Source organism: Rhodococcus sp. YL-1, from assembly GCF_001942025.1.
In the GTDB taxonomy this organism is placed as follows: Bacteria; Actinomycetota; Actinomycetes; order Mycobacteriales; family Mycobacteriaceae; genus Rhodococcus_F; species Rhodococcus_F qingshengii.
On record NZ_CP017304.1, the window covers coordinates 286463 to 339489 of the forward strand.

General features: G+C 62.5%; 51 protein-coding genes and 2 pseudogenes (1 of these 53 cut by a window edge). 20 read left to right on the forward strand and 33 right to left on the reverse strand.

Annotated features, from left to right (window positions below):
- From BH682_RS35370 to BH682_RS35395, 6 genes are all read right to left on the reverse strand, one after another.
- On the reverse strand, positions 1-726 hold the 5' portion of the coding sequence (locus BH682_RS35370) for a DUF305 domain-containing protein (RefSeq protein WP_083954834.1). It extends 3 nt beyond the left edge of the window; 726 of the gene's 729 nt are visible here — the first part of the coding sequence; the start codon lies at positions 724-726; its stop codon lies off the left edge, out of view.
- Positions 723-3188: a heavy metal translocating P-type ATPase gene (locus BH682_RS35375; RefSeq protein ID WP_019747368.1), complete on the reverse strand. Its 2466-nt coding sequence runs from the start codon at positions 3186-3188 to the stop codon at positions 723-725. Before BH682_RS35375 ends, BH682_RS35370 begins: the two co-directional genes overlap by 4 nt.
- A 363-nt stretch (positions 3189-3551) precedes the next feature.
- Positions 3552-5855, reverse strand: coding sequence for a heavy metal translocating P-type ATPase (locus tag BH682_RS35380; RefSeq protein WP_047270630.1), 2304 nt, complete (start codon positions 5853-5855; stop codon positions 3552-3554).
- Between the two features lie 48 nt (positions 5856-5903).
- On the reverse strand, positions 5904-6131 hold the full coding sequence (locus BH682_RS35385; RefSeq protein WP_030537788.1) for a heavy-metal-associated domain-containing protein: 228 nt from the start codon (positions 6129-6131) through the stop codon (positions 5904-5906).
- Positions 6132-6645: 514 nt separating this feature from the next.
- The gene (locus tag BH682_RS35390; RefSeq protein ID WP_075836368.1) at positions 6646-8229 is read right to left on the reverse strand and encodes a multicopper oxidase family protein; all 1584 of its coding nucleotides are present in this window, start codon (positions 8227-8229) and stop codon (positions 6646-6648) included.
- Between the two features lie 78 nt (positions 8230-8307).
- Positions 8308-8577 carry an SHOCT domain-containing protein gene (locus BH682_RS35395; RefSeq protein WP_075836370.1) on the reverse strand — a complete coding sequence of 90 codons (270 nt, stop codon included), beginning with the start codon at positions 8575-8577 and terminating at the stop codon, positions 8308-8310.
- A 140-nt stretch (positions 8578-8717) separates the two neighbouring features.
- Between BH682_RS35395 and BH682_RS35400 the strand changes: the two genes are divergently transcribed.
- On the forward strand, positions 8718-9476 hold the full coding sequence (locus BH682_RS35400) for a response regulator transcription factor (protein ID WP_075836373.1): 759 nt from the start codon (positions 8718-8720) through the stop codon (positions 9474-9476).
- Positions 9473-10654, forward strand: coding sequence for a HAMP domain-containing sensor histidine kinase (locus BH682_RS35405; RefSeq protein ID WP_075836375.1), 1182 nt, complete (start codon positions 9473-9475; stop codon positions 10652-10654). Before BH682_RS35400 ends, BH682_RS35405 begins: the two co-directional genes overlap by 4 nt.
- Before the next feature lie 149 nt (positions 10655-10803).
- Here BH682_RS35405 and BH682_RS35410 read toward each other — a convergent pair whose 3' ends face one another.
- Positions 10804-11568, reverse strand: a complete 765-nt coding sequence (locus BH682_RS35410) for an acyl-[acyl-carrier-protein] thioesterase (protein ID WP_019747374.1) — start codon at positions 11566-11568, stop codon at positions 10804-10806.
- Positions 11569-12154: 586 nt separating this feature from the next.
- Between BH682_RS35410 and BH682_RS35415 the strand changes: the two genes are divergently transcribed.
- On the forward strand, positions 12155-13384 hold the full coding sequence (locus tag BH682_RS35415; protein ID WP_232354284.1) for a prolipoprotein diacylglyceryl transferase family protein: 1230 nt from the start codon (positions 12155-12157) through the stop codon (positions 13382-13384).
- A 239-nt stretch (positions 13385-13623) separates the two neighbouring features.
- Here the strand turns inward: BH682_RS35415 and BH682_RS35420 are convergent, their stop codons facing one another.
- The 6 genes from BH682_RS35420 to BH682_RS35450 form a co-directional block, all read right to left on the reverse strand.
- Positions 13624-14571 (reverse strand): M56 family metallopeptidase, encoded by a 948-nt coding sequence (locus tag BH682_RS35420; RefSeq protein WP_019747376.1) that lies wholly within the window; start codon positions 14569-14571, stop codon positions 13624-13626.
- A complete protein-coding gene (locus BH682_RS35425; protein ID WP_019747377.1) occupies positions 14568-14927 on the reverse strand; it encodes a BlaI/MecI/CopY family transcriptional regulator in 360 nt (119 codons plus the stop codon). Before BH682_RS35425 ends, BH682_RS35420 begins: the two co-directional genes overlap by 4 nt.
- 399 nt (positions 14928-15326) lie before the next feature.
- Complete coding sequence (locus BH682_RS35430) at positions 15327-16511, reverse strand: L,D-transpeptidase (RefSeq protein ID WP_019747378.1); 1185 nt, start codon at positions 16509-16511, stop codon at positions 15327-15329.
- Positions 16512-16696: 185 nt separating this feature from the next.
- Positions 16697-17275 carry a DUF305 domain-containing protein gene (locus BH682_RS35435; RefSeq protein WP_019747379.1) on the reverse strand — a complete coding sequence of 193 codons (579 nt, stop codon included), beginning with the start codon at positions 17273-17275 and terminating at the stop codon, positions 16697-16699.
- Positions 17276-17887: 612 nt separating this feature from the next.
- On the reverse strand, positions 17888-19813 hold the full coding sequence (locus tag BH682_RS35445) for a copper resistance CopC/CopD family protein (protein WP_030537779.1): 1926 nt from the start codon (positions 19811-19813) through the stop codon (positions 17888-17890).
- Between the two features lie 7 nt (positions 19814-19820).
- Positions 19821-20663 carry a F510_1955 family glycosylhydrolase gene (locus BH682_RS35450; protein WP_030537778.1) on the reverse strand — a complete coding sequence of 281 codons (843 nt, stop codon included), beginning with the start codon at positions 20661-20663 and terminating at the stop codon, positions 19821-19823.
- A 521-nt stretch (positions 20664-21184) separates the two neighbouring features.
- On the opposite strand from BH682_RS35450, the gene BH682_RS35455 reads away from it, so the two are divergent.
- Positions 21185-21511 (forward strand): metal-sensitive transcriptional regulator, encoded by a 327-nt coding sequence (locus BH682_RS35455; RefSeq protein ID WP_051720984.1) that lies wholly within the window; start codon positions 21185-21187, stop codon positions 21509-21511.
- A gap of 294 nt (positions 21512-21805) precedes the next feature.
- Here the strand turns inward: BH682_RS35455 and BH682_RS37260 are convergent, their stop codons facing one another.
- From BH682_RS37260 to BH682_RS35495, 8 genes and pseudogenes are all read right to left on the reverse strand, one after another.
- Positions 21806-22234, reverse strand: a complete 429-nt coding sequence (locus BH682_RS37260; protein WP_080712824.1) for a PASTA domain-containing protein — start codon at positions 22232-22234, stop codon at positions 21806-21808.
- Between the two features lie 6 nt (positions 22235-22240).
- Positions 22241-23749 carry an apolipoprotein N-acyltransferase gene (gene lnt / locus BH682_RS35465; protein WP_231917504.1) on the reverse strand — a complete coding sequence of 503 codons (1509 nt, stop codon included), beginning with the start codon at positions 23747-23749 and terminating at the stop codon, positions 22241-22243.
- Positions 23750-23838: 89 nt separating this feature from the next.
- Complete coding sequence (gene resB / locus BH682_RS35470) at positions 23839-25419, reverse strand: cytochrome c biogenesis protein ResB (protein ID WP_155277976.1); 1581 nt, start codon at positions 25417-25419, stop codon at positions 23839-23841.
- Positions 25420-25466: 47 nt separating this feature from the next.
- On the reverse strand, positions 25467-26273 hold the full coding sequence (locus tag BH682_RS35475) for a cytochrome c biogenesis CcdA family protein (protein WP_011133458.1): 807 nt from the start codon (positions 26271-26273) through the stop codon (positions 25467-25469).
- Entirely contained in the window at positions 26270-26914 is a 645-nt protein-coding gene (locus BH682_RS35480) for a TlpA disulfide reductase family protein (protein ID WP_011133459.1), read from the reverse strand. Before BH682_RS35480 ends, BH682_RS35475 begins: the two co-directional genes overlap by 4 nt.
- Positions 26915-27060: 146 nt before the next feature.
- Positions 27061-27852 (reverse strand): IS21-like element IS1415 family helper ATPase IstB, encoded by a 792-nt coding sequence (istB, locus tag BH682_RS35485; protein WP_003944771.1) that lies wholly within the window; start codon positions 27850-27852, stop codon positions 27061-27063.
- Positions 27852-29391, reverse strand: a pseudogene (istA, locus tag BH682_RS35490) (IS21-like element IS1415 family transposase). The gene istB and the pseudogene istA overlap by 1 nt, the downstream one beginning before the upstream one ends.
- Positions 29392-29506: 115 nt before the next feature.
- On the reverse strand, positions 29507-30133 hold the full coding sequence (locus tag BH682_RS35495) for a TlpA family protein disulfide reductase (RefSeq protein ID WP_030538068.1): 627 nt from the start codon (positions 30131-30133) through the stop codon (positions 29507-29509).
- A gap of 128 nt (positions 30134-30261) precedes the next feature.
- Between BH682_RS35495 and BH682_RS35500 the strand changes: the two genes are divergently transcribed.
- Positions 30262-30627 (forward strand): DUF4229 domain-containing protein, encoded by a 366-nt coding sequence (locus BH682_RS35500; RefSeq protein WP_019747393.1) that lies wholly within the window; start codon positions 30262-30264, stop codon positions 30625-30627.
- A 364-nt stretch (positions 30628-30991) separates the two neighbouring features.
- Here the strand turns inward: BH682_RS35500 and BH682_RS35505 are convergent, their stop codons facing one another.
- The 3 genes and pseudogenes from BH682_RS35505 to BH682_RS37020 form a co-directional block, all read right to left on the reverse strand.
- The gene (locus BH682_RS35505; RefSeq protein ID WP_003944633.1) at positions 30992-31330 is read right to left on the reverse strand and encodes a hypothetical protein; all 339 of its coding nucleotides are present in this window, start codon (positions 31328-31330) and stop codon (positions 30992-30994) included.
- Positions 31317-31742, reverse strand: coding sequence for a DUF3703 domain-containing protein (locus BH682_RS37015; protein ID WP_087503898.1), 426 nt, complete (start codon positions 31740-31742; stop codon positions 31317-31319). Before BH682_RS37015 ends, BH682_RS35505 begins: the two co-directional genes overlap by 14 nt.
- A gap of 56 nt (positions 31743-31798) precedes the next feature.
- Positions 31799-32185 (reverse strand): annotated as a pseudogene (locus tag BH682_RS37020) (HAD-IC family P-type ATPase); the annotation flags it as partial.
- Between the two features lie 544 nt (positions 32186-32729).
- Here BH682_RS37020 and BH682_RS35515 point away from each other — a divergent pair.
- From BH682_RS35515 to BH682_RS35540, 6 genes are all read left to right on the forward strand, one after another.
- A complete protein-coding gene (locus BH682_RS35515) occupies positions 32730-34886 on the forward strand; it encodes an MMPL family transporter (protein WP_030538075.1) in 2157 nt (718 codons plus the stop codon).
- Between the two features lie 26 nt (positions 34887-34912).
- Positions 34913-35164, forward strand: a complete 252-nt coding sequence (locus BH682_RS35520) for a YgaP-like transmembrane domain (RefSeq protein ID WP_003944652.1) — start codon at positions 34913-34915, stop codon at positions 35162-35164.
- Positions 35165-35208: 44 nt separating this feature from the next.
- Positions 35209-35625 (forward strand): DUF302 domain-containing protein, encoded by a 417-nt coding sequence (locus BH682_RS35525; protein WP_011133463.1) that lies wholly within the window; start codon positions 35209-35211, stop codon positions 35623-35625.
- Complete coding sequence (locus tag BH682_RS35530) at positions 35625-36398, forward strand: sulfite exporter TauE/SafE family protein (RefSeq protein ID WP_190287674.1); 774 nt, start codon at positions 35625-35627, stop codon at positions 36396-36398. The genes BH682_RS35525 and BH682_RS35530 overlap by 1 nt, the downstream gene beginning before the upstream one ends.
- A gap of 78 nt (positions 36399-36476) precedes the next feature.
- Positions 36477-36746 (forward strand): metal-sensitive transcriptional regulator, encoded by a 270-nt coding sequence (locus BH682_RS35535; protein WP_003944639.1) that lies wholly within the window; start codon positions 36477-36479, stop codon positions 36744-36746.
- A 53-nt stretch (positions 36747-36799) separates the two neighbouring features.
- A complete protein-coding gene (locus BH682_RS35540; RefSeq protein ID WP_003944677.1) occupies positions 36800-38167 on the forward strand; it encodes an MBL fold metallo-hydrolase in 1368 nt (455 codons plus the stop codon).
- Between the two features lie 362 nt (positions 38168-38529).
- Here the strand turns inward: BH682_RS35540 and BH682_RS35545 are convergent, their stop codons facing one another.
- From BH682_RS35545 to BH682_RS35560, 4 genes are read right to left on the reverse strand one after another with little or no spacing between them, the layout of a single operon-like run.
- Entirely contained in the window at positions 38530-39132 is a 603-nt protein-coding gene (locus BH682_RS35545) for a cadmium resistance transporter (protein ID WP_030538076.1), read from the reverse strand.
- Between the two features lie 49 nt (positions 39133-39181).
- A complete protein-coding gene (lspA, locus tag BH682_RS35550; protein ID WP_011133466.1) occupies positions 39182-39706 on the reverse strand; it encodes a signal peptidase II in 525 nt (174 codons plus the stop codon).
- Positions 39703-41655, reverse strand: a complete 1953-nt coding sequence (locus BH682_RS35555; protein ID WP_075836382.1) for a heavy metal translocating P-type ATPase — start codon at positions 41653-41655, stop codon at positions 39703-39705. The genes lspA and BH682_RS35555 overlap by 4 nt, the downstream gene beginning before the upstream one ends.
- On the reverse strand, positions 41648-42028 hold the full coding sequence (locus BH682_RS35560; protein WP_011133468.1) for an ArsR/SmtB family transcription factor: 381 nt from the start codon (positions 42026-42028) through the stop codon (positions 41648-41650). The genes BH682_RS35555 and BH682_RS35560 overlap by 8 nt, the downstream gene beginning before the upstream one ends.
- 305 nt (positions 42029-42333) lie before the next feature.
- Between BH682_RS35560 and BH682_RS35565 the strand changes: the two genes are divergently transcribed.
- Positions 42334-42792 carry a heavy metal-responsive transcriptional regulator gene (locus BH682_RS35565; protein ID WP_011133469.1) on the forward strand — a complete coding sequence of 153 codons (459 nt, stop codon included), beginning with the start codon at positions 42334-42336 and terminating at the stop codon, positions 42790-42792.
- 102 nt (positions 42793-42894) lie between these two features.
- Here the strand turns inward: BH682_RS35565 and BH682_RS35570 are convergent, their stop codons facing one another.
- Together BH682_RS35570 and BH682_RS35575 are read right to left on the reverse strand one after the other, a co-directional pair.
- Positions 42895-43233 carry a hypothetical protein gene (locus BH682_RS35570; RefSeq protein WP_019747399.1) on the reverse strand — a complete coding sequence of 113 codons (339 nt, stop codon included), beginning with the start codon at positions 43231-43233 and terminating at the stop codon, positions 42895-42897.
- Positions 43230-43634, reverse strand: a complete 405-nt coding sequence (locus BH682_RS35575; RefSeq protein ID WP_011133470.1) for a MerR family transcriptional regulator — start codon at positions 43632-43634, stop codon at positions 43230-43232. Before BH682_RS35575 ends, BH682_RS35570 begins: the two co-directional genes overlap by 4 nt.
- A 109-nt stretch (positions 43635-43743) precedes the next feature.
- On the opposite strand from BH682_RS35575, the gene BH682_RS35580 reads away from it, so the two are divergent.
- From BH682_RS35580 to arsA, 8 genes are read left to right on the forward strand one after another with little or no spacing between them, the layout of a single operon-like run.
- A complete protein-coding gene (locus BH682_RS35580; RefSeq protein ID WP_020971547.1) occupies positions 43744-44130 on the forward strand; it encodes an ArsR/SmtB family transcription factor in 387 nt (128 codons plus the stop codon).
- Complete coding sequence (gene arsB / locus BH682_RS35585; RefSeq protein ID WP_011133472.1) at positions 44127-45224, forward strand: ACR3 family arsenite efflux transporter; 1098 nt, start codon at positions 44127-44129, stop codon at positions 45222-45224. The genes BH682_RS35580 and arsB overlap by 4 nt, the downstream gene beginning before the upstream one ends.
- A gap of 24 nt (positions 45225-45248) precedes the next feature.
- Positions 45249-45905, forward strand: coding sequence for an arsenate reductase ArsC (locus BH682_RS35590; protein ID WP_370627677.1), 657 nt, complete (start codon positions 45249-45251; stop codon positions 45903-45905).
- A 52-nt stretch (positions 45906-45957) separates the two neighbouring features.
- Complete coding sequence (locus BH682_RS35595) at positions 45958-46374, forward strand: arsenate reductase ArsC (protein WP_030538125.1); 417 nt, start codon at positions 45958-45960, stop codon at positions 46372-46374.
- Positions 46375-46415: 41 nt separating this feature from the next.
- Positions 46416-47402 carry a thioredoxin-disulfide reductase gene (gene trxB / locus BH682_RS35600; protein WP_075836384.1) on the forward strand — a complete coding sequence of 329 codons (987 nt, stop codon included), beginning with the start codon at positions 46416-46418 and terminating at the stop codon, positions 47400-47402.
- 27 nt (positions 47403-47429) lie between these two features.
- Positions 47430-47840 carry an arsenate-mycothiol transferase ArsC gene (locus BH682_RS35605; protein WP_030538083.1) on the forward strand — a complete coding sequence of 137 codons (411 nt, stop codon included), beginning with the start codon at positions 47430-47432 and terminating at the stop codon, positions 47838-47840.
- Between the two features lie 60 nt (positions 47841-47900).
- Positions 47901-48308, forward strand: coding sequence for an arsenite efflux transporter metallochaperone ArsD (arsD, locus tag BH682_RS35610; protein ID WP_030538084.1), 408 nt, complete (start codon positions 47901-47903; stop codon positions 48306-48308).
- Positions 48309-48324: 16 nt separating this feature from the next.
- On the forward strand, positions 48325-50082 hold the full coding sequence (arsA, locus tag BH682_RS35615; RefSeq protein ID WP_030538085.1) for an arsenical pump-driving ATPase: 1758 nt from the start codon (positions 48325-48327) through the stop codon (positions 50080-50082).
- 189 nt (positions 50083-50271) lie between these two features.
- Here the strand turns inward: arsA and BH682_RS35620 are convergent, their stop codons facing one another.
- From BH682_RS35620 to BH682_RS35630, 3 genes are all read right to left on the reverse strand, one after another.
- Positions 50272-50805 carry a potassium channel family protein gene (locus BH682_RS35620; protein WP_019747405.1) on the reverse strand — a complete coding sequence of 178 codons (534 nt, stop codon included), beginning with the start codon at positions 50803-50805 and terminating at the stop codon, positions 50272-50274.
- Between the two features lie 595 nt (positions 50806-51400).
- Positions 51401-52069 (reverse strand): hypothetical protein, encoded by a 669-nt coding sequence (locus BH682_RS35625; RefSeq protein WP_030538086.1) that lies wholly within the window; start codon positions 52067-52069, stop codon positions 51401-51403.
- A 145-nt stretch (positions 52070-52214) separates the two neighbouring features.
- Positions 52215-52439 carry a hypothetical protein gene (locus BH682_RS35630; RefSeq protein WP_143173176.1) on the reverse strand — a complete coding sequence of 75 codons (225 nt, stop codon included), beginning with the start codon at positions 52437-52439 and terminating at the stop codon, positions 52215-52217.
- Positions 52440-53027 lie beyond the last annotated feature (588 nt).

The following is a 53027-nucleotide window of genomic DNA, read 5'->3' on the forward strand; positions in this document are numbered from 1 at the left end:
CAGCGTGGCGAGAATGCCTTCCATCGTGGTGATTTCCTGGTTTTGCGCGCTGATGATGGTCTGCGCCATGGAGATAGCTTCGGGATACTGTCCGGAATCAACTTCAGTTTGCGCCATTGCGACAGCTCCGCGGTGATGGTCGATCATCTGAGCGAGGAACAGTTTCGCGGCATCGGTTCCCTGTGCATTCTGCAGCGCGGTCATGTCATCGGCGGACATCATCCCCTCCATCATTCCCGGCGTCATCCCCATGCTCTCTGAGGGCATCGGCATGTTCATGCTGGTAGAGGGTGTCATGCCTTCCATGTTGTGGGAGGTGGTCGGCATATTCATGCCAGAGGAGGACGAACTCTGTCCCCAGCTGGTCAACCAGGCCTGCAGCTGCTCGATTTCTGGGCCCTGCGCCGCTTTGATCTGTTCTGCCAACGCTGTCACTCGGGGGTCGATACCGTCTTTGGAGAGGAGCATGTCGCTCATCTCGACGGCTTGACTGTGATGCGGGATCATCTGCTCGGCGAATGTCACATCTGCCTGATTATGAGTGCTCGCGTCCGCCGAGCTACTGGACTCGACACTCATTGACATCGGTGTGGAGGTGGTTCCATCGGAATTGGAACTGTTACATGCGGTGAGGACGAATAGTGCCGCAGTTGCTGCAGCGCTGATTGCGAGGATCTTCTTCATATCGGGGAAACCCTTTCGTTGGGAGATCGGTTGTCCGGTCATGAGGCGTTCTGTGAGGTCGTCTTCGGGGTAGTGCTTGGTGAAGGCCGGTGTTGATCCGGGGGAGAAGGGAGTCGTAGTCGCTTCAGCAGTAGTGCGTTGACGGCGACGATGAAGCTGGACCCGGACATCGACAGCGCTGCGATCTCTGGGCGAAGTACAAGTCCGAGGGAGGGTTCGAAGACTCCAGCGGCGATGGGGAGGGCGATGACGTTGTACCCGACGGCCCATCCGAGGTTCTGTCGCATCTTGCGGAGGGTGCCTCGCCCGATTTGTAGTGCGACCGGTACGTCGAGTGGGTCCGACCGCATCAGCACGAGGTCCGCTGTTTCGATTGCGACGTCGGTACCTGCGCCGATGGCGATACCGAGGTCCGCTTGTGCGAGCGCGGGAGCATCGTTGACTCCGTCCCCGACCATTGCAACTTTTTTGCCGGCATTTTGCAGCTCGACGATCTTGGCGGCTTTGTCGCCGGGGAGCACTTCCGCGATGACGGTATCGATACCGAGCTGGCCCGCGATGCGCTGTGCGGTGGCTTCGTTGTCGCCGCTGAGCATGACGACTTCGACGCCCAAGTCGTGCAGCGCCGCCACTGCGGCGGCGGAAGTCTCTCGGACAGCGTCGGCGAGTGCGATCACCCCGACGCCGTGTCCGTCGACGGCGACGAGTACTGCTGTTCGCCCGCTGGCTGCGAGGTCGTCGCGTGTGCCCATCAATGTGCCGAAGTCGACGTTTTCGGCGATCATCAGTTTGCGGTTGCCTACCGCCACTCGACGACCGTCCACCTCCGCAGCCGCACCGTGACCTGGCACATTACGGAAATTTGTGAGTGGAACTTCCGGGGCGCCGCGTTCGGCCGCGTAGCGGACGATCGCGCCGGCGAGGGGGTGTTCGGACTCGCGTTCGACCGCGGCCACAAGGGAAAGGAGTTCATCGGTGCCGATACCGTCGACGACGACGTCGGTGACTTCGGGTTCGCCTTTGGTGAGGGTGCCGGTCTTGTCCATCACTACCGTCTCGATGCGCGCCGAGGATTCCAGCGCGGTGGCATTTTTGAACAACACTCCTCGTTGAGCTCCGAGTCCGGTGCCGACCATGATGGCGGTGGGCGTGGCCAAACCGAGAGCGTCGGGGCAGGTGATGACAACGACGGTGATTGCGAACAGAAGCGCGGTCTGCACTCCTGCACCCGCCGCCCACCAGACAAGGAAGGTGCCGGTGCCGCCGATCAGAGCAACAAGGACGAGCCAGAACGCGGCCCGATCAGCGAACCGTTGCCCCGGCGCTTTCGAGTTCTGCGCTTCCTGGACCAACGCCACTATTTGGGACAGGGCGGTGTCGGCACCGACTTTGGTTGCTCGGACGCGAAGTGTGCCCGTCGTGTTGATGGAAGCCCCGATGACTGCGGATCCCGGTTCTTTGGATACGGGAAGGCTTTCCCCGGTCACCATTGACTCGTCGACTTCGGAAGTTCCGCTCTCGACCGTTCCATCGACAGGGACTTTGCCGCCTGGTCGGATCAGTAACAGGTCTCCGACGACAACGTCGGCGGTGGGAACTTCGACGGGTTCGCCGTCTCTCAACACGATTGCCAATGGCGGGGTCAGTTCGAGCAGTGTGCGAATCGCGTCGTTGGCTCCACCTCTGGCTCGCATCTCGAACCAATGTCCGAGCAGGACGAAAGCCGTCAGCACCGACGCGGCCTCGTAGAAGACCTCGCCGCCGCCGGTGAAGGTGACGGCGACGCTGTAGAGCCAACCCGCCCCGACGGCGACGGCAACGAGGACCATCATGTCGAGGGTGCGGGCCTTCAGAGCCCGATAAGCGCCGTCGAAAAAGATCCAGGCCGAGTAGAACACCACTGGCAAGCTCAGTATCAGGGTGAATACGTCGTCGCGGAGTCCGAACGGGGCGGGAACTGTGAATCCGAACATGTCGCGCCCCATCGGGGACCACAGCATGATCGGAATGGACAGAACGAGAGCGACGAGAAAGCGATTTCGCATGTCCCGGACCATGTCGTCCATCGACATTCCGGCGTGGGCGCCTCCGTGCCCCATCATGTCCTGTGCAGAGTGTTGAGCATGTGGTTCGTGCGCTGTGTGTTCGCCGTGAGGAGATTCGCCGGGGTGTTCGACCGGTGCGTCGGTTGATGTGTCGGCGTGGTCTGAATGAACGTGGTATTCAGAGGGCGTGGCGCTGGTGCTGTCGTTTGGTTCGGAGAGGGGGTCGCAGCTGTGGGAGGGCACTGATCGCCCTGCGCAGTGATAGCCGCAGTCCCGGATCCATTGGGACAGTTCGGGTATCGAGGTTGCAGCCGGGTCGTAGGTGACCGTGGCAGTTTGGTTGAGGACGTTGGCCTCAGCAGAGACGACGCCACGTCGGCGAAGGAGAGTTGATTCGACTGCGGCTTTCGATGTCGCCCACTGCAATCCTTGTACTTCGAGAACGGTGGTTCGATTCATCTCTGCGCCCTCTCGTTGTGACCGCCATTCTTGCGGCAGCGACTGTGCGGATACCTCGGTGGCATGTTCCCGTGTTGTGGCAGATCGTCGGCACCTCTGGGGCGTGATGTTGTGGGGTCCACGTGTGTCTCAATACTGAGCCTGCCGGTGGCGGATATGCCTTGGTTAGATGTTTGGTGAAGATTCGATGAAGGACCATGGTGTCCCAAGCAGTCGACGACTGCCCTCGTCCGTGATGGTGGTCGTCGTGAAGTGAAACCTTTGGATTCGTTGCGGGTGGACAGTGGGACCTCTCCCGCACATCGCGTCCGAAGAGTTCAGGGCAGACGGAAGGTCATCGGGGCAGTCGAATTCGGGATCAAATCAGTGATCGGAGCTTGTGGCATGACTGGTGAATCGTCGTAGGCGCAAACTGTTCGTGACGACGAAGATGGAGCTGAAAGCCATGGCAGCGCCGGCGATCAGCGGGTTCAACAACCCCAGCGCCGCCAGAGGCAACGCCGCCACGTTGTAGGCGAAGGCCCAGAAAAGGTTCCCTTTGATGGTTTTCAACGTCGAGCGCGACAGACGGATCGCATCTGCGGCGGAGCGCAGGTCGCCTCGGACAAGGGTGAGATCGGAGGCTTCGATGGCGACATCGCTGCCGGTGCCCATGGCCAGACCTAAGTCTGCTTGTGCCAGAGCAGCGGCGTCGTTGACACCGTCACCGACCATAGCGACTGTATACCCACGGCTTTGGAGGTCTTTGACGGCGCTTACTTTGTCCGCGGGCAAGACTTCGGCGATGACATCGGCGGCTTCGATCCCCACTTGTTTTGCGACGGCGACGGCGGCGCGAGCATTATCGCCGGTCAACAGGATGGGACGTAGTCCCAAGGTTCGGAATGCAGTGATGGCCTCTTTCGAGGTGTCCTTGACAGTGTCCGAAACGACCACGATTCCGCGGATCGAACCGTCCCACGCAACCCACACCGGGGACTTTCCGTCGGCTTCCGCGTCGTGTGCGGCCACTTCCAGATTCTTGGGTGCGACGAGAGACCAGTCCTGCTCTAACCAGGTTCGCCGACCTATAGCAACGGCTCGGCCGTCTACGACACCGGAGACGCCTCGGCCGTCGTGGTTGGAGAAACCTTCGATTCTCGGCAACGGCCGGCCGTCAGCCCGAGCTGCAAGAGTGATGGCCTGCGCGATCGGGTGTTCGGAGCCGTCCTCCAACGCTCCTGCGACAAAAAGTAATTCGTCGATATTCTCGCCATCTGCGCCGACTGTCGAATCGACACTCATGCGCCCGGTGGTGACGGTCCCGGTCTTGTCGAGCACGATGGTGTCGACCTGACGGGTGGATTCGAGAACCTGGGGGCCTTTGATGAGAATCCCCAACTGGGCGCCGCGGCCCGTTCCGACCATCAGCGCCGTCGGTGTTGCCAACCCCAATGCACAGGGGCACGCGATGATCAGCACGGCAACGGCGGCGGTGAACGCCGTCACCATCGAGTGACCGGTCAAAAGCCACGCACCCAACGTCATCAGTGAGAGAACGATGACGACCGGGACGAAGATTCCGGAGATGCGGTCGGCGAGACGTTGGACCTGAGCCTTGCCGTTCTGTGCATCTTCGACCAGTCGTGCCATCTGAGCGAGCTGAGTGTCGGCGCCGATACGAGTTGCTCGAACGAGGAGTCGCCCTCCAGCGTTGACGGTGGCGCCGACAACGGCGTCGCCAGGGCGCACTTCGACTGGCACGGATTCGCCGGTCAGCATGGAGGCGTCCACCGCAGATGTGCCGTCGGTGACGATGCCGTCGGTCGCGATCTTTTCGCCGGGGCGTACGACGAAGATGTCACCGACCACCAATTGTTCGGTGGGAATTCGGATCTCGGTGTGTTCCCTCAACACCGCTACGTCTTTGGCTCCCATGTCCATCAGTGCGCGTAGGGCTGCACCCGACTGCTTCTTGGCGCGGGCTTCGAAATATCGCCCCGCCAGTATGAAGACGGTGACCGCAGCAGCGACTTCCAGATAGATGTGGTCCGCTCCGCCCTCCTGCTGTGGGAACAGGCTGAACTCCATCTTCATGCCGGCCATTCCGGCATGACCGAAGAACAACGCCCACAGTGACCACAGGTAGGCCGCCGACACCCCCACCGAGATCAGAGTGTCCATTGTTGCCGCGCCGTGTCGGGCATTCGTCAGTGCAGCGCGGTGGAAGGGGAGTGCGCCCCAGACGACGACGGGAGATGCGAGCGTCAAGGCCAGCCACTGCCAGTTCGTGAACTGCAATGGCGGGATCATCGACAATGCGACCACAGGCACAGTCAATGCGAGCGAGACGAGCAGTCGGGTCCGCAGTTGCGAAGCCTCGTCCTGGATTCGGGCGTCCACCCCGTCGGTAGTGCCGACCTCTCCGGACGAGCCCTTGGGGGCAGGCAAGGTGGCGGTGTATCCCGTTGCCTCGACGGTGGAGATCAAGTCTTCAGGTGCTACCGCACCCGTGAAATCGACCTTCGCCTTTTCGGTCGCGTAGTTCACTGTCGCGGTGACGCCGTCGATCTTGTTGAGCTTCTTTTCGATTCGCGCGGCGCAGGAGGCGCAGGTCATGCCGCCGATGACCAGTTCGACACTGTGTGCGGACTCGGCAGCGACGGTCGTGTTGTCCAGGGTGCTCATCAGATGTACCTCTCCTGACCTGCCTACGCTGGCGGTGTGGGCGCCCGGTCAGATGTTCGCGAGATGATAGTTGCCGGCTTCGTCGAGCGCGGCAGTTACTTGTTCCTCGGTCAGTGGCGCTGAAGCTGTGACGGTCACGGTGGAGACTCCTCCGGCGACGAGATCGATCTCGACCTCGCTCACTCCGGGGAGGGCGCGCAGCTCGTCCGTGACGGCGCCGACGCAATGCCCGCAGGTGAGGCCGGTGACCGCGAACGTGTTGTTGGTTGCAGACATGATGTCCTCCGTAGGGGTGGGCGCGGATGTCGTGGGTGATTTCTTCGTCGAGTTGCATCCACAGCCGCGTTGCGTCTTATCGAGTAGATTCGGCTGCGAGTTAGTCTGACCGCTCATGATTCCCTTCCCGTCTGGTACCCCAGGGGGGTACCTGTTTCTACTATACTCGCGTTAGGAGAAGGTGAGTCAAGGCTGCGCCTCGACTACTTCCGTCGGACATTTGGTCGGATTCTCCCTCGTGTATTCGCCCGCGCAGAGAACGTCGAATTTCGAGCGCCCGTGGAGTGTCGCCAGGTGTACACCGGAGTCATGGGCAGTTGCGCCGTTCGCGGGATTTCGATCCCAGTCCAGCGGCAGGGCAGAGGCCGGGGATTCCGGGACGCTGACCCGATGCCGGGGCGGCCACAATCTCACCTCGCCGAACGGGGTAGGAAGAGGCATCGAATGAGATGCCGGCCCAATCAGGTCGCGCCTCCCGTGCTGGTGTGATCGTGTGTTCGGACGTCTCCACGTGTCAGACGATGTAGCCCAAGCGGGTCATCATACCCGACTCCTGGTGATATCCGTTGTGGCAGTGGAGCATCCAGTCGCCCGGGTTGTCGGCGATGAGATCGACAGCGACAGATTCCATCGGACGAACGATGACTGTGTCCTTACGAGGGCCGACACCGCCGTCACCTTTGACCACTTGGAACGTATGCCCGTGCAGATGCATGGGATGCCACATCATCGTCATGTTGGTGAACGTGAGCCGGGCTCGGTCCCCTTCTTTGACGGTCAGAGGTTCGGTTTGGTCGTAGTTCCGACCGTTGATCGTCCATTGGTAGCTCATCATGTCTCCCCCGAGGTCTGCCACGAGATCGACACCGGTGCCATCGCTTCGCGGCAGAACGACACTTTCGGCTGCAGTGAACGTCTCGACCGTGCCCACTCGACCTGCCAATTCCCGAGGGAGGAACGACGCGTCGGGCGCAGCGCCCGAGCCTGTACGCAGCAGCGTCCGAGCCTGAGCGTTCTTACCCTCGGCCGCGGCGACGAGCGGGAATACACCGTCCTTGACCGTGACGATCACGTCGTAGCGCTCACCCATGCCGAGGAGAAGCGCATCGACTTCTGTCGGTACGACCGGAAAGCCGTCCGTATGGGTCACGGACATCACGTGATCGGCAAGGGCGACTCGAAAAGCGGTATCCGCACCCGCGTTGATGATGCGAATTCGCACACGCTGACCGGGAGCGGCCGAGAATGTTGTCGGTGCGGAAGCTATCCGCCCGTTGATCAGATAGTAGGGGTAGCTGACGTCACCCGCGTCCCCGCCGAGCAGAGCGCTGGATGCTGCTGAGCTCGGGCCACCCGAGGTGGGGGGCGGCGTGGTTTCGTTCGACCCGTGGTTCATTCCACCCATGCCGGGCATGTTGCCCATTCCGGATCCGCCCATCGAACCCATGCCGTTTCCGGACTGGAGGTCGGAGAGGATCTGTTGCGGGCTCGTGCCGATTCCATCCGTCCAGTCGTCGAGAACGACGATCCATTCGGCGTCGTAGTCGGCGGGCTCGCGGGGGTCGTCGACGATGATGGGGAGGTAGAGGCCGTAGTCGGTGTCGAGACCGACATGGGGGTGAGCCCAGTACGTTCCCGAATGAGGTACGGAGAAACGGTATGTGAAGTTCTGCCCCGATTCGATGTTCGGGCTTGCCGGCATGGCGCCGTCCATGTCGTTGCGAAGCGCGATGCCGTGCCAATGCACCGATGTCTGATGATCGAGTCTGTTGTTGACGGTGATTGCGAGCTCGTCACCGACATTCGCGCGAATCAAGGGACCGGGAATACTGTCGCCGTATGCCAGGGTGCGCACCGTGATGCCGCCGAGATCGATATCGGCGCCCTGCGGATTGAGCGTGTAGTCCACGGTGCGACCGGTATGCGGGCGCGCTGCCTCAGCGGTCGTGATGGCATTCTTGTCGAACGGCGGGGGGGTCGGGTTGGACGATCCGCTGGTGGTGCATGCGGTCAACGCCAGGCCTCCCGCCCCCGCCGCCGTGGCGGCGAGAAACGTACGTCGACTGAAAGCCGATCCTGTGGACGGCGCAATAGCCATGATTGTGATTGTCCTTGTCTAGTCGTTGTGGAGAAGCGGAACTGATACGCCACCGGGCCCGGGGCGGGCGTCCCAGAGTCAACGACTCTCGTGTCGACGAGAGGATCGATCCAAAGCTTCTCTGCGGGAGCGATACTCGTCATCGTCGATCTCGCCGCGGGCGTAGCGCTCATCCAACAGGTGCTGCGCATTCGTACCACGGAGTTCGCTGCGGTCACTGCGTCTGGGACGAAACAATGCAAGTAGGGCCGCAATGACCAATCCCCAAAATGCGATCATCGCCAGCGCCATCAGAATCCAGCTGACCCAACCCATTCCATAACCCGAATTCTCGCTCCACCACATCATGTCCGTTCACTCTCCTCACCTTCGACAGTGCTCGCCGAACCCTCTGGGATTGGTGTGCTTTCTATGAAGATTCGCTGAAGAGGTGACCGCATACCGTGTATCGCGTGCGCAGCGGCGGCTGAGGAGTCCACGATGGTTGCATGGACAGTACGTCAACACGGTCAACCGACGGTTACGCAGGTTTTCGGGCACTGGTCGTCGATGACGAACGCCCACTGGCCTCGATCATCTCGAGTTACCTCGAACGAGAGTCATTCGAGGTGAGTGTGGCCTACAACGGTTTCGACGCTCTCGCCCTTGCACGTGAGGTCGATCCTGATGTGGTGGTTCTCGATCTCGGGCTCCCCGGTATCGACGGTATCGAGGTGTGCCGGGAACTTCGTACGTTTTCGGATGCATACGTGGTGATGCTGACTGCTCGCAGCGAGGAAGTGGACACCATCGTCGGGCTTTCTGTCGGTGCAGACGATTACATGAGCAAGCCGTTCAGCCCCCGAGAGTTGGTAGCGAGGATCCGCGCGATGATGCGTAGACCCCGCAGCGGAGCCGCGCACAGTACAACCGCGGGAGCGGTAACCCGAGGGGAAGAGAGTCCGCCGATGACGTTCGGGGTGCTCAGGATCGACGTTGCCGGGCGAGAGGTGTGGGTCGACGAGAAACCGGTTCTGCTGACTCGGACGGAGTTCGACGTGTTGGCGGTACTAGCTGCTCGGCCGGGCATGGCATTCAGCCGTCGGCAACTGATCGAAGCGGTATGGGGCCCTGCGTGGACAGGGAATGATCATCTGGTCGATGTTCATATCGGTCATCTGCGCCGCAAACTCGGCGATGATCCCGCCTCGCCCTCGTACGTCAATACCGTGCGCGGCATCGGGTACCGAATGGGTTCCGGAAAATGACTACCCTGGAAGAACTTTCGTCTCATCAGGGGCGTACCCGCCGAGGACTCGGCGTCGGAGTGCGTTTGCTGATGGCCCAAACGCTCGTTGTGGTGGCAGGAGCGGCCACCTCATGGGTCGTTGCAGTCACTGTCGGTCCGAGTTTGTTCCGCGAGCATCTGCGCCGCGCGGGCGTGCCTCCGATGTCTGAGGAGCAAATGCACGCCGAGCAGGCATATCGCTCGGCAACTGCGGTCTCGTTGTCCGTGGCGATCGGCGCAGCTGCGTTGTGCGCGCTGGCTGTGACCTGGTATCTCAGTCGTCGGCTGCAGCGGTCGGTGACTGCGGTGTCAACTGCCGCCACGGCAGTCTCGGCGGGAAACTACGCGGCCAGAGTCCCGCCGCCGCAGCTCGGTGACGACTTCGACGCACTTGCGACGGCCTTCAACGAAATGGCCGTTCGACTCGAGTCTGCCGAGTCGATGCGTCGACGGTTGCTGGCAGATCTCGCGCACGAGATCCGGACGCCGGTAGCTGTTCTCGAAGCATTCATGGAAGCGCTCGAAGACGGAGTGGAAGCTCTCGATGATCACACCATTGCGATGCTCAGAGATCAGACCCGACGTCTGGCACGGTTTTCCGGCGACGTCTCGGCGCTGTCCGATGCCGAGACGAATCGAGCTGCAATCGAACCGACATGGACCAGACCTGAGGTACTGGTGAGCTCAGCGGTAGCGGCGCACGAAGAACGATACGACACGAAAGCAGTCATTCTGAGCGTGGACGTCCCCGGAAATCTGCCGTCGGTGTGGCTGGACCCGGAGCGCATAGGGCAAGTGTTGAGCAATCTGCTCGACAACGCACTGCGCCACAGTCGATCACAGAGCACAGTGAAGGTGCGGGGACGGGTGAAAGGGGATCGGTTCATCCTCACACTCACCGACGAAGGCGATGGAGTCGCCGCCGAGCACCTCCCCTATCTGTTCGAGCGTTTCTATCGCGCCGACGCAGCACGCGATCGTGCTCACGGAGGGGCAGGGATCGGACTGTCCATCGCGAAAGCACTCGTCGAAGCACACGGTGGACAGATCACCGCCGCGAGTGACGGAGCCGGGCAAGGCACCACCTTCGTTATCGCGTTGCCAGTACATCGTCCGAAAGGGCGGCACATCGACTGCCGGGGAACTGTCGATGCGTGACATTCGACGCGACATTCGAGGTAATGGAAACGCTCCGGGAACACCCACTCACCCCGCCGCTACCGGCACACCTGGTCAAGAACTCGTGAGGTGAACCGATCAATGACGATTCAAGAGACCAGAGCGCAGAGGTGACCCGGCCCGGGGACTTACACTTCGATCGCTGTGACGTAGGCACTCGCGCACACCGAACCCGAGACCAGGAACCAACTACTCAGGCTCTCCCCTGAACTGTGATACCGCACGGTCACGTCGTTTCCCGCGGTGATGGGAGAGCGATATTCGAGAATCGCTCGGTAGGGGAGTGGATTTCGGGGTCCGGCCCAATCTCTGATCAGGTCTTCGACAGGCTGCCAATACGTGGCGTTGTTGACGTGGTTGAACGGATCGATATCGCTCGATCGTAAGACGAATGTCGTTTCCTCCCCATCGCCCGGACGAGCGGTGTGCCAGGGTTTCCACTTCAATCGGTGATCGTTGGCGGTCGAACCGAGTCCGGCCATGAAACTCTCTTCGATCCTGGAAGGCATCCCGTTGACCGGATTGAGATTTATCCAGAATCCTTCGGTCTCGATCAAGCCGCCGCCGTCGGATTCGATGCGGACACGCATCGTGCACCACCTGCTCGACAACCCCGAGCACCATCTGCGCATGCGCACACGAGCCGGCCAGCTGACCGGACGAATGACATCGATGACTGTGCGGCGCACGACCCACACCGGGTGGGCAGCCGCTGCGCCGCTCGCATCGAGATCGTCGAAACCGATGTCCTGCAGATAACGTGCAACGCCATCGAGTCGCACCGTCCCGGAGACGTCGATATCTCCCGTCCGTACCGGCCGAGAGGTTTCGAACACCGCGCCATTGGTCGGCAAATCCACCAGGCGGTGGTTGCGCATCGCGTCAGCTTCCATTTTGCAGATCCCTTAGATGTGATTGTTCGCTTCGATACTTTGCACACCCTTGCTGCAACGTAGTGCGATCCCTACGCCCAGTCCCGCATCAGCCGCCGGGTCTGCCGCAGTCGTACCCAGTAGTCCGTGCCCGGTCTCCGAACATGGTGAACAAGGAGCCTATCCAGTCTCGCAAACTACTACACTGTCCGCGCGATTGCCGGTTGACGTTCGATGTCCTTTCCAGGTCCTTCTTGAGTGTGCCCAAGATCGTTGCGGCACCATGGAATTCCCATATTCCTCGGCTCGGCCTCGAAGCGCCTCGTCTCGCCGCAGTGCCCACCCGCGCGTTCGCGCTCGACCTCTACCTACTATCCAGGTTCGTAGTTCAGCTACTATCGACCTTAGTAGTTCGGTGGGCATCCGCGCCAACCGAGAGATTGGGGCGACGGTGAGCAAAAAATCAACCAAAACCCGCGCGAAACAGCGGTCTACGACGCAGAGTCGAGCCCGACGCGCCACGTCACCGAAGCGGAACCCCACTTCACGACCGCACGACGAAGTCGGCACAACACCCCGTGCTAGGCCCAGTCCGGCCGGTAGTGCCGTGGAAGAACTGGCCGCAGCGGCCGCAGCGGCGTATCTGAGTAAAGCAGCGCCGACGCCAGCCTCGGCCTTGGCTCAAGCACCGCCGGCGCCGGCCATCGCCGAAAAGGCGATGCCCACCAAGCCATCGGGCACTGAACGCGTTGCCCGGCCATTGGGTGACGACGAGTCGACCGCTGCAACGGAACTCGCTGCGCCCGGCGGTGGGTGCGCTGAAGCGTTCACGCAGATAGAACCACAGGGGCTCGCAGCAACGTACTGGGGAGAATCGCCCGAGGTTACTTCCGATCTGTCGATTCTGTTCCGAGGAGCCCGCAACAGCCCGGGCAGCGAACCGGAACGTTTCGAGAGGGTCACCCACGTCAACGGTGTTCCAGCGGGGGGGCGCTTCGCGGTGACTGCGAGAATCCGCGGAATCGCCACTGGTAGTTGGACTGTCAGTGCCGAGCGCATCGAAACTCCGGACGATACCACCGGGCAGTTCGACATCGCAGCTCCGCAGACCGCCACGGCCTGGACTACCGCAGCGCCATTGGTGCACGGGCCCGGCGTGCGACTCTGGACGTGGCCGCTGTTGGTCGGTTTGGGTGCAGTGTTCGCCATCGTCATGCAGGCACTGCTCTTGACCCGTATGAGCGAGAACGCCACTGCGGCAGTTCTCATTTCGATCCTCGGCTGCCTTCTCGGCTACGTGGGTGCGAAGCTCTGGTACTTGGCACTTCACCGCCAGAGCCTTCGAAAATTCGTCTCTGCCGGCGCATGCATACAAGGATTTTTGGTGGTGTCGCTCGCGGTATTGGTGCTCGGCGGAGCAGCCTTCGGTCTGGGCGTCGGTGTGTTACTGGACATGACAACGCCCGGGTTGTTTCTCGGGATTGCGATCGGGCGCCCGGGATGCTTTTTGACAGGATGCTGTTCGGGTCGACCTACCAGGTCGAGATGGGGAATGTGGGCTTCGGACCGGACTCTCGCGGTGCGCCGAATCCCCGTGCAACTGATCGAAGCGTTCGCAGGCTTGATCATCGGCCTCGCGACACTGATTTTCGTCCTCTACGGCACCGAAACGCCCTATGACGGAGCAGTATTCGTTGTCGCCGCGGCTATCTACACGTGGGTCCGTCAAGGGTTGTTCCCCTATCGTGCGGACCCTCATACACGGCGCGGGCGGCTTCTGACCAGCGCGGCATGCGGAATTGTCATCGTCGCGACGATTCTGCTGGGCGTGGTGTGATCGTGACCCAGAGTAGTAGCCTTTTGCGCTTTTCTGCCGATGCCACGTGCGCAGAAGGTGAGTCTCACGAAAATTGGGATGGCCACGAATCAAGTTTCGCGCGGGATCTGGCCAATTCGATTGGCGCCGCGTTCGGTGCATGAGGCCGGTTCAGTTCGAGGAGGGGGTGAACCGGCCTTGAGCACTGGCCCCCTGCGGGCCGGACTCCTTGTTCGTCCACGACCCGGTTTCGCACTGTTTCAAGCACCTGCTGCGCATGAAGCCATCGCCATCGCACCCAGTAGCGCCAGAAGAGGCGCCGCAGGTAGGACGATCGCCGTTCCGCAGGCAGCAAGGGTGCGGAGGTAGCGAATGGGCGCCGGGTGGTGGGTGCGGTGGGAGGACAGACGATCAAGTCGCAACGCCAGGCAATCCTGCGCTATTCCCAGAGCCGCCACGGGCACCTCGTGAGGTGTCATACTGCAGAGTGCGCGGTGCACGGATTCGCGCCCATGCTGACGAACGGCTCGGGAGTCGGCTTCGATTTCCACCAACGCACGGACCAATGGGGGCGAAGATCGCATGATCGGAAGCCACGGAAACGCGTAGGCGAGCGTTTGAGCTGCGCTGACGAGCAGATGGTGCCGCCCCGTGATGTGTGCTCGTTCATGTGCGAGTACTGCAGCAAGAGCCTCGGTGTCGAGTTGATCTCTCAATCCGTCGCTCGCAACTACAAGCGCGGGGCGCCCAGCGATACTGTAGGCGAAGGGCACAGAAACCGGGAGCCAGAGCAGTGACGAGGACCGTGCACCCCCCAGAATGCGCAGCAACCCGAGGTGCTGCTGGTGTAGCTCGCGGCGAGTGCGGGAGAAGCTGAACAGATGGACGGTGCCTCGCACCGCCCCGATGACCAGGGCTGACCCACCGAGTACACCCACCGCCGTCTCGAGCCTGGCCGGCGCGTCGTCGTGAAGGGCGAGCCAACAGCTGTGGGCGAATTCGATCAGCGACGAGACACCACCGTGACTGGGTAAAAGGCTCAAGATCACCGGGACACTGATACTCACTACAGTTCCGAGTGCCAGAGCGCCCCACAAGACGAGGACGACATGCGGATCAACGCCGCGACGCATCATCGATCCGAGGAACAGCGGGGAGAGTGCGGCAACGAGAAGGCCACCGACCGCCCACGCGAGGACGGCTGTCACTTCTTGCCTCGTTCACGCAATCCACGCGCCAGGATCTTCGATTCGACGTCGGATGTCCCGCGAACAAAATGCAACAGGACCCCGGTCGGGTCTCCGGTGGATTCGAGAAGTGCGCGCAACCCGTCAGCTGCCGCTTCCTCGCGGCTTCGCGTGGCTTCGTACCAGTACGCGCGCCCGTTTCGCTGACGATGCACCCAACCTTTGCGATGAAGATTGTCCATGACGGTCATCACCGTCGTGTACGCCGGTTCACGGTCGTCATCGAGGCCGTCGATGACGTCGCGCACACGGACCGGTTCGGTGGAGCGCCACAGCACATCCATCACCAGCGCCTCGAGCTCTCCCAGACCTTGCATTTTTCCTCCTCGTAGAGCTGCATTCGTCACCGCACCGTGCGAGTGCCCAACCTGCAACCTCCGTCGCTTTCGTACGGGGCCCAACCAGCGCTGTCGGTGATTCGTCGGTCACAGTGATGTGGGACCGCTCGATGAGGGTGTCGTGTCGACTCTGCACGCTGGAGGTTGCCGAGACGGCGAACCGAAGCCCTGTAGAAATACTATCTGTTCTGCTTCCCGTCGCCGCCCCGATACGGCGGCGGTGTCTGGCGACCTCCTCCCGTGACGATCTGCCGAACCCCTGTCAGCTCTGACAGTGTCAAAAGGTTTATCCAGCACTTTCGCGTCGACTACGGGAGAACGTCTCGCGCGGAGCTTCTGTTTGCGATTCAGCATCGTTTGCCGGCAGGGCGACAGGTCTTACAGCGCGCTGCCTTCCGACCATCGGTCCCACGGCACACTCCAGTCGCCGTTCTGCCACAATTCGAGAGGGGCGCCGCCGGTATTGCGTATCTCCACGACATCTCCGGGAAGCGAAAAATCATAGAACCATTGAGCATTGGCGCGACTGAGGTTCAAGCAGCCGTGTGAAACATTGGTATTGCCTTGCGCCCAGACTGTGTCTTCGAGTTCGTGAAGGTAAATTCCGTCGGTGCTTATTCGGGTGGCGTAGTTGATTTTTTCCTTGTACCCCAGCCGGGAATTGACGGGAAGTCCGTAGGTCGACGAGTCCATGATCACGGGGTTGGCCTGATCGAGGACGGTGTAAATGCCTGGTTGGGTCCAGAAGGAGATCGTTTGGCCGTTGACGAGCTCGGTTCCTCCCATGCCCATCGATGTCGGCATAGTGCGCACAGTTTTGCCGTTGCTCGTGACCGTCACTTGCTTGGTCGTATCGTCGGCGACGGCGATATGCGAGTCGCCGATGGTGAATGCAGTCGTGGCGTCTTCCTGTCCGAACAGTCCGCCACCGAGCGGGACGCCGAAGACCGCAGCCCGGACCGTGACCTCGGTGCCGGGGGGATAGTACGCACGAGGTCGCCAGTGAACATTCTGGTCATCCACCCAGTACCACGAGCCTTCGAGCGGCACCGACGTTTGCACAGTCAGGCTTTTCTCCGCCGCTGCACGATCGAGGATCGGCTCGTCGAAATGCGTGACAATAACGATCCCTACCCCGAAAGTGCCACCATCTGTGAGGAGGTTACCCCCGGCCGTCACGAAGGATGGTTTGGTCAGGTTCCGCGGCTTGACTGTGGAGAAGGTGCTGGACTGATCGAGACGTGAGCCATCGTTTTGGGTGGCTGACGCTGTCATCGTGTAGGTCTTCCCGTAGTCCAAGGACGCGCCGGGTTTCCACACCTGCCGGTCAGGGGTGAAGATGCCATCGACCACAGCCCCGCCCACTTCGGTGAGCACTACCGAGTCGAGCCTCCCGCCAACAGATTCCACCGTGACCGGATCAAGGGGGTTGACGGTATCTGTCCCCCCGGAAGGAGTCATCACCAGCGCGGAGACAGGAGAGTCGTTCTCGGCGGGCGCACCCGTGTCACTCGGTGCGGACTGCGGTGCTGTGGAGGTGCATCCTGTCAGCGTTGCGACCATAAGGACAAGGACGACTAACCCTGTATGCCGTGTTGAGGCCATAATTGTTCCTTCACGTCAGTGGGTGGGGAGCGCCGACGAAGACAGTGATTCGCAAGGGACGCAAGTAATCAGATGGAAGATCAGAGCGGACAACGAGAAGAGAGGCTTCGACGGACAGGCCTAGCCACTCGCCAGTTTCCGGATCAGTTCTGTTGCAAAAGTGCTTGCATCGCGGTGATCTCGGACTGCTGTGCGGCGATGATATCGGTAGCCAATTGCTTGGCGTCGGCGTTGTCGCCATCGGATAGTTCCGATTGGGCCGTCGCGATCGCGCCGGAGTGATGTTCGATCATCATCTTCAGCCACGCGGTGTCGAAGTCCCCATCGCGCAGCCCCTCCAATTGAGCGATCTGCTGCTGGGACATCATTCCTGAATCAACCCCGCCGTGGTCCATTCCATCCATGGAGTCCACAGGGGAGGTGGCGTCGGACGTAGGTTGACCCCATTGTTCGATGAGCGCTGCAATCTGATCCATTTCGGGCCCGCGAGCGGTTTGGATCGAAGCGGCGAGTTCGAGTATTCGAGGATTGGTGGTGCGACTGTCAACCATCTTTGCAATCTCGACGGCCTGTGCGTGATGTGGATACATCATCGCGACGAACTGCATATCCGCGCTGTTGGCGCCGTTGGGCTGCGAGGCCGCGGAGGAGTTGGACATGTTTCCGCTGTCGTTGCTCGACATTTGGCTCATGTCATGGCCGCCGCAGCCGGCGATCAGCATCAGACCGGCGGCAGACCCCGCTGAGACTGCGATACGTGTGGAAACAGCACGTGTAAGCATCATATTTTTCTCCTGGAATGTGTTGTTGTGCAAAAAATTCTTCTGGGGAGGGGCCGTCGACTCGGATGGTCAGTAGTTCCGCTATGAGCGTCTGTCGTATCCGCAGCGCCGACAGTTGGTTGTGTAGGGGCAAGGTGTCGTGCACGATGCACGTCTGCGGCAACAGGGGAACGTGCAACCCTCCACTCACGCGTGCCGGTATGATCCTTGTCTTCGCGCTCGATGACGACTGTCGCGGTGATCAGCGTGGTGTCGTGCGCGCCGGGCAGGACCAGCGAGGTGACGGTGGAACCTGCAATCAGAAGGTTGCGGTGATCAAGACAAGCGACAGCAGGGGATGAGTGGTTGAACAGACTGCAGGCCAGAGCCACCGCTACCGGTTCGTCACCCTGCGTATGCCGTAGGAATTTCGAAGGCCTGGGCGCGGCCAGTGCGCGGGTGCGACAGAACTGGCAGGGGTGAATGAACGAGTAAGGGGAGATCATCGCAGCTTCCGTTCCTATTGCACGGTGACAGTTCACTGGACGTGAATATCTCGTCAGTTCTCCCCCATCAGTTCACTTCGGGGTAGACGAAGGTGCGGGTGATGAGATGTTTTGCATCGCTTAGTGTTTCGGAAACTATTCGTCCAGTTTGGTCGAGGTCGAGCAGTACGTTCATACCCGCAGCCGGATAGCCCAATGCCAGACGGAGTTGCCGTCCGGCGCTGGGTAAGCGCACCGCGATGGGCGCAGTCCCGTCCGCATACGGCTCCTGGGCGAGGAAGAACTCGCTGGACAGACTTAGTTGCTGAGGTTCGGGTCCGACGTTTGCGGCATCACTGGTCACCGATTCGTAAAAGGTCAGATTCTTCTGAGTGCGGGTGATATCTACGGCTCGAGCGAGATCGGTGTCCCCGGACTGAACAGGCCATGGAATTAACATGCTGACCGTCCCGCCCAGCCACCCTGTCGCCGCGGCCTCGAGCGTGAGCATGCTTTCACCCAGTGGCCAATCGGCTTGCGCCACGAAGCATCCGGATCCGCACCCGCGCAAGGGAAGGGAAGTGTTCTGCCCGCTCGCCCGCAGTGCGCCGATCAAGGTGTATTCCTGGTCCGGTTCCTGAGCGTAGTAGTCGACGCGGCGCGGAGTCGACAGTCGAACCACCAGCTGCCCTTCGCTGGCGGCGACGCTCACCCCAATCTGTCCAGCCAATGTTCCCAGCGGCAGAACCGGACCGATGGCTGCAGGTGGTCCCGGCTGGGCGGGTGAATTGGCAGGCGCCGTCGAGACTAATGCAGCACTGATGGCGAGCACGGAGATCAGGAGGATGCTCTCGATACGAATCTGATTGCGCAGTTTGCCCACTTGTTCAGTTCTGCGCATCGTCCGCCGTGCAGATATCGCCACACCCGAGGCGGCGATGACGAAGAGTAGTTTGACCGTCAGAAGTTGCCCGTACGGGGTGGAAAACATTGCGGCAACGGGGATCAGCAACAATGCCGAGATCGTACCGGTGGTCACGACGACGATGAAGGTCCACAGCGCAAGTCGTGTGTAACCGGCCACGACCCACCGAACCGGGGCATGCTGACCCCGCCACGCGAATGCAGTGCGAACCGTGTGGAGCAAAGCGCCGACCCAGATTGCCGCTGCCGCGAGATGAACGGCGGTGAGAAACGCGCCCCATCCGGGAGCGACGACGTTTGCGTGCGAGCGCAGCCCTTCGGCGGCAATGACCAGCAGAAGGGCTGCGCTCGCAAGTCTGGGGCTCCCCGCGGCTTTCAGCGCCAAGGCCAACATGAGCCCACACGTCTCTACGAGCAAGATGATGCCCGCACGTTCTTGCCATAGCGCAGCAACGCTGGACGAAGCGGCGAGCGAAACCATAAGGCCTGCAACACCTACCAAAGCAATACAAGCGCCGGCCGGAAACCAGGTGCGCAACTTCTTCAACGAAGGGTTCTCGGCGTGCGGTACAGACGACAATCTCTCCGCGACAAGTGTCCCGAGCGCGAGGGCGAACCCGACGAACAGCAGCCACCGGAGCACGGTTTCCGTCCACGAGGTCGAGGCGCTGTCGTCGCCACCGCCACCGCCGCTGTCGGTCAAAGCGAGGCCGACGGCAAACCGAAAGTCTTCCTCGACGAGGTCACCATCTGCGCCGATCACTTGCCACCGGACGGTGTAGGTGCCCGGCGACGGAGCATCCGAGAGCCGGGAAGTGATTGCACGGCCACCTTTGGACGACTCTGCTGCCTCCATCGGGCTCTCACGGCCTGCGCCGTCCAGGACTTTGATCGCATCGGTCCCGGCGGTGACTTGTTCGTTGAAGATCAGGGTGATGGCTTGCGGAGGCTCGGAAACGGCAGTCTCCGAGCCAGGTTCGGTAAAGAGCAGCGTGGGGTGAGCGTTGGCGATGCCGGCGCCCAGAACCACAAGGACTCCCGCAACGAGCACAAGTGTGATGCTCTGGAACATTCGAACGAACAACGACATGTTCAGGTCAGTTCAAGGCATACAGAGACTGAGAAGTCGCCGCGTACGCGCTGTCGTAACTCGCCGCAGTCAACGCTTCGACTGCTCCGACATTAGCGCGCTTCTCCCAGCCTTTTCCCTCCCTGCTCCGCCAGGCGAATCCATCTTGATCGACCCCCCACAGTGCATCCGAGGAGCCCGCGATCAGCACCATGGACGGCGCTCCAGCGAACTTTGTGAAGGTGCGCCCGTCGTCGCTGCTGTACTGCAGCCCTGACGAGGTGACAGCCCATGTCCCACTCTCGGTGAGAGCGAGGGACGCCACACCCAGGGCACCGCCGGATTCCCACGACTTTCCCTGATCCTTCGACACCGTGACACCTCTGGCCCCGTCGAAGCCGACGAGTGTCGTGCCATCTGTAACCAGAGAATGAAAGTCGACCTGTCCCGCGAGCGAGCTATCCGTCCAGGTTCGGCCGCCGTCGTTGCTGGTGCGTAGGCCAAGTGGGTTGGCTGCGGTACTGGACGGTCCCGGGTGCCCTGAGGAAAAGAGCGTGTCACTGCCCGCCACGCCCGCCAACCCCATCAAATCGTCGTCGGAATCACCCACTCGCACTGTGTCGCCCGAATCTCCGATCGCGAACAGTCCGCGATGCGTACCCGCCAAGATGGTGCCATCGGCGTTGATATGCAACCCGTGCAGATGGTCAAGTTCGGGTGTGAGCTCCACCCCTGGTATGGGCGGGACGATGGACTGGCCGGCCTTGTCGTCGTTTCCCTGCGTCGAACAAGCCGCAAGAGAAACGGCGATGAGAGCGGCGCCGACGAGCCCCACGATTGGGGACGTTCGCGCACGACGACTATTGGGCATCTGGGTGTCTCGTCCTGTATTCGAAGGGATGGCAACATTTCCGGGCGACTGGTACCTTATCTACTAAGATGCATAGTAGATGAGGGTGTTGGCTGGCTGCGAATTCACCCCCTGCAATGGTCTAGTGCAAGGGAAATGCTCGCCGTCGAAGCCCCTGATCTGATACGGCAGGGAGGTGCAATTGGTCTGGTCCCACGCACGGGTCGACGGGATGACGGCGCATCGCGTCATTGGTGGCGCAACCGGCGGTGGGCAGGAAGTTTGAACACAGGGCGGGTGCAGCGGTACTGCCTAGCCCTGGTGGCAGGAATGATTGAGAGTTCTTCTCGTGTGGTCACTTACCCGGAGATCTTGCAGTTGGCGAAGCGCCCATACAGACGGGATGCTGCTCAACGTGCCTTCGTGTGTGCCACTGCTGCACTACACCGTAGCCAGGGCAGGTCCAATCGATTGTCGCCCACCATGGAGACGACGTGATTTCGCGTCTGGCCCACTACGGGCGACGAGACCAGGGGAATCTCGTGGGCACAACTAATCCGGTTGGTCCAGGCCGTCGTGACTATGCGACCCACGGATACATCAGCGCAAAGGACTTGTACCTCAAACGCCTCAAGCGTATTGAGGGTCAGTCGCGAGGGCTGCAGCGAATGGTTGAAGAAGAAAGGTGCTGCATTGACATCCTTACCCAAATATCGGCGATGAAAAAAGCGCTGCATGCAGTAGCTATGGAATTGCTCGAAGACCATCTCAGTCATTGTGTCGTCGATGCCGCCGCAAGAGGGGGCGCCGAATCCGACGCCAAGATCAGGGAGGCCGCCGAGGCGATCAGACGGCTCGTGAATTCGTGAGGACCCTCCCATCTGATGTCCGAAACGATCTACTAGTCGGTGGGGCGGAATTTCGATGCCGTTTTATCGAAAGTCATTTACTTAGAATGTAGTTACGATCGAATCATGTTTTTTGAATGCGGGAGCGGGCGGCACATAGGGAAGCACTCCGCATGTTCCGTATTCCGGAGCGATTTCTGCTCGCCACAACCGGGATCCGAGGTCCTCGACGGGAATCGAGTTCATGATGAGCGCGTGCGGTGGCAGTCCCCACCGGGTGGGGATCGCCGAAGCATCATGGTGGCGCACCCGGGCTTATCGTGGGCCTGGGGTATCTGACGGTGATGGGCTCGTCGTGGTGGTGCTCGGTGTCGAGGATCCGTCACTTATGTACAGGGTGATGGTGGAGCCCGGAAGTGCCGCTCCCGACGGAGCTGTCGCGGTTGCTGTCCCTCTCGCGCTCGGACTTGACGTGAGGGAGACCGTCACTTTGAACCCGGCGTTCTGCAACAGAGATGTTGCGGCGGACTCGGTCATCCCGACCACGTCGGGTACCTGATCCCCGGCCGAACCGCGAACATATTTCTGGTCCAGCGGGGGTAGCGTGATGGGTCCGAAGTTGCTCGCGATCGGTCCCATCGCGTTGTACCACGTTCGGGCAGGTTCATTGCCGCCGTACAAATCGTCATTGGTGAACTCGTTTCGCTTGTGCACTGGCACCGACACTGAATTACTATCATGCATAGTAATTCATGTTCTCGTTCTTTCACCCCGCCGAACCCGGTACATGCCTCTGAAGAGTGCCGAAGCGGCGAGAGAAAGCACGATCGCAGACAACGCGAGTTCCGGAATCGAACCCACACGTGTTGCCAACGTGAGATCGGAGCGAACGGCGATCTCGTCGGTCAATGCTTGTGCTGTGAAGATCTCGCTCTGTTGACGCACCACACCCGCTGGCGTGATGATTGCGCTGACACCGCTGGTTGCTGCGATCAGCACACTGCGGCCGTGTTCGACCGCCCGCACCCGCGACATGGCCAGCTGCTGAAAGGTCATCTCGGTCCGGCCGAAGGTCGCGTTGTTGGTGGGAACCGCGATGACGGTGGCTCCTGCCTTGACGGACTCGGTCACCAGATCGTCGAAGGCCACCTCGTAACACGTGGCAACAGCTACCTGAATTCCGTTGAGGTCGACGACGCCGTTCCCGTTCCCGGCAACGAAATTGCCCGCAGAATCGGCATATGACGACACCGCACTAACGATCGATCGGAGCGGCAGGTACTCCCCGAAGGGCACAAGCTGCCGCTTGATGTGTTGCTGCCCAGGGCCGTCCGTCGGATCCCAGACCATGGCACTGTTGATCGATGTTCCTGGCTCGCCCTGCAGGACCGTACCGACCAGGATCGGGGCGCCGATAGAACGGGCTGCTCGGTCCAGTCGATCCGCCGCATCCCGATTCGTCAAAGGATCTATATCCGAAGCGTTTTCGGGCCAGATGACAAGTCGTGGCCGGGCTGCTCGGCCCGCTGTGACCTCAGCTGCGAGTTGTTCGGTGCGGGCAACATGATTGTCGAGCACCGCTCGGCGTTGGGCGTTGAAATCGAGGCCGAGTCGCGGCACGTTGCCCTGAACGACGGTCGCAGTGACGACCTCGTCAGGGGCGGCACCGGGAGAACCGGTCACCAATGCACTCACAAAGATGAGGACGATGCAAGCGCCACCTTTCGCCAATGCTTGCCATCGAACATTCAAGGGCCCAGCCAGTGACCAGGCGATGAGTGTTCCGATCAGTGCAGTCACGAAGGAAAGACCTGGCGCCCCCGCGATCGAAGCCAACGGCAGCAGCGGGCCGTCTGCCTGCCCGAAGGCCAAACGCCCCCACGGGAAACCGCCGAACGGAACTCGGCTACGAAGTGCTTCTGCGGTGACCCATGCACCCGCAATCCACACCGGGGAAAGCGGAGCGTGGCCGACGGCCACCGCCAGTACGCCGAACACTCCGAACGCGAGCGCTTCAATCGCCGCCAACGCCAACCAAGGCGTTGCACCCACGTACGCTCCGACCCATGGCAGCAAGGGAACGAAGAATCCCAGTCCCGCGGCATAGCCGAATCCGAAACCCGCACGGAGACTGCGCCCCTGGAGAACGACGGTCAGCAGGGCGATGGCTACAGGGGCGAGAAACCACAGCGTGCGCGGCGGAAAGCTGAGAAACAGCAGCCACCCAGCGCCCACCGAAAGAGCGAGACGCAAAGCGATCCCACCGTGGTGCCGTTTGGGGCGACCACTCTTCAGGCATGCATCTAATTCACTGTCGGCAGTGATCGCACGGTCGACCGAAAGGACCCTCACAGGCCCGCTCTCGTAGAAGGAGAACTGCGCTGGTCAGTCAACAATTTCTCACAGAGATCGTCGAATTCGCCGCCCCAGCCGGCATGATCGGTCCGCGCGAGTCCACCGAGTTCGAGATCAGCCTGCTCCGGTCCCGTCCCCGGGCGTAGGCGGATCCACACTCGCCGCCTCCTGATCACGAGCGAGATCAGAAGTCCGAGCATCATCGTGATCGCAAAGACGAGAACCCACTGTTGCGCAGGGTCGTACGACACCTGCAGATTGGCGAATTCCTTGGCGCCGTCGAACCGAACCTGTGTTCCATCGGTGAGAGTCCGCGTCTCTCCAGGGCGGAGGTTCACACGATCTTGTTTGACCAGCCTTCCTTGGTTGATCATTTCCTTGTTCAACGAGAAGATCGATTGCGGGATGCCGGTGTCCAGACCCGTATCGCCCTTGTAGATGTCGATCGCGACCGCAGGGTCACGCGCATCGGGAAACGACGAAGTCAGAAGCGTCCCGCTGAAGGAAGCGGTCGGCGCGAAGAGTCCCTCGATGGCGATCTGATTCTTCCGGCGCTCGTCCGGATTCGGAAACGATCCACCTGGCGGATCGAACCGCAACGCCCCACTGCTCAGGAACGTGACCGCATCGTCCGGTTGAAACTGCATCGTCTCGGTACGGGACTGTCCGTCGGGAAAAGTGACGGTGAACTGCGGCGCGTACCCATGGCCGGTCAGATAAACACGGGCACCGTCGGTACGCAGCGGTTCGTTGACCCGAAGACGATAGTCTTTCCAGGTATTGGTCGCGATATCCTGCCCGCTCTGATACGAAATGTTGGAGGTGAACATTTCGGCCTGACCGGTATCGAGATAATCTGCGGAAAAGTCGTTGACCTTGATGCAAAAGGGCGCGAGACCCGTGCCGTCAGTAGCACTTCCCGCGCGGAACGAGTCGTACACGGCAGGTGACGTATTACAGAAACCGGGGCCGCCGTCGGCAATGACGATCACCGAACCCTCGTACCCCACCAACTTGCCGATCGCGACGGTGACGAGCAACCCGATCAGCGAGAAGTGGAACACCAGATTCCCGGCCTCACGCAGATACCCCTTCTCCGCGGAAACCGCTACCTCGGAATCCTTTTCGGACCTGACCGCTACCCGCCAGCCCTTGAGCGACTGCCGCACTCTGGTGAGGGCCTCGTCATGCGAGATGTCAACTACGCCGCGAAAATGGTGAGGCAACCTGGACAGATTTCGAGGCGCTCGCACAGGTTGGCTCCGAAGCGCGCCGAGATGCGCCTGCAAGCGTGGAACCAGACAGCCGATGAGAGAGAGAAACAGCAGGACATAGATCGCAGTGAACCAGAAGCTGGAAAAGACGTCGAACAACTCCAGCTTGTCGAATAGCGGGCCGAGGGTTGGCTGCGCCGCGATGTACTGGGAAACTTTCTGTACGTTGAGATTTCGCTGAGGCAACATAGCACCGGGAAGTGCTGCGAGCGCCAAGAGGAACAGGAGCACGAGCGCGGTACTCATCGACGTCAACCTGCGCCAATTCTGGCGCAGTAGCCGAACGCTTTCTCGGATCATCAGTCTCGGGAGGCGACGGATGCGACCTCCCGCGGTGGCGCTATCTGTCATATCGGCAACACGACCGAACTGACGAATTCGTTGCGCAACCAGCCGACGAACATGCCCCACACGCCGGTGACCAGTGCGAGCCCGACAGCGACGAGCATTATTCCGCCGACGATCTGAATCGTCCGTGAATGGCGTTTGAGCCACCCGACGCCGCGGAGCGCCTTCGCCGACCCGAACGCCAGCACGATAAACGGAAGTCCCAATCCCAGACAGTAGGCGACAATCAGTATCACGCCCCGCGCTGCTGTCGTGCCTTCAGTTCCGGCCGCAACCGAAATAACCCCAGCGAGGGTGGGGCCGAGACACGGTGTCCAACCCAACGCGAACACGCCCCCCAACAAGGGAGCGCCGGCAAGGGATGAGATACGCCGCGGGGCGAACCGTGCGTCTTTCTGCAAGGCAGGAATCAAGCCGATGAACGTCAACCCCATCACGATGGTGATCACACCACCCACCCGTTGGAGCAGGTCTTCGTTGATACGAAGGGTGCCGATCACCCCGAACACCGACGCGGTGGCGAGAACGAACACCACGGTGAATCCGGCAACGAACATCGTTGCCGCGCCGGTAACCCGCCATCTGCCTGCAGGTTCCGAGGTCTCGTCGCCACGGGTCACCGCTGGAGAATCAGCTCCGGAAATGCCGGCCAGATACGACAGATATCCGGGAACGAGCGGCACCACACACGGCGATGCGAACGACACCAGACCGGCCAGAATGCACGCTGCTACGGCGAGCAGTAACGGGCCGCTCGCGGCGGCTGTCTGGAAGCTGGACCCGACACCTTGGGCGAGTTCGTTCACCGCTCGGCCGCCACACGCTCGATGACCGGTTGCAGATCCTCGGTGAGAAGTGCGCGAAGAAACACAGCGGCGACGCGCTGTCTGCGATCCAACACCAAGGTGGAGGGAATCACGCTTGTCGGATAGTTTCCGCCGAGCGCTGTCAAAGTTCTCATCGACGGGTCGTAGATCGAGGGGTAGCTCACGCTGTTGTCGACGACGAAGTCCTGGGCCTTGTCTCGTTGAGGATCCCGAACATTGATCCCGAGAAACTGAACACCGAGACTTTCGGTTGCTTCGTACGCGCGCTCGAGATCGTCGGCCTCGGACCGGCACGGGGCGCACCATTGCCCCCACAGATTGATCACGACGACCTGACCGGCGTAATCAGTGAGTGAAATATCGCTACCGTCGGCCATGAGGTCAGGTCCGGCCAATACACCGATCATGTTTCGCGATTCGGGCGGGTCGTACAAGATATCGGTTTGTCCTCCCGGTGACACGAAATCGAAATTCGCACCCGAAGCGACTGCATCGGTGCCGGTTGCACATCCACTCGCGGCGACGACGATCGCAGTGAGAATAGCGACCAGTGGGAGGATGCGGGTCGGTTTTCCGAGTACGCGTTGTCTCGATTTGCGAGGGAGTGCGGGGGCATTCATTTCATCAACTCACTTACAGCGGAGCGTATTTGTGTCAATGGCCACGAAGTTCTCCCCGTAGGCGGCCAGTAGTTCTCCCCGCTGGTGGCCACGGGTTCTCCCCGGTGGCGGCCAGTTGTTTTTCCCCACCCGCTTTCTGATTTGGGTTAGCTGAAGGGCTTCACCCCCTTGCCGGTGGTGGCTTCGGTGAGGCGGAAGGAGTCGCCGTCGGTGACGACGACGTGCGCATGGTGCAGGAGCCGGTCAACGGTGGCGGTGGCCAATGTTTTGGGCATGATCTCGTCGAAGCCGGAGGGGTGCAGGTTGCTCGAGACGGCAATCGCTCGGCGTTCGTAGGCAGCGTCGACGAGGCGATAGAATCCTTCGGCGGCGTCTTCAGAGACCGGGAGCAGACCGATGTCGTCGACGATGATCAGGTCGGAGCGGATGATCCTCGTCAGGGCTCGGGCGATGGAGTCGTCGGCACGGTGCCGGCGGACCAGGGCACCGAGGTCTTCGATGGTGAACCAAGACACCGCCAGCCCAGCTTCGACTGCGGCCTGCCCGAGTGCCTCGGTGAAGTGAGACTTGCCAGTTCCCGAAGGCCCACAGACGCAGAAACATTCACGCCGCCCGACCCACTCCAGGGTGCGGAGCGCGTCCTGGGTGGCGCGGGGAATCGACGATTTCGTTTCGTCCCAGTCGCCGAAGGTCTTGCCGGTAGGGAAACCCGCGCGTTTGCGGCGAGTGTGCAGGTTCGCCCGGTCCCGGCCGGCGGCTTCCTCAGCGAGGAGAACCCGCACGACTTCGGCGGGGTCCCAGCGTTGGGCTTTCGCGGTCGGGATGATATCGCTCAAGGACCTGCGGATATGGGGCAGTTTCAGGCGTTTAGTCAGGTCGATCGCCTCGGCCAACGGGTCGCCGTTAGCGCTGGTAACAGTGCGCAAAGGGGTGCTCATCAGGCGTCATCGCTTTCATCGTCAGTAGTGGCTGGGCTGGCCGGCGCTGGTGTCTGGCCGAAGGTGGACCAGGCGGCGGTGCCCGGTTGCAGAGTGTGGTTCCGCTGCGACGGACCGGATCAGCGTGTTCGTGGGTGACTTGGTAGTCGAGGATCGAGATCAGGTCCCGATCGGCGAACCGGCCGGTCATCGCCGCCGTCCCCAACGCTCTGTCGACTGCGTCCGGGGAGTGCAGCTTCGAAAGGTCCACGGCCTCGGCCATCTTCGCCTGATGCGGCGCGCTCCCGCGGCGGCAGCCTCGACCAGCCAGCTGTTGGCACCCTGGCCCAACTGTAGGAAGGCGAGCTGGGCGGCGGTACGAGGCTTGGGCACCCGGTCGGCGGCGTCGCGGTCTGGGCGGGGTGGGTAGTGGTCGTTGTCGAGGACCGGTGAACCGGGTTGGCCGCGGCGGTGCCGCGCGACTTCGACTGCACCGCCATCATTGTCGACGGCGGTCACGATCAGCTCCTCACCATGGAAGCGGGCCCAGACCCGAGTGTCGATCAACGTGTGCGGCACCGAATACCGCACCCCTTCCACCGAGATCGTCGACTCCCAGTTCACCCGCCGGGTAGTGCCGAACACCGCGGTGAACGGAGATTTCGGCAGCGGATGCAGCCGCTGCAACTCTTCGGCCAGCCGCTCGACCGGCCGCCGCCGAGTAGAGCTGTGGACGCGGGTGTTGACGTCGGTGCAGAACTGCCGGCAAGCCGACTCGAGCTCACCGAAAGAGTGATACTGCTCGCGCAGGTTCACCTCCTTCGGCAACAGGTCGGCTTTGGCGATCCGCACCGTCGCCTCACTTCCTCCCTTCGACTCCGGATCAGCAGGTAAACACGTCCGCAGCGTCGTGCCGTAATGCCGTGCCACCTCCACGATCTCCGGATTGCGGACCGCGATCCCGGCCACGTGATCGATCGTCGCGGTCTTCTCGTTGTCGGTGAGGACATAGACCGGAACCCCGCCCAAGCGGCGGAATGTCGCATCCAAACACGCCGCCACCGTCGGCAATGTCTTGTCCCAGATCGGGATCACCACCCGAAATCGCGACCACGCCAACCATGCGCAGAACAACGTCGTCTTCCGGCCGGAAATCGTTGGCCCGTCACCGAAGTCGTACTGTAACCACAGCCCAGGTTCGGTTACCCACGGCCGATACACTCGCCGCCGACCAGCCCGAAACTGGGCCTTCGCCTCCGCGACCGTCCGGCGCGTGGTCCGCTCACCGCCGGTGAACCCCAGCGCGACGATCCGTTCGTGGATGACATCCGCGCGGACCTTGCCCTGCGAGCGGACCACCAACTCCTCGATCTTCGGCAGAAAGTCGTCGATCGCCCGCGCTCGATGCCGCCGGCGGTCCGGCGGCTGCCCCGCAGCGCGCATCTGCACATACCGGGCCACCGTGTGGTGATCACACCCAGCCAGCTCCGCCGCCGCCCGATAACTACCCGTGAGGTCGTACGCCTCCAAAATTTCCATGATCTCCCTGCTCGATTTCATCCACCCAGCGTTGCCGGGACCGAATCTGACTCACAGCAGGTGGGGAACTATCTGGCCGTACGCGGGGAGAAACCATGGCCACAAAATGCGCCATAAATGGCCGCCAGTGGGGAGCTTACGATGGCCGTCGACATATTTGGTCAGTGTTTTCGAAAACCATGGGGGTTGTAATCTGTTCGACGGACCCGTCTTGTTGGACGAGAAAGCTCAGCGGCAGAACTGGCGGCGCCGATAGCGCAATTCCGATGTCGTCGACCGCAGCGAACGAGGGATAGTGCACGCCTGCAGCGGTGAGAAGCGCTAGTGCTGTGGACATGTCGTCCTGGACGTTGATCCCGACTACTCGGATGGAGCCCGGAGTACCTGCATAGTCATTCAGGACCGGGATTTCCGATCGGCACGGCCCGCACCACGAGGCCCAGAGGTTGATCAGGGTCGGCTCCCCGGACAGCGCTGCACCGAGGTCGACCACAGTATTCTCGCCAAGACACGTCGCTTTGATTCCCAGGAGTTCTCCTCCAGCGGGCGGTACTGCCGGGGCCACAGGACAGGGAACCGCTGCTGCCGCGGACTTCGAGGAAAACCCCGAGTCGACGCGATCTTCATCTGCCTGGGCGGCCGGAGGCACTTGAGGCCGGGTCGAGGAATGGGTCTCGGTTGACGTTGATCGAGGCCAGATCGCCACGACGAGAAGACCGATCACAACCAGGAAGAGCAGGAACCACCGAGACTGTGCCTGCATGCACTTCCTCCAAGCGTGGTGCGGTGAACCGGGACAACACTGAACTACTATTGTGCATAGTAGACATATGGTTCGTTCTGTCGCCCCCGCCAACCAGAGGCGGGATCCGAACCCGAGAATCGAGCATCGTGAAACGCCAGTCCGCTCCGAAGGGCCGTATCAATCCACCAGTCAGCCCAGAAATTGCGGCACTGGGTGCCCATCAAGCACCGCAGACGCGCGTGGCGCGGATCAACCGTGTAGCACGGTCAAAGCTCGTGCGTCTGGTGATGTACTACACCGCGGTTCGACTCGCCCTGATCGCCGGCCTCGCAGTGATCATCATGGGAATCAACGCCATACTCGAACTCGAAATCCCCGGTGTGTTAGCACTGTTCGGGGCGGTGCTGCTCGGATTCGCCATCTCTGCGATCGCGTTCCGGTCATTGCGCCGCCGGATCAATGAAGAAGTGATGGTCGTAGATGAAAAACGGCGTGCAATGCGCACCCGGTGAAGGGTTCCCTCCGGTTAGGTGCGCGTGAAAGCTCCAGTAACGAAAATGCCCAGCATCGGTGCCACAACCTGTCTTTTTTGGACGTATGACCGCTCAAAGCTGCCTTCCTGGGTGATGCCGAGGGCGCGCGATCATGCATTGATTGGCATTGGGATGAAGATGTCAGGTGACGGGATCAGGTGCGGAGTCGGCGGTATCCGTGGTGGTCTCGAGTTTCGGAATCGGTACAAGCTGCGGGATCAGGCGGACGAGACTCGAGCAGGCGCAGTACGGAGGACCGTTGAGTCAGCTCGCCCTTGTGAGGAACCCCGGGGCTGCTGCTGGAGACGACCCTGTTGGGACCACCGGTGGGTGGCCGATACTTTCACTCATCGCCCTCTACATCAGCTGTGGGCGCAGCCATACCGAACGCACCCCTCAGTGCAGCAACGGTAGGAGCGCCACCGACCTCGCCCGTGGAATCTCGATAGAGCCTGCATGACACGTTGGGGACCTGGTCCGGTTCGGCAAACGGATCGCGGCCGTCGACGAGCAACGTCGGCGATCCGGTCATGCCCGCAAGCCTTGCGGATCGAGGATCGTCGACGATTACGTGGCGCAGTTCCCAATCGATGGACTCCTCCGCGAGAACGTGCTCGATCCGTTGTTCGAGGAGCTGCACGTTCGGGCAGTCCGGGACTTGCAAAATTTCAAGGTGCATCATGGTGTTCCTCCGTCGGCGTGTGGTTTCGAGTATGCGGCAGTGCAGGACAGCTCGCGGTAAACGAAACCCAGGACTGGTAGGTCTGCATTTTCTCGGCAAGATCGTCAGGTATCGGCATCGGTGTCATAAGACCGGCACGAGTTCGTTCGGTGTTGCCCTCCGGATAGCGGCCCAGTGCGGATCCCGGGGCGGCGACGACGATGATGCGAAGAACCTGCCCGACGGCTTCGCGGCAGTCACGCTGATGTAAGGCCAGGGGAGCATGGCGAGGTGGTTTGTGTGGCCATGGACAGGGCTGGGAGAGGACATGTGTGCGTTCGAGGTGATGCCAACGCTGGGTGTCATCGCTGGTGCGGCCGGCTGCGGTCCTCTTTGCGGGCCGAAACGCGACGGCGCTGTGTCGGTCGTGCAAGCGATGCGCTTCGTGTAGACACTGCGCAATTGTGCGAGCATTCGGTTCATCGGATGCAGAGCCGGCGGCAGGTGCTGCAGGTCTTCGCCCATCAGAGCAACATCGGCGGTCTCGATGGCCACGTCGGAACCCATCGCGCCCATGGCAATGCCCAAGTCGGCGGTGGCCAGGGCGGGGGCGTCGTTGACACCGTCCCCGACCATTGCCGTCGGGCGGTTCGCACGCAAGGTTTCCACGATCCGTGCCTTGTCCTCCGGGCGCAGGTCGGCGTGCACGTCGTCGATCCCGACGTCGGCGGCCAGCGCCTGGGCGGTGCGTTCGTTGTCGCCGGTGAGCATCGCGACGGTGTACCCGCCGCGTCGTAGCCCGGCGATCACCTCATGTGCTTCCGGTCGGAGCTCGTCTCGTACGGCGACTGCCCCGATGACGGTTCCGGCGCGCTCGATCCACGCCACGAGTTCCCGAGACCTCTCACCGATGGCGTGGCCGCCGCACCCGGACTGAGTCGTCTCGACGGATGCGCCGACGTGTGCGTCGGCTACCCAGAAAGCGGTACCTCGCCTGGGCACTCGACGACCCGGACGGCCCACCCCCTCGGGTGGGCGCCCGAGAGGAGCGAACGGCCTACCCGAGCGTATACCCCCAGGGGTACTTGCATACCCCCCTGGGTATATGCAACAGTGGGTAGACGCTCGTCAGAAAGGACTGTCTATGTGTTACCCCGTCCCGTGCCCGATATGCGACAAGATCGCGTGGGCAGGTTGCGATCGACATGTCGACGACGTCACGAAGGATGTTTCACGGCCTCGGCAGTGCACCTGCTCTGCTGAGACCGTTGGTCCTATCGATCGGCGCCAGCGCCTCGCGATCGCTGTTTCGCCGCCAATCCCGGTCGCGAGTGCAAGGGCCTAACCTTCCAATTGGGTCAGGTTTACCGAGGTCTAGCTCGCTCATTTGAATACCCCAGCCCGTATTTTAGGAGAAGTTATGTCTGTGCCCGACACCGTGACGGCCACCGGTCGTGACGATCGTGATCGCGTATCTACACCCGGCATACTCGGACGCCTGGGAAGCGCGATGGTCGCACGCCGCCGATGGGTGTTCGGTGTCTGGCTGATCGCGCTTGTCGCGCTCGGATCTGCAGCGCCGTCGGTTTTTTCGTCACTGGCGGGTGCTGGGTGGCAAGCCAACGGATCCGAATCGGTCCAGGTCCGTGAACTCGCGCAACAGCATTTCGGCGGGAACTCCTCGGCCGCGGTTCAGGTGGTGGTCCATTCGGACACCGCGTCGATCGACGATCCCACCGTGCAGCAGAGACTCATCGACGTCACAGCTGTGTTCGACGGTGACACCCGGTTCGGTGCCGTCATCGCCCCACAGCCTGGTATGACCATCAGCCCCGACGGCCACACCGGCATCCTCATCGCCGGCGCCAACGCAAACGCGGACGACATGGTCAAAGCCGTCGACGATGTCAAAGACGAGCTGACCGCACTCTCCGGCGACGGTATCGAGGTCTATCCCACCGGATCCTCCGCGTTGTGGTCCGACTTCAACAAAGCCAACCACGATGCGATGATTCAGGCTGAACTATTCTCTTGGCCAGTCACTTTGGCGATCATGGTGCTCGCATTCGGCTCCCTCGTCGCTGCCGGGCTGCCGCTGTTGCTCACAGTGGCCGGACTCGTCGCCTCCGCCGGCGGTTTGGTGCTGCTCAACGAGGTCACACCGATCTCGGTATGGGCGATGAATTTCGCGATGATGTTCGCCCTCGCTCTCGGCATCGACTACGCCTTGTTCATCGTCGCCCGCTTCCGCGACGCCCTCCGTACGGCCGATCCACGAGCAGCCGTTGCCGAAACCATGGACACCGCAGGCAAAGCGGTGCTCCTGTCCGGACTTACCGTCCTGGTCAGCCTCTCGGCAGTGCTGCTCGTTCCCGCACCGGCCGTGCGCACCATGGCCGTAGGCATCATGCTGGCCGTCACGTTCGTTCTGATCGCCACCATGACACTTCTTCCGGCCACGCTGGGCGCACTCGGCCCCAAGGTCAACGCAGCATCCCTGCCTTACGCGAAACGCCAACAGCACCGATCCCCGAAGTTCGCTGCGTGGGGCGAATTGCTTCACAAGTACCCATGGCCGTTCGCGCTGGTCTCCGTCGGCATCCTCGTCGCCCTGGCCTTACCTGTCCTGGGACTGAAGGTGGCAATGCCGTCCATCGCTGTCGTTCCCGACGATGCGCCCGTTCGGCAAGGTTACGAGTTGGTTCAGGCCCAGTTCGGTGACGGGGCACCCGGCGCGCTGCAGATAGTTGTCCCGTCTTCCGATGCGGCTGCTACCGCCGCGGCAGCGAGCAGCGTCGACGGGATCTCGATGGTCACCCCGCCCACACCATCAACAGACGATTCGAACTACACACTGCTGCAAGCGTTTCCTGCCGTGGACCCTTCCGCAGAGGCCATGGGCACGATCCTCGGTGACCTACGCGCACAACTACCGGAGTCCGCGCTCGTCGGCGGCGCGCCAGCGGAGAACCTCGACCTGCAGCAAGCCCTGAACGACTACCTACCGTTGGTTATCGGGATCATCCTCGCCCTCGGCTTCATCCTGCTGCTCGTCGCTCTGCAGGCACCACTGATCGCGATCCTCGGCACCGCCGTCAGTTTGCTGTCGACCGCCGCAGCGTTCGGGGTTGCGAAGCTGATCTTCCAAGACGGACACGGATCGTCGCTGCTCGGCTTCACCCCTCAAGGTTTCCTCGACGGCTGGGGGCCGGTGTTCTTCTTCGCGATGATCTTTGCCATCGCCATGGACTACACCGTGTTCCTGCTCGCCACCGCGAAAGAACACTACGAGAAGACCGGGGACCCGAAGGCTGCTCAGGTCGACGGCCTCGCGCACTCCGGACGCGTCATCTTCGCCGCTGCGGCGGTCATGGTCGCCGTGTTCTTCACCTTCGCGCTCTCCGATCCGCTCCCACCCAAGGAAATGGGCATCATCCTCGGCGTCGCGGTGTTGCTCGACGCCTTCCTGATCAGGCTGATCCTGCTCCCGGTCCTGCTCCGGCTGAGCGGTCACGCTGCATGGTGGGCACCGGGCTGGCTGCGCAGAATGTTGCCGTCGATCCGCTTCTCGCACTGACCATTACAACACCTCACGGAGGAATCATGACCGATCCGAACATCACGCATTCGAGCACGTCTGCCGGGTGGCCGATCGAACGTATCGTCCCCGCACTGGCCGCCGGCGTCACCGCGACGGGCCTGACCCTCGGCGAACTCCACGCACCACGGTGGAGGCTGCTCAGCGCCTTCGCCGCCGCGAACCTCGCCCTCTACGCCGCGGTCGGCTGGTGCCCGGCAAGTGCGCTTCTCACCAGAGCGGGCGTACCAAGTCTTCGCCACCCCCGAAGCGGATAGGCACACAATTGCCGCAGTTCGACGAACGGAAGGAATTCTCCACCATGACCATCGCACTCTCGACCACCTTGACCGACACCGACTTCGAGACGGCGGTCACCGCCACCAAAGCAGCACTGTCCGAGCAAGGCTTCGGTGTGCTGACCGAAATTGACATGCAGGCCACCCTGAAAGCCAAACTTGGCACAGACATGGAGAAGTATCTGATCCTAGGCGCGTGCAATCCCACGCTTGCACACCGCGCCGTAGGAATCGTGCGTGAGATCGGCCTGCTACTGCCCTGCAACGTCGTCGTCCGTGCCGACACCACCGCCGGATCGGTCATCGTCGAGGCGATGAACCCGGACCTCATGGTCCAAGTGACGGGCGAACCAGCACTGTCAGATGTCGCGGCCGAGGCCACCACCAAACTCCAAGCCGCCCTGGACACGCTCGGCAGTCGGGATGCAGTGCGCAGTTGATGACGTTGACCCTGGCGCTGGCGCTCGGCCTCACCGTCGGAATCCTGCTCGGTCTCCTCGGAGGCGGTGGATCGATCCTCGCTGTCCCGATCCTCGTGTACGCTCTCGGGTTCCCCCTGCCGGAGGCGATACCGACTTCGCTGTTGGTGATCGGTGTCGCCTCCGCGGTCGGGGTCATCTCCAAGGTGCGGGCGCGGCTCATCGAATGGCGACTCGCGGCAATCTTCGCCGCCACCGGAGTCCTCGGCACCCTGGCCGGCACTGCCCTTGGCAAGCATCTACCTGAAACTGCCGTGATGATCGGCTTTGGGATCGTCATGATCCTCGCGGGGGCACGCATGCTGCGCAGCCCCGACAATCCCGGAACCGCCTGCAGGACGAGCAATTCCGGGATCAACTGGCGCCGATGCGCACCTCGGTCCATACCGACCGGATTCGGCGTCGGTGTCCTTACCGGACTGTTCGGCGTCGGCGGGGGCTTCTTGATCATCCCCGCATTGGTTCTGCTGCTGGGAATCGAGATGAGTGTCGCCGTCGGAACCTCTTTGGTGGTCATCGTCGCCAACTCCGCCGCCGGACTCATCGCTCAGGCCGACGGCCTAGGTGGAAACTGGCCCTTGACGGCAGCGTTCGCAGGTTCAGCCATTGCGGGTTCGTTGGTGGCCGGACGATTCGGTACACGCATCGCCACGGACTCACTTCGGCAGTGGTTCGCCTACCTGGTGTTTGTCGTGGCAGGTTACGTCCTCATCGACACTCTCGTTCTCGGATGATCTACCGTGCACCCCGTTGGATGCCCCCGGGGGTAATCTGGCAATTTCTGGCATCATCATGCATCTGAAGGAGACCCCATGATCGGCGACGAAGACAGCATCGCATTGGTCCTCAACCGCCTCCGCCGCGCACACGGCCAACTCTCGGGAGTGATCGGCATGATCGAGAACGGACGCGATTGCAAAGACGTTGTCACCCAGCTCGCCGCTGTTTCCAGGGCCCTCGACAAAGCTGGCTTCAAGATCGTCGCTACCGGTCTCCGAGAGTGCATGACAGGCGAAGCGGCAGACAACAAAGAACCCATGACCGAAGCAGAACTGGAAAAGCTCTTCCTGGCGCTGGCCTGAACGCCCGCTTCACATCAGGAACGAGGCCGACCGACAACATGTAGGAGCTCCCCATGAGCACGACCGACCCGGACATCGCCATCATTGAAACTTCCAGCCTCGGCGACCGCAGCTATCTGATCAGCCACGACGGTATCGCCGTGGTGATCGATCCACAACGCGACATCGACCGCGTCCGGGCGCTGGCAGCAGAAAAGAACGCTGTCATCACCCACGTGCTGGAAACTCACATCCACAACGACTACGTCACTGGCGGCCTGGAACTTGCGCGCGCCACGGGTGCCGAATACGTCGTCCCGGACGGCGATCCGGTCGAATACGAGCGCCGAGCAGTCGTCGACGGCGATGTCGTCGACGCGGGATCGACGACGTTCGAGGTCATGCACACCCCAGGGCATACTCATCACCACGTCAGTTACGTTCTGCACCGGCGCGGCGAGCCGATCGCAATCTTCACCGGCGGCTCCATGCTCTACGGGTCCACCGGGCGCACTGACCTGCTCGGCTCCGAGCACACTGATGAACTGACCCACGCGCAGTACCATTCGGTCCGCCGTATCGCGGCCGAACTGGCCGCTGAGGTGGAGGTCTACCCCACACATGGGTTCGGTAGCTTCTGTGCCGCAACTCCGACCAGCGGGGACTCATCCACCATCGGTGAACAGCAGCAGTCCAACCCCGCACTGACTCAGGACGAACACACCTATGTCGACGAGCTGATCGCGGGCCTGTCTGCATATCCCGCGTACTACGCCCATATGGGCGTCATCAACACCAAAGGGCCGGCCCCGATCGACCTGTCCATGCCCGAGCCCGTCGATCCAGACGAACTACGTCGCCGCATCGACGCCGGGCAATGGGTCGTTGACCTACGAGCACGCACCGCTTTCGCCGCCGGCCACGTCGATGGCTCTCTCGGGTTCGAACTGTCGACCAGCTTCGTCACCTATCTCGGATGGCTTTATCAGTGGGGCGTGCCGTTGACGCTGATCGGTGAAACAACCGACCAGATCGCCGAGGCGACCCGCGAGCTGGCTCGGATCGGCATCGACAGTCCCTCCGGATCCGCCGTCGGTGAGATTCACTCGCTCGTCGGCGACGGAAAGGTCCGCTCCTACGATGTATCCGACTTCGCCGGACTCGCGGCGGCCACCGGCGAACGTGAGATAAGCGTCCTCGATGCGCGTCAACAGTCCGAGTACGCGGACAGCCACCTTCCTGGTGCCGTGAACATCCCCCTCCACGAGCTACCACACCGACTCGAGGAAGTTTCCGCGGCCGAAGTGTGGGTGCACTGCGCATCCGGTTACCGCGCATCGATCGCCGCTTCACTTCTCGACCGCGAACACCGCACAGTGGTCCTCATCGACGATGACTACGAGCATGCCGTGCAGCTCGGCCTCCACACATCGCCCGCCTGACGAATGCGCCGCCGCTGCGCAAGCCGCACGATGCGAGTGGTTCACGGGGCTGATCTCCCCGATTTCAGCAAACGGCCATCGGATAATTCCGACAGAGGGCAGGAAGCCCAACCCCTGCCCGTGCCGACGTCCGAGAAGGCGGCCACCGCTGGTCCAACGATCATTCGGGCGCCGTCCGAGTTTGTCGTTCTGCCAATTCGCACTGGATCTTCCGCTCGCCTTTGCTTCGGTGGCCGGACCGTTGTGACGCGCCATGCACGGTTCCGGCCGGGATGCGGTGCGCGGAGTCGCAGACATCCGCGTGCCCCGGCGACCGCGAGGAGCCGGGACGGATCAAGGTGCCACCGTGCCAGCAGTGTCGGTCATGCCGCGGCGGCGATCAGGCGGCCGATCACACCGGATTCGAGCAGGATGATGACGCCCAGCCCGATGAAGACTGTGGGCACGAGCCAGTGCTCGACGCGCTCGAGGATGTCGATGACCTTCTTGTGGGTGCCGAGCATTCTGCCGGCGGCGCACCAGAGTCCGACACAGATCAGGAACACGGCGATGGTAACGATGGTCTGGGGCGCACCGAGAGTGCGGAAGACCGGGGTGTAGACGGCGATGTTGTCGGCGCCGTTGGCGATGGTGATGGCGGCGACGCTGATCGTCCCGGCCGCGACCACTACGGGTTCACCGTCTCCGTCGCTGCGTAAGCCCTGGATCAGTCCCCAGATTCCTAGCGACAGGGGAAGTAATCCGAGTAGTCCAACCCAGTCCTCGGGCACGATCACCAACCCGAGGGCGGCGACCACACTGATCGCGACGAGGGTGATCAGGCCGAGGTACTGGCCGGCAACGATCTGCCATGCCCGCGGCCGTCCTTGACTGGCGGAGGCGACGAACAGGACGGTCAGTACGACGATGTCGTCGATGTTGGTGCCGGCGAACATCGCTACCGCCGCGGCGATGGTGCCGATCATCCTCGCATCCGGCGGCTGCCGCGGCGCGGCCTGATCTCGGGTATTGCTGTCATTTCGAACTCTCCTGTGCGGGCGGGGGATCGGCCGGGTCGTGGGTGGACTCAAAGATCAGTGATGCGACGAGCAGCACGACGCCGCAGGTGATGTAGGTGTCGGCGAGGTTGAAGGTGGGCCACCAGCCGGTGTGGAAATAGTCGGTGACCTTTCCGTCGACGGCACGATCGATCACGTTGGCGGCAGCTCCGGCGAGGATCGCCGACCAACCCACCGTCCCCACCAGTGAAGCGGTGGGGACGGTGCGCCAGGCGTAAATTCCGACGCCGAGAGTGATGGCGGCGGTGACCGCGAGGATGATCCAGGCCGGAAGCTGTTGGCCGATGCTGAACGCGACACCGCTGTTGTACGCCAACTTCAGTTGCAGCAATCCCATATCGACGGTGCGTGCACCGGAAAGGGTACGGCGCGCAACGGGTTCGGCCGACAGTGCGATCGCGATGAGAGCGAGACCGACGACCACGAGAATCACCCGCCGCGTGCTACCTGTGCGGATTGATCGAGCCGCTAATTCGCTCACGTGCGGGCCTCGACCTTCCCCGCCGGTGCGGGTACCGATCCGGTGGGGAAGGCTTGCGCGCGGCCGGCCCGGACACCGTTGGCGATGACCACGATCTCAGCGACCTCGTGCACCAGGACCACGGCGGCCAGGCCGAGAACCCCGAACAAGGCCAACGGCATCAGGACGGTGATGATCGCCAGCGACAGTCCGACGTTCTGCAACATGATGGTCCGGGAGCGGCGCGCGTGCGCCAACGCCTGCGGCAGGTGCCGCAGGTCCTCACCCATCAGAGCAACATCGGCGGTCTCGATGGCCACGTCGGAACCCATCGCGCCCATGGCAATGCCCAAGTCGGCGGTGGCCAGGGCGGGGGCGTCGTTGACACCGTCCCCGACCATTGCCGTCGGGCGGTTCGCACGCAAGGTTTCCACGATCCGTGCCTTGTCCTCCGGGCGCAGGTCGGCGTGCACGTCGTCGATCCCGACGTCGGCGGCCAGCGCCTGGGCGGTGCGTTCGTTGTCGCCGGTGAGCATCGCGACGGTGTACCCGCCGCGTCGTAGCCCGGCAACCACCTCACGTGCTTCCGGTCGGAGCTCGTCACGGACGGCGACCGCCCCGATGACCGTTCCGGCGCGCTCGATCAGCACCGCAGTGGCGCCGGCATGCTGCATCCGCTCGATATCCCCTGCCAGCGGACCCGGGTCGATCCAGCCCGGTCGACCGAGGCGCACAGGTATGCCGTCGATGGCCCCGGTCAGGCCCGCCCCTGTGACCGCGTCCACGTCGTCGGCGGGTGCGTAGTCGTCGACGGCGGCGAGAATCGCGCGAGCGAGAGGGTGCTCGCTGCGCGCCTCCAACGCTGCGGCCACCGCGAGAACGTCCTCGCGGCTGGCGCCGTCCGCCGTGGCCACATCGATCACGGCAGGCTGGTTGCGGGTGAGGGTGCCGGTCTTGTCCAACGCAACGGTGCGGATCCGGCCGAGGGCCTCGAGTGCACCGCCGCCCTTGACCAGGACACCGAGCTTGGACGCCGCACCGATCGCGGCGACAACGGTGACAGGGATCGCGATGGCCAGCGCACACGGGGAGGCGGCGACCAGCACCACCAGGGCGCGTTCGATCCACACCAGCGGATCGCCGAGCACACTGCCGACCGCGGCGATAACTGCGGCGACGATCATCACACCTGGAACCAGCGGTTTGGCGATCTTGTCGGCGAGGCGTTGCGCCTCGCCCTTGCGGGACTGCTCGGCCTCGACGATCCGCACGATTTTGGCCAGCGAATTGTCCTGCGCATCTGCGGTGACCTCGACTTCGAGGACGCCGGTGCCGTTGATCGATCCTGCGAACACCTCGTTGCCGGGACCGGCTTCGACGGGCACCGATTCACCGGTAATCGCGGAGGTGTCCAGAGCGGTGCGTCCGGTGCGGATGACCCCGTCGGTGGCGATCCGTTCCCCAGGCTTGACGACCATGAGCTCGCCGAGCTGGAGTTCGGAGGGCGGAACGGTTTCCTCGCGGCCGCCGCGGAGAACTGTCGCGGTGGCCGGCACCAGAGACAGCAAGGCCCGCAGGCCCCGGCGAGTGCGGGTGACCGCATACTCTTCGAGTCCCTCGCTGATCGCGAACAAGAACGCGAGCATGGCCGCTTCGCCCACCTCACCGAGCAGTACCGCGCCGACAGCCGCGATCGTCATCAGGGTGCCGACCCCGATCTTGCCCTTGACCAGGCGTGCGAGAGTGGACGGGACGAACGTGTAACCGGCAATGAGCAGGGCGCCCACCTCGAGACCGAGCCCGAGAGCATCCGGCCCACCGGTCAGGCCCACTATCAGCGCCGCGATCAGCAGCACGCCCGCAGCTGCAGCCGCCCGGATCTCGGTAACCTGCCACCACTTTTCGGGCCCGTGTTCTTCCTCGCCTTCGACGCGGGGTTCGTCGTGACCGCAACCGCATGCGTCACTCACGGCTATCTCCGATGGCGGTGCCGTAATTCGGGCACAAGGCAACCGCGTTCCCCGTCGCGGCAAGCAGCGTCTCCGCCGAGGCGAGTAGGTCCATCAATTCCGGCCGGGCCAGCGAGTAGAACACCTGCCGACCTTCCGGTCTGCCGTCGACCAAACCGCAATCACGTAGGCATGCAACATGTGCGGACACCGTCGACTGGGCGAGGCCGAGTTCACCGATCAAATCCGCAACCCGCGCCTCTCCTTCGGCGAGACGGCGCACGATCGACAACCGGGTGCCGTCCGAGAGACTGTGGAACAGTGCCACTGCCGCATCCAGGCTCGACCCGCTGCCGGTTGCGGCGAGGCATCCAGGCTCGTTATTCATCGTCATACGACGATGATAGCAATATTGGACGATTCCAGGAAGGGTGGACGCACTGGACTTGAAGTAGATGCGGTACGTCAGCCGAACGGTGGCCGGCCGACGTACCTCACCAGGAATGGCGAAGTGACATCTGTAGTTTGCGAGTTGCTCGCCACGGCATCACATGGGGGGACAGCAAGGACCCATCGCTCGACACAGCCAGTCGCACAACATCTCCAGTGGATTCATTTCATTCACCTCCTTCTGAGTGTTCATCGCCAGCGCGGCGACGAACGGTCCGAGTCACCTGCGGTTCCCGAACGTCATCCATAATGGACATTCCAGTGCGATGGAAGGTCAAGGATCTCGTGAAAATTGGTGAACTGGCCGCTCGAAGTGGCGTTGCCCCGAAAACGCTGCGTTTCTACGAGGACAGTGGGGTGATTCCCGTCCCGGTCCGAAAGTCCAACGGCTACCGGGACTACGGTCCGGAATCTCTTGCGCGTTTGCGGTTCGTCCGCAGCGCCCAGTCTGCAGGTTTCACCTTGCGAGAGATCCGCGAGATCCTCACCACCCATGACCGCGGGGCGGCTCCTTGTGAACAGGTCGTGGAGATGCTCTCGGAGCATCTTTCCCAGGTTCGTGGCAAGATCCGCGAACTTGCCACGCTCGAAACAAACCTTGTTGCTTTGCTGAGTCGAGCGGAAGGGGAGATTCCGTCGGAAGCCGACGATGTCGGTGTGTGCTGGATCCTGGAATCCGAGTCTCAGGAAGGTGTTGCCGAATCGTGAAATTGATTGCGGCCATGCATCCCTTCCTATTTCAGCAGGTTCGGCGCTCTGCAACGTGATGAGGTGCGCGAAGCGGTTGTAGTGGTGTTGTCGGTGTATTGATCAGTCAGGTACGGAAGTAGCGGCAGTGGGTGAATCCCGTTCGAATGCATTCCTCAGGGCAGTCACAGTGGGAGCGCCACCGACCGCGCCCACGGCGTCGCGGTAGAGCCTGCAGGACACGCTTGGCACCTGATCCGGTTCGGCAAAGGGGTCGTGGCCGTCAACGAGCAACGTCGGAGATCCCGCCATGCCCGCAAGTTCCGCTGATCGAGGATCTTCGATGATCACGTGGCGCAGTTCCCATTCGATCGGCACGCCTGAAAGAGCGTGCTCGATTCGTTGTTCGAGGAGCGGCACGTTAGGGTAGTCCGGGACCTGCAGAATTTCGAGATGCATCATGGTCGTCCTTTGTCGGTGTGCAGTGTCTGGAGCATGGGGCAGTGCCGGTCCGCTCGCGGTCGCGCGCAGGTGGACGCGAACTCGGTCAGCGAGGCCCGCATGCGTTGCAGATCTCGGATCTTTTCGCCGAACTCGGTGATCTTCGTCTGCGCCAGTCGCCGAGCGGTGTCGCAATCGTCCGGTCCGCCGCCGGCGAGATGGAGAAGTTCGTTGATTTCGTCGAGGCTGAAGCCGTGTTCTTGGGCGCGTTTGACGAACCGGACAATTTCGACAGTTTCGTCCGGATATGAGCGGTATCCCGAGGTGGATCGCGGCGGGTGCTGCAGGAGTCCGCGCCGTTCGTAGTACCGCAACGTCTGTACGTTCACCCCGGCGAGGGTGGCCAGTTCACTGCTACGCATGTCGCCATTGTGAACCCGGTACCCGGCTACGGAGTCAAGTCGTCTCTCGTCGGCGGAAATTCATCTGAGGTTGGTTGCGCGTTATTTCGATATCTGTCAATATCGAAGCATGTCGAATCAAGATGGGGCGGAGGCCGGCGCTTGCTGCTCGCCGCTCGTCCGTGAACCGTTGACCGAGGATTGGGCCGGCGACCTGGCGCGGATGTTCAAAGCCCTCGGCGATCCCGTCCGCTTGCGCCTGCTGAGCTTGGTGGCAAGTCACGAGGGTGGTGAAGCCTGCGTCTGCGACATCTCGGATACGTTCGACCTGTCTCAGCCGACTATCTCGCATCACCTCAAGGTGCTGCGACAGGCCGGGCTGCTCGACTGTGAACGCCGCGGGACCTGGGTGTACTACTGGGTTATTCCGGCTGCGCTGCAACAGCTTTCCGCCGTGCTCCTGGTCGAAGGTACGAGCGTGAGTGTCGCGGACGCATGCGCAGAGGTCACCGCATGAGCAACACCGCTGCCACCACCGAACACCCCGAAGTCGTCGGAAAACTCTCCACCCTCGACCGCTATCTTGCGGTCTGGATCGGCGTGGCCATGGTCGTCGGCCTGTTGGTTGGACGCTGGATCCCCGGTGTGAACACTGCCCTGGAGAAGGTGCAGATCGACGGCATCTCCCTGCCGATCGCCCTCGGCCTGCTGATCATGATGTACCCGGTGTTGGCGAAGGTCCGCTACGACCGCCTCGACACAGTCACCGGGGACAAGAAACTCCTCGCCGGCTCCCTGTTCCTGAACTGGGTTCTCGGCCCGGCGCTGATGTTCGCCCTCGCCTGGCTGTTTCTGCCCGACCTGCCGGAATACCGAACCGGTTTGATCATCGTCGGTATCGCTCGCTGCATCGCGATGGTGATCATCTGGAACGACCTGGCGTGCGGAGACCGCGAAGCCGCCGCGGTGCTGGTCGCCATCAACTCGGTGTTCCAGGTGATCATGTTCGCCGTGCTCGGTTGGTTCTACCTCTCGGTCCTGCCCGGGTGGCTCGGCCTCGAACAGACCACCATCGACACCTCGCCCTGGCAGATTGCGAAATCGGTCCTGATCTTTCTCGGTATCCCGCTGCTGGCAGGTTTTCTGTCCCGCTTCTTCGGTGAACGCGCCAAAGGCCGCGACTGGTATGACACCAAGTTCATCCCCAAGATCAGCCCCTGGGCGCTCTACGGTCTGCTGTTCACCATCGTCGTGCTCTTCTCGATGCAGGGCGAACAGATCACCTCCCAGCCCTGGGATGTCGTCCGGATCGCGTTGCCGCTGCTGGCGTACTTCGCGCTCATGTGGGGAGGCGGCTACATCCTCGGCGCCGCAATCGGATTGGGCTATGAACGCACGACGACCCTGGCGTTCACCGCCGCGGGCAACAACTTCGAACTCGCGATCGCCGTAGCCATCGCCACCTACGGCGCCACCTCGGGGCAAGCTCTTGCCGGTGTTGTCGGCCCGCTGATCGAGGTACCGGTGCTCGTCGGGCTGGTCTATGTCTCCCTTGCTCTACGCAAACGCTTTGCCGTCAAAGAGGTTTCACCCGCACCCACCGCTACGTAAGTCACCTACAACTCTTCGGGAGTCATGATGAACGAGCACCGCGCCCAGCCCGATCTCCTCTCACCGCAGGCCGTTCTCTCGCGCACCGCGCAAGACCTGGCAGCGAAGTACGTCGGGGTCTTTTCCGCGCAAACCGTCGAACGCTACGTCTTCGAGTCCTACACGGCGCTGCGCCGCACCGCGAAGATCCACACCCATCTCACCTCGCTCGCGGCGCGGTTCGCCGCCGACCGCCTCACCGCTTTGGCCCAGTCCAGCGGAGCACTCGCCAAGGACGTGCCCGAAGTTCTGTTCGTGTGCGTCCACAACGCCGGCCGGTCGCAGATGGCGGCGGCACTACTCGATCACCACGCCCGCGGCCGGGTTCATGTGCGCTCGGCAGGATCCGCGCCGGTCCACGAGATCAACCCCGCCGTCATCACGGCGATGGCCGAGATCGGGATCGATCTTGCCGACGAGTTCCCGAAACCACTCACCGATGACGTGGTCGCCGCAGCGGACTGCGTCGTCTCGATGGGCTGCGGCGACGCGTGCGTCGTCTACCCAGGGAAGCGGTACCTCGACTGGGCTCTCGACGACCCGTACGGCCAACCCCTCGAGGTGGTGCGGGCAATCCGCAACGACCTCGATGCACGGGTGATCGCACTGCTCACCGAACTGACCACACCCGTCGCCGTCTGAGCGACCTCTTCCTCAGCTCTAACTTCCATCTTCGAAGGGAACCTTCTTTCTCATGTCCGACAAGCCCAGCGTCCTGTTCGTGTGTGTCCACAACGCCGGCCGATCGCAGATGGCCGCCGGTTTCCTGAGCCACCTCGCCGGTGACGCCATCGAGGTCCGTTCCGCCGGATCTGCCCCCGCGGACACCATCAACTCCGCCGCGGTCGAAGCGATGGCCGAGCTCGGAATCGACATCTCCGCCCAGACCCCGAAGATCCTCACCACCGACGCCGTGCAGGATTCGGATGTCGTGATCACGATGGGCTGCGGCGACACCTGCCCGATTTTCCCCGGCAAGAGCTACCGCGACTGGGTCCTCGAGGATCCCGCCGGCCAAGGCATCGATGCGGTTCGCCCGATCCGTGACGAGATCAAGACTCGCGTACAGGCTCTGATCAGCGAACTCACCGCCCCGTCGGTATCGCGCTAACCGCCTACGCTTCCCGTATTCGATCCCGTGAAAGAGACACTATGACCATCCCGTCCACGGTCCACGACGTCATCATTGTCGGTTCCGGACCGGCCGGCTACACCGCTGGTGTCTACACCGCGCGCGCTGAGCTCGCGCCCCTGCTCTTCGAGGGAACCCAGTTCGGTGGCGCCCTCATGACCACCACCGAGGTCGAGAACTTCCCCGGATTCCGCGAAGGAATCATGGGCCCCGATCTGATGGAACAGATGCGCGAGCAGGCACTGCGCTTCGACACCGACATCCGCACCGAGGACGTCGAGGAGATCGATCTCAGCGGCCCGATCAAGACGGTCGTCGCGAACGGCGAAACCTACGCCGCGCACGCGATCATCCTCGCCATGGGCGCGGCAGCCCGCTACCTGGGCATTCCCGGTGAAGAACGCCTCCTCGGCCGCGGCGTCAGCGCCTGCGCCACCTGCGACGGCTTCTTCTTCCGTGACCAGGACATCGTCGTGGTCGGCGGCGGCGACTCCGCGATGGAAGAAGCAACCTTCCTCACCCGCTTCGCTCGCTCGGTCACCCTGGTGCACCGCCGCGAGGAGTTCCGCGCCTCACGGATCATGCTCGAGCGCGCCAAGGCCAACGAGAAGATCCGCTTCCTGACCAACGCAGAGCCCGTCGAGGTGCTCGGTGAGAACAGCGTCACCGGCCTCGTCGTGCGCGACACCGTCACCGGTGAAACTTCCACACTCGAGATCACCGGCATGTTCGTCGCCATCGGCCACGACCCGCGCAGTGAACTCGTCAAGGGCCAGGTCGATCTCGACGACGCCGGATACGTGCGCGTCGCTCCCGGTTCCACCGCGACCTCCGTCGACGGCGTCTTCGCTGCCGGTGACCTGGTCGATCACACGTACCGTCAGGCGATCACCGCTGCCGGCACCGGATGCTCCGCAGCAATCGACGCCGAACGCTGGCTGGCCGACCGCGGCGACATCACCGCCAACACGCTCGACGCAGCCGGCCACACCGTCGACGCCGTCTGACTCCCACACCCAGTGAAAGGAACTTCGATGAGCAAGCCTTCAGTGCTGTTCGTGTGCGTCAAGAACGGCGGCAAATCCCAGATGGCCGCCGGCCTCATGCGCAAAGCCGCCGGCGACCAGGTGGACGTGTACTCGGCCGGCACCAAACCCGGCGACGCGGTCAACGCCCTGTCCGCCGAAACGCTCCTCGAAGTCGGGGTGGACATCTCCGGGCAGACCCCGACGTTGATCGATCCGCAACTGGTGCGCGATGTCGACCTCGTCGTCACCCTGGGCAACGAAGCGAAGGTCGATCCCGTAGCCGGCACCGACTTCGAGAACTGGGACACCGACGAGCCGTCCGAACGCGGCATCGACGGAATCGAACGAATGCGCCTGGTCCGCGACGACATCGCCGCCCGCGTCGACGCCCTTGCTGCCCGTCTAGCGGTCCGCTGATATCGGAACCGCTAGCCGCGCAATCGAAAGACCCGAGAAGTAAGAAAAGAGGACATCACCATGAGCACCATCGAAGTATTCGAACCCGCCCTGTGCTGCAACACCGGCGTCTGCGGCGACGACGTCGACCAAGCGCTGATCACCTTCACCGCCGACCTCGACTGGGTCGCAAGCAACGGCGGCACCATCACCCGCCACAACCTCGCCAACGACCCACTGGCCTTCGCCGGAAACGACACCGTCGCAGCATTCCTCAAAATCTCAGGTTCCGAAGGACTCCCGCTGGCGCTCGTCGACGGAGTCACCGCCCTGACCGGTACATATCCCACCCGCAACCAGCTCGCGAAATGGGCAGGCATCACCGAACCTGGAACGGCTGAGGCGCCGGCCGGGATCGCCATGCTCGGACTCTCCGACACTTCGGCATGCTGCTCCACCGACGACGCCGACTCCACCACCTGCTGCTGAAAGCGTCGACACCGCAATGAGGTTCCTGAACAACGCGCCCCGATTCCTGTTCTTCACCGGCAAAGGTGGTGTCGGTAAAACCTCCATCGCCTGCGCGAGCGCGATGACCCTCGCTCGCGCCGGCAAGAAAGTGCTGCTCGTGAGCACCGATCCAGCCTCCAACGTCGGGCAGGTCTTCGGTGTGAGCATCGGCAACACCATCACCCCGATCTCCGCCGCTCCCGGATTGTCTGCGCTCGAGATCGACCCGGAACAAGCCGCCGCCACCTATCGCGAGCGGATCATCGGTCCCGTCCGCGGGCTACTCCCCGAGAAGGACATCGCGGCGATCTCCGAACAACTTTCCGGGTCCTGCACCACAGAAATAGCCTCGTTCAACGAGTTCACCGGACTGCTCTCCGGGCGCGACGACATCACCGCGGGCTTCGACCATGTCCTCTTCGACACCGCCCCGACCGGGCACACCATCCGGCTGCTCCAACTCCCCGGATCGTGGACCGAGTTCCTCGATGACGGCAAGGGCGACGCATCGTGTCTCGGTCCGTTGTCCGGGCTCGAGAAGCAGCGCGCCATCTACGCTGACGCCGTTGCCGCGCTCGCCGATCCGCAGCGGACCCGCCTCGTACTGGTCTCGCGCGCCCAGCGTTCGACGCTCGCCGAAATCACCCGCACCCACCGCGAACTCGCCGACATCGGACTGACCCATCAGCATGTCGTGATCAACGGTGTCCTCCCGGACCCGGGCGACGACACCGATCCGCTCGCGACCGCGATCTACCGGCGTGAACAAGCCGCGATAGCCGCCCTGCCCGATGGATTGGCGCAATTGCCGACCGATCAGGTCCCGCTCAAAGCGACCAATATCGTCGGCATCGACGCACTCGAAAGCCTCTTCACCCCCGACCTTGGCCCGGTGTCCGCCGCCTCAGCGGACCCGTCCCTGCAGCTACCCAGTTCTCCGCTCGCATCCCTGATCGACGAACTCGACACCGACGATCACGGCCTGATCATGTGCATGGGCAAAGGCGGAGTCGGCAAGACCACCATCGCCGCCGTCATCGCTGTCGCCCTCGCCGAACGCGGCCACCAGGTGCACCTGACAACCACGGACCCGGCTGCACACCTGACAGAAACCTTGAACGGGGAACTCGACAACCTCCAGGTCTCCCGAATCGACCCCGCCGAAGCCACCGAGCAGTACCGCACCAGAGTCCTGACCACCAAAGGCAAGAACCTCGACGAACGCGGACGCGCGAACCTCGCCGAAGACCTCCGATCACCCTGCACCGAGGAAGTGGCAGTCTTCCAAGCGTTTTCGCGGGTCATCCACGAATCGAGTCGCAAATTCGTCGTCGTCGACACCGCCCCGACCGGGCATACCTTGTTGCTCCTCGATGCCACCGGCTCGTATCACCGGGAAATCGCCCGCCAGATGGGGGAGAACACGAACTTCACCACCCCACTCATGCGACTCCAGGACCCAAACGCAACGAAGGTACTGCTCGTGACCCTCGCTGAAACCACACCCGTCCTCGAGGCCGCCGGTCTGCAAGCCGACCTACAACGAGCCGGAATCGAGCCTTGGGCGTGGGTGGTCAACAACTCTCTCGCCGCTGCCGAACCAACCTCGCCGCTCCTGCAGCAGCGCGCAGCCGGAGAGATCACCGAAATCGGCACCATCACAAGCCAATACAGCCAACGAACCGCCATCGTCCCGATGCTCGCCGAAGAACCCATCGGCGAAGCCGCCCTGGCAGCACTGAGTAAGGCATAGCGATCGCGTCACATCATCTCGCCCTGCAGACGGGGTTGCTGTGAACCAGTGGACTCAACTCATGCTGACACGCAGGGCTTCCGGCGATCGAGTTCGTCACGGAGGCACCCAGGCGATGGGAATGTCATCGGACGGGTCTACTGGAACTAGCGCACAACGTCGAACTGTTGCTGACGTCGGCTCCGTTAGTCACTTCCGTCCACGGGCCCAGACGACGGCCGCCGCCACCACGCGGATGCCGACGCCGATGAGAATCAGATTCCCGATGATCTGGACACTGACGACAGCGCGCGACGGATCGGTCGTCGCTGTGATATCCCCGAAGCCTACGGTCGAAAACACCGTCAACGAGAAGTACAGGGCATCCATCCGACTGAGCGGTTCAGAGAAGTATGTGGGGGAGCTCTGGGACATCAGGCTGTATCCCACGGCGTAGCCGAGCAGATAGACGGGAAGAATCAGTGCCAGCGTTTCTATGGCCTGCACGGTGGGCACGTCCGACCTCAGAATCTGCCGGATCTGCCACACGGCAACCGCCAGCACGACGAGCAGTCCCCCCACGAGGAGCATGACCGTGGAAATGCCGTCGACGGAGGTCCACGGGAGCACAAAGTAGCCCACGCCGCAGAGCGCAACCGTCGCGACCGGGCGCACGAGCCCGCGGCGCAGCAGGCGCCGACGATCGCGCGGGTCGAGGTTGCGAAACTCGCTGGCCTGTCCCATGAAATTCCTCCGGGCAACTGCGCGGGTGGGACCGGTAACGAGCGTCATCCTCGGCCATGATGGGTTCCTGCCCGCGGTTCCCCTGCCATTCCAGCCAAGCACGCCCGGGCCGGTGATAACCAGGGTCGACACCACACCAGATCGGTAAACATTGGACCGGTCACGGGCTGTCGGTGGCGTCCTCCGGATCGCCTCCGACGCCACCGATCCCCGCCCCTGCGCGGGCTCGAGCTTCAGCACTGGGCAGCAGGCCGGTTCGGTCAGTCGGGAGGGGTGCGCAACATGGTGTGCTTCCGGGTATTTCGCGGCGATCCGGCGAACTGTCGTGACGGTGAATCGCAACGGTCCGGGTACCGGTCACTGATTTCGGCCGGACGTGTCCCGGTGTGCCGCCCCGTTTTTCTGAACGGTGATGGGTGTTTCGTTCACTGGTCGGGCACACAGACGACAACCTGAGCAGCAAGGCGGTGCTCATGACGCGGACGCCGCGCTCGTCGGCCCGCTGTTCCAGTACGGCAACGAGGCGTCGGCGCCGGGAACGGCTGGGGCGTGCTGCGCAACGCTAGTCGGTGATCGCGCGGAGGGTCTGCGGCGGTTACGGGTGCTGGTGTTCGGTGGTTGTAGCGGCGGGGGCCAGCACCCAGAGGAGCATGCGACCGGTCAGGGGTGTGGTGGCGATGAGCATCAGGTATACCTCCGCGACGGAGCCGTCGTGACGCGTGAGGTCGAAGGTGTCGAGCCAGGACGAAAGGAGCAAGAACACGGCGTCGACGATGGCCCAGGATGCGATGTTGGCAACGATCCATCCGGCCCAGCGGCGGGTATGGGCTCGCAGGACCAACGCCTGGGACAGCCCGAGCAACGGTCCCAGTGCCAGGGTTTGGCTGGCGGCAAGTAGGTAGGCGCCGGTGACGCTGGTGCCCGAGTCTTGCGCGGTGGTGATGGCAGGGATGATCACCAGCAGCCAGCCCAGGAGCGCCGGGCCGACATTTGCGACGATCCATTTCCGCCGGGGGACCGGCACGCGTTGGCGGACGATCTGCCATTGCAGCGCCCCGAGCACCCAACCGAACAGCACGGCCCCAGTCGTTGCCACGAGCAGCGCGGCGACCGGGCTCCGGTTTGCCCAGGACAGCTGCAGTATGTCGGCGCCGATCCACGACAGGACCGCCACCGTGGTCAGCACGACTACGAAGGCGATGGTGTTGTACAGAATCCACTGCCAGTACAGGCGTGCGGACCAGCCGTTGGATGGCGTGGTCATCGGCTGGCACGGTGATCGTGGACGACGGCCGGCCGTGTCGTGTTCTGCGGTCGCTTTCCGGGCCTTGTTCGAGGTAGGTATCGACATCGCTGGTCAGGAGTTCCGGATCTTTGGATCAGGGGATGTCTAAGCGCGTGCATCGGCATCACGATGGGCCGCGGCGACGGTCCGAGTCACCGCGAATCCCGATAAGGGCGAAGACGTCGGCGGCGCCGGCGATCCAGAAGGATTGTGGCAGGGGATCTGCCGCGGTCACTGTTCCCGGCGCCGCGTCTGGCGAGGGCACCTGCGCCTGGGCGGGCGCGGTCGAGACGATCGCACAGGCGAGCGCGATCGCCATCACTGCGTGGCGGAGTCGTCGTCGGATCATTGCACCGCTCCCGGGGTCGTGCGTGTGTGCGCCGACTCCCATTCTGCGCGAGGCGAAGGTGCCGGCATACCGGTTCGATCATTTTCGGGTGTGTGGGGCGCCGGCGGGTTTGGGTGCCGGCGGGGGCCGGCGGGGTGTTCGGGTCGGGTGGTGTGGGGGAGTGGTGCCGGGTCGTGCGGGGGTGTTGCGAGGGCTCGTTTTGGGTGTTTTTGAATGTTGTTGTGTGTCAGTAGGTTTCGGTATTCAGTTGGTGTTGTGCTAGTTTCGTGTGTTGTGTGCACGGTGGTGTTTTCGTGAACGTCGAATGTTGTTGTGGTGGTGAGGGTTTCGGTGTTTCATGTTTTCGGGGTGTTTTGCGGTTTGGTGGGTGGGGGTGTATGATTGGGAGCACGATGATGACGAGGCAGTGGACGCGAGACGGGGCGCTTTTCGTGACCCTTCCCCTCCTCCCCAGCCTCGTTCGGGTGTCGGGTACCGATTCAGGCGTTGCGATGAATTCGTTTGGTAAGAAACAAGATTCGGAATTCAGAGGAGCGAAGCGACTCGATCGACGGCAACGGCAATCGACCCACTGCGAGCCGCGCAGCG

Bases quoted from the DNA above. Each gene is read 5' to 3' on its own strand.
- BH682_RS35375 (WP_019747368.1), bottom strand. From the start codon at position 3,188: ATGAATCGAACCACCGTTCTCGAAGTACAAGGATTGCAGTGGGCGACA.
- BH682_RS35380 (WP_047270630.1), bottom strand. From the start codon at position 5,855: ATGAGCACCCTGGACAACACGACCGTCGCTGCCGAGTCCGCACACAGT.
- BH682_RS35385 (WP_030537788.1), bottom strand. From the start codon at position 6,131: ATGTCTGCAACCAACAACACGTTCGCGGTCACCGGCCTCACCTGCGGG.
- BH682_RS35390 (WP_075836368.1), bottom strand. From the start codon at position 8,229: ATGGCTATTGCGCCGTCCACAGGATCGGCTTTCAGTCGACGTACGTTT.
- BH682_RS35395 (WP_075836370.1), bottom strand. From the start codon at position 8,577: ATGATGTGGTGGAGCGAGAATTCGGGTTATGGAATGGGTTGGGTCAGC.
- BH682_RS35400 (WP_075836373.1), top strand. From the start codon at position 8,718: ATGGACAGTACGTCAACACGGTCAACCGACGGTTACGCAGGTTTTCGG.
- BH682_RS35405 (WP_075836375.1), top strand. From the start codon at position 9,473: ATGACTACCCTGGAAGAACTTTCGTCTCATCAGGGGCGTACCCGCCGA.
- BH682_RS35410 (WP_019747374.1), bottom strand. From the start codon at position 11,568: ATGGAAGCTGACGCGATGCGCAACCACCGCCTGGTGGATTTGCCGACC.
- BH682_RS35425 (WP_019747377.1), bottom strand. From the start codon at position 14,927: ATGCAAGGTCTGGGAGAGCTCGAGGCGCTGGTGATGGATGTGCTGTGG.
- BH682_RS35430 (WP_019747378.1), bottom strand. From the start codon at position 16,511: ATGGTCGCAACGCTGACAGGATGCACCTCCACAGCACCGCAGTCCGCA.
- BH682_RS35435 (WP_019747379.1), bottom strand. From the start codon at position 17,275: ATGCTGATCGCCGGCTGCGGCGGCCATGACATGAGCCAAATGTCGAGC.
- BH682_RS35445 (WP_030537779.1), bottom strand. From the start codon at position 19,813: ATGTCGTTGTTCGTTCGAATGTTCCAGAGCATCACACTTGTGCTCGTT.
- BH682_RS35450 (WP_030537778.1), bottom strand. From the start codon at position 20,663: ATGCCCAATAGTCGTCGTGCGCGAACGTCCCCAATCGTGGGGCTCGTC.
- BH682_RS37260 (WP_080712824.1), bottom strand. From the start codon at position 22,234: ATGCATGATAGTAATTCAGTGTCGGTGCCAGTGCACAAGCGAAACGAG.
- resB (WP_155277976.1), bottom strand. From the start codon at position 25,419: ATGATCCGAGAAAGCGTTCGGCTACTGCGCCAGAATTGGCGCAGGTTG.
- BH682_RS35480 (WP_011133459.1), bottom strand. From the start codon at position 26,914: ATGAATGCCCCCGCACTCCCTCGCAAATCGAGACAACGCGTACTCGGA.
- istB (WP_003944771.1), bottom strand. From the start codon at position 27,852: ATGAGCACCCCTTTGCGCACTGTTACCAGCGCTAACGGCGACCCGTTG.
- BH682_RS35495 (WP_030538068.1), bottom strand. From the start codon at position 30,133: ATGCAGGCACAGTCTCGGTGGTTCCTGCTCTTCCTGGTTGTGATCGGT.
- BH682_RS35505 (WP_003944633.1), bottom strand. From the start codon at position 31,330: ATGATGCACCTTGAAATTTTGCAAGTCCCGGACTGCCCGAACGTGCAG.
- BH682_RS35515 (WP_030538075.1), top strand. From the start codon at position 32,730: ATGTCTGTGCCCGACACCGTGACGGCCACCGGTCGTGACGATCGTGAT.
- BH682_RS35520 (WP_003944652.1), top strand. From the start codon at position 34,913: ATGACCGATCCGAACATCACGCATTCGAGCACGTCTGCCGGGTGGCCG.
- BH682_RS35525 (WP_011133463.1), top strand. From the start codon at position 35,209: ATGACCATCGCACTCTCGACCACCTTGACCGACACCGACTTCGAGACG.
- BH682_RS35530 (WP_190287674.1), top strand. From the start codon at position 35,625: ATGACGTTGACCCTGGCGCTGGCGCTCGGCCTCACCGTCGGAATCCTG.
- BH682_RS35535 (WP_003944639.1), top strand. From the start codon at position 36,477: ATGATCGGCGACGAAGACAGCATCGCATTGGTCCTCAACCGCCTCCGC.
- BH682_RS35540 (WP_003944677.1), top strand. From the start codon at position 36,800: ATGAGCACGACCGACCCGGACATCGCCATCATTGAAACTTCCAGCCTC.
- BH682_RS35545 (WP_030538076.1), bottom strand. From the start codon at position 39,132: ATGATCGGCACCATCGCCGCGGCGGTAGCGATGTTCGCCGGCACCAAC.
- BH682_RS35560 (WP_011133468.1), bottom strand. From the start codon at position 42,028: ATGACGATGAATAACGAGCCTGGATGCCTCGCCGCAACCGGCAGCGGG.
- BH682_RS35565 (WP_011133469.1), top strand. From the start codon at position 42,334: ATGGACATTCCAGTGCGATGGAAGGTCAAGGATCTCGTGAAAATTGGT.
- BH682_RS35570 (WP_019747399.1), bottom strand. From the start codon at position 43,233: ATGATGCATCTCGAAATTCTGCAGGTCCCGGACTACCCTAACGTGCCG.
- BH682_RS35575 (WP_011133470.1), bottom strand. From the start codon at position 43,634: ATGCGTAGCAGTGAACTGGCCACCCTCGCCGGGGTGAACGTACAGACG.
- BH682_RS35580 (WP_020971547.1), top strand. From the start codon at position 43,744: ATGTCGAATCAAGATGGGGCGGAGGCCGGCGCTTGCTGCTCGCCGCTC.
- arsB (WP_011133472.1), top strand. From the start codon at position 44,127: ATGAGCAACACCGCTGCCACCACCGAACACCCCGAAGTCGTCGGAAAA.
- BH682_RS35590 (WP_370627677.1), top strand. From the start codon at position 45,249: ATGATGAACGAGCACCGCGCCCAGCCCGATCTCCTCTCACCGCAGGCC.
- BH682_RS35595 (WP_030538125.1), top strand. From the start codon at position 45,958: ATGTCCGACAAGCCCAGCGTCCTGTTCGTGTGTGTCCACAACGCCGGC.
- trxB (WP_075836384.1), top strand. From the start codon at position 46,416: ATGACCATCCCGTCCACGGTCCACGACGTCATCATTGTCGGTTCCGGA.
- BH682_RS35605 (WP_030538083.1), top strand. From the start codon at position 47,430: ATGAGCAAGCCTTCAGTGCTGTTCGTGTGCGTCAAGAACGGCGGCAAA.
- arsD (WP_030538084.1), top strand. From the start codon at position 47,901: ATGAGCACCATCGAAGTATTCGAACCCGCCCTGTGCTGCAACACCGGC.
- arsA (WP_030538085.1), top strand. From the start codon at position 48,325: ATGAGGTTCCTGAACAACGCGCCCCGATTCCTGTTCTTCACCGGCAAA.
- BH682_RS35620 (WP_019747405.1), bottom strand. From the start codon at position 50,805: ATGGGACAGGCCAGCGAGTTTCGCAACCTCGACCCGCGCGATCGTCGG.
- BH682_RS35625 (WP_030538086.1), bottom strand. From the start codon at position 52,069: ATGACCACGCCATCCAACGGCTGGTCCGCACGCCTGTACTGGCAGTGG.
- BH682_RS35630 (WP_143173176.1), bottom strand. From the start codon at position 52,439: ATGATCCGACGACGACTCCGCCACGCAGTGATGGCGATCGCGCTCGCC.